Origin of the sequence: Paraburkholderia sp. J11-2, assembly GCF_905220185.1 — a bacterium.
Taxonomy (GTDB): Bacteria; Pseudomonadota; Gammaproteobacteria; order Burkholderiales; family Burkholderiaceae; genus Paraburkholderia.
In genome coordinates this window covers 227,366-285,036 of the sequence record NZ_CAJMYY010000005.1, presented here as the reverse complement: position 1 = coordinate 285,036, position 57,671 = coordinate 227,366, and the positions used below count along the sequence as shown (strand labels likewise).

Genomic DNA, 57,671 nt, shown 5'->3' with positions numbered 1-57,671 from the left:
TATGTCGTCCAAACGGCGGAAGGGCATATGTTTGATATTGAAGTTTGTTAGTAATCCTAAATTAACTATCTCGTTAACGTAGAAGGCGATGCAAATATTAGGATTTTCTATACGAAGACGTTACAAAGGCAAGTTCCATACTATTTAAGAAATGGCAGATTGAAGCGAGTCGATGCTTGACTGAACGTGTAAATAGAAAGGAGGTGATTTGAAAAGTAAGTCCTATTCATTGGGATGAAAGAAAAGTGTTTTTATGTGCCTTTAGAGCAAGGTTAGAGGGCAGCTGCCCCATGTGGAAATCATTCGAATCGCTCGTATAGCGCTTTCTGACGGATGCAAGATTTTCTTGTTCGTCGTCAGACATTTATATCCCATTTGACGTTTCGAAGCGGGCTTACTGACGGTATTTCGAAAACTAATTGTGTCGGTATTTTCATAAATACCTGTTTTGGAGGCGGTATGGCCGCGCGTAGTGTATCTGTGAACTTGAAGAACGCTTCGGATGTCGCGTTAATTTACAATCATGGCAGCCTTAGCCACGGCATCATCACCACAAACCCGCCGAGTCGCATCGAACCGGGAACAACCGGGAGCTGGGAGTCAGAATCGTCTGGCGTTGCCACCGGCACTGAGGGTGAGGTTTTCTACGACATTGAAACCGCACCGGGGCAGACCGCTGGGACGGCCCACTTTCACTGGGACAACCCTTTCGTTGGCTCGAACAGCTATGACGAGTCGGTCCCTGATGGGTACAAAGCAGGGCGGTCGGGTGGCGACGGTGACAACGCCACAGTCAATTGGACTTTTGACTGCTCCTCTTCGACGTGTGACGGCATTCCTGATGACTGGAAGCTCCATGGCGTAACCATCGACCCGGGTGATGGAAGTGGCCCGCAGTTTATTGACCTGCCGGCAATGGGGGCTACAGTAAATAAGCCGGATATCTTTATTCAGCTCGACTGGATGGCCGACTCAACGCATAGTCATGCAATTTCGGCCGCGGCGATAAAGAGTGTCGTTGACGCGTTCGCGAACGCCCCCTACAAAAGCCGTACGGGCTCTGTAGGCATCAACCTGCACATCGATGCAGGGCCCAACAGCATCATGAACTTTGCGACCAGCCAAACTTGGGGAGCTCTGAGTCGTGCCAAACAGCTGACAGAGGTGACGAGCCTCGGAACCGGAGGTGTGAACAATTACGACTGGACGGCGTTCGACAAAATAAAGAACGCTCCGGGCGGGTTCACGAGCACCGGCAGAACGGCAATCTTCCATTATGTGATTAGCGCACATCAGATAAGCACCCTCACAAATAGCGGAGTCGCCCGCACGATACCGGGAAGCGACTTCATTATCAGCCTAACGTCCTGCTGTACTACTGCGCCAACCGACCTTCAGCAAGCGGGCACGCTGATGCACGAGCTCGGCCACAACCTCGGCCTGCATCACGGTGGCGGTGACGACGTCAACAACAAGCCCAACTACGTGAGCTTGATGAACTATCTGTTTCAGTTTACAGGGCTCACTCGAAACGGCGTCGCCGGTATCCTCGATTACTCTAACGTTGCTCTTGATACGCTAGACGAAACCAATCTCGACGAGACTTCTGGGGTTGGTGCAGCTGCAAAGGGTGTGCAGACCAGTCACTGGGTTACGCCACCTGGAAAGGCTGGTACGTTTGTCACAGTTGCTGACGCCAGCCAACCAATCGACTGGAATGGGAATGGCATATCGACCGATAAAAACGTTACCTTCGACATCAACGGCGACGGCACACTTTCATCAGCACTCACACCCTATGACGACTGGAAGAACCTCAGATTAAAGGGGGGGGCAATCGGAGCGGGCGGCGCGTTTAAGCCGCCGATGGCGACAACTGTCGACGAGATAACCCCCGAAGACATGCAGCGCATCCTACCTCCGGACACGACCCCACCTTCTACGCAGGCTGACGTTTCGCCACCACCAAACGCTGCAGGCTGGAATCGCACAGACGTCACGGTGACCTTTGCAGCGACAGATGATATATCTGGAGTCGCGCGAACGGAGTATCTGTTAGATGGAGGCCCTTCGATTGCGGCTTCCGGTCCGCTGTTGATTTCAAATGAGGGAATACATGACTTGCAGTATCACTCCGTGGACTACTCGCAAAACGTCGAGGTCCCGAATGATTTGACTGTCAAAATTGACAAAACTCCGCCGGAAGCAGTTATCTTCTATGACCCCCAAGCGCACCGCATCATTGTTACGGGTCGCGATGCGTTGTCGGGTGTCGCGCCTGGGGCAATCACACCCATTTCTGTGGCTCCGGCCGTATGGACGAACTACGGCTCTGACACCGCGCAAATAAGGAGTTATATCATCTCGGACATTGCGGGAAATACAACAGCACTAACCGTCAAAGTGAGATGTCAACCTGACGAATTCGAACTTAGTGTTGTCGAACTGCGTTACGGCCATCAAGAAGAAGTTCGCAAGCTGGAGCGCAACACCATCGAGTTCAGACGACTGCGCGGATGCGGTGCGAGCCACCCGTTGCTCGCAGTGACGCAACGAGTGAGCCTTGGGGACGGACAAAGCAGGTCGACCGTGTCATGCTTTTACGACGTGTTATATAACGAGTCCCATCTTTCACACACTCAGGGAAGCAACGAGTGCAGCGCCTGTCTTGAAGAGGGGCGTAAGTCCGGCGAAGGTCGGGTGCCAGTCCAAGAACGCGAGCCTAGCGAAAGAATCGAGTTAGTCACGGCACAGGAACCAATCCGAGGGAGTAAGCCAGCAGACGCACAGGCGCCTGTTCAAGGACACTCGGATGGCATGGACCAGGACTGCGGTAAGCCAAGCCATTGTCAGTGTCCCGGTACTTGCGGATTTATCCTGCTGCACATCGCTACGGACAAAGGTCGTCTCGACGTGGAAAAATCTTGAGCACGCATCGTTCACTTGTGGAAGGTTGGCCACGCCCCATGTCGCTGTCCGAGAGTTCGCCCGAATGCTTGGTCATGCAAGTAACATCTGAGCAACATACATTCATCACCGTTTCAAAAAGCGGCTGGCCGAAACTGGTATCTTCGGCCAGCACAGAGCAGGCGGACTACGTCAATCTGCCTGGCATGCTCAGCCGTTCGTTCCCGAGCACTCGTGTAGATGACCCTGTGTTGACAATGGCTATGCCGAGCGGTGACGCTTATCCCCTTGGCGAAGAGCGGCGACTGTTCTACGTCGCTCTGACTCGAGCGCGTCGCTCAGTCGTACTTTTGACCGTCAAGGGAGAAGCATCTTCCTTTTTGGATGAGCTCGTTGAAGATAGGGCCGTCACAGTTGAGTCGACCACCGGTGAAGTGATTAACGAGGAGCGATGTCCAGCTTGCAAAATTGGTGTCATCGTACAGCGTAGCGGCCCACATGGCCGGTTTGAAGCGTGTTCGGCGTATCCGCGCTGTGAATACAGACCCAGGCGGCGGGTGAGTACCCAGAGAAAAGTTTGAAGGTAGATGGCACGCGTGTCCATGGCGGCGCTTGCACGAAAAGTGCGTGATTCAGCGACCAAGGTCGTCCGAAAACCGCACGTATCGGTCGGGGGCCACCTACCTAATTTACCTAGGCATTCGCGCATTCATGACGAAGGCGACCGTCCCCTATGCGACGAATCGCGCCTGTCACTGCCTCAGAGAGAAGCCCTGCATGTTAGGGAGCTGGAACGCTGGCCAACCTCTAGAGGACATTCACCTGCACTGGAGCCTCCCGCTCCGACGGAGGACGGCGTTCATTTTGTCGCGAGCCTTGTGCTACGGTCGGTGTGCTCCCAGAATCCTTTGCCGCTGTCCTAACGATTCCAAATACTCAAGGCAATCACGTTCTCATCACGCGAACTGCTGCATTGCGCGCTGGGGCTTTTCCGTGCCGGCATAAGGTATGTTGGTCACCGCACTGTCCGTCGCAAAATTGTCGTATTTCGCCAATTAATCTCCCTTGGTCGCCAACGAATCGGCGACATCCATGGTGTTGGAGACCCATATGGAGGGAGATATGTCCGCAAAATGTATCGCGTTTTCGAACAATGATGTAATTCTGATTGCCTGGACATTTGCGAGCAAGCTGGAGGGTTGCGTCGGATGCGATGTTCGTCGCATTCCCGCGCACGAAGCCAAAACGGACGTCGATGACGCACAAGGCGAGTCGTTGCCTGCGATGGCGGGCTTTCCGGGGGACCCTATTGCAGGGAAGGGTGGTCAAACTACCTTGGAGGCTCCCATCCAGAAGTTCTTTTGGAAGGATTTGTACGTCACGAATCTCGCGTCGCCGGGTCCATACATCTACCAAATCATTCCCATGAAGGGGACGTTCGACGACAAGGGTTTGCCGACACTATCGGCAGACCCGGATGTACGGCCGCTCTTCTCGAATCCAGTCGCATTGACAGCCGACCACGGCCCGGACGGCGAGGAGGCTACTCTTCAAGCTTACTTCAACCGTGGAATCCTCGCGACCCAGGCGCTAACCCATGAGGTGCCGCTCAGCAAACGCACTGGCGCGCCCGACGCCGGCGCATTGCTAAAACGGATTGCCGACCCGAATGACGCGTTGCGCAAATCATTGTCGAGCGACCTCACGGAAGCGTTGCCTGCTTTGCTACTCGAGGCCAACAAGGAACGTGGCAACTGCTATGCGGCCCTCTATGAACTGAACGACAAAGGCCTCGAGTCGTATCTCATCGGCAACAAGCAGGTGCACATGATTCTGTCGAACACCTTCGACAGCAAGAGTGATAACCCCGACAAGGAAAACAAACCAGCGCGGGACGCGCTGCACCACTCCGGCGTAGACGTGCTTGACCGTATCCTTCCCGACGGCAGCCACATTGGACACAACAAGTTCGTGCTCTACCTCGATGCGCAGAACAAGCCCACCGCGGTGTTGACCGGTTCTACGAACTGGACGTCCACTGGCCTTTGTGCTCAAACCAACAATAGCCTGATTGTTCGCTCCGCAAGCGTCGCCCAAGCCTATTCCGATTATTGGGACCGCCTGAAGGAGGACACCGACGCGGCCAATGGTGACCCGCACGCGTTGCAAGGGAAGACATTTCGAACAAGCAACGAGACGCCAGTAAACGTCAACGTACCAGGCGCGACAAAAGCAGCGGTCTGGTTTTCGCCAAACACGGCGCAAAAAAACAAGCCCGCGAACGTTAAGCAAGCACCGGTCGATATGGCCGACGTGGAGGGGCGTATCGCTGCGGCTAAGCATGCTGTCTTGTTCCTTTGCTTTGACCCGGGCAAGCCAAGCATCGTGGACGCAGCAGCCAAAGCACTGGCCGCAAATCGAGACCTGTTCATTCGCGGAGCACTGACCAACGTTGAGCGCGCCGGGAACTTCGTTATCGACCTGCACGACAATCAGCACGAGCCGGACGACCCTGCGCAGGTTATACCGGCCACCGCCATCGACGACACATTTGGCATGTGGGAAAAGGAACTGCTAAATGCCGGGCATGCAGTCATCCACGACAAGATTGTCGTCATCGACCCGTTCGACCCCGAGAACTGCACGGTGGTTGTTGGCAGCCACAATCTTGGCTACAAGGCGTCGTTCACGAATGACGAGAACCTTCTCATCATCGAGGGCAATTCGAGCCTCGCCCAAGCCTACACGGTCCACGTGCTTGATGTGTATGACCACTACCGCTGGCGCTACCTTCTGGCTCAGTACGGTACCAAGGACAGTTGGCAAGGGCTCCAGCCCAATGACAAGTGGCAAGACCGTTATTTTCCGGGAAAAGGGGGCAAGGCGGATGCAGAACTGGCGTTCTGGCTTTCGGCGGCTAGCGGCGTTCTATAGTGCGAAAAGAAGGGCCGGTAGACCATACCTGCAGGGGTCATGCCGCTTGGAAGAACAGCCGTGCAAGCGTCAGGAGCGACGAGCGACACAGTTGGTTAAGCGAACGCTTACTCTTGAGTTCAGTGTTCTTTCATGTTGCGCCGCAATATAAGTTGGCGTAGAGTTTGAAGCGTCTCCTCCATGTCTCCACGATATGGATTCAGCCCACCGTCTTGGTGGGCTTTTTCTTTTCAGACGTCGGTGCCGTCCCTTCTGTGCTTGCGGTATAGGTCTGTCAACAGCCAGCGCGCGACAATTTCTGGGCGGTCTCTTCCATGCGATGCAAACTTCACGTCGCCATGGAAATAGACAATGACAGTCCCAGTCATCACTCGATACGTCCCTTCATGACGACGACCATCTAGCTCAACGGTCACAGGATGAGTTTCTTCGTACTCTGCTGAAGTCACATTCGTTACCTTTGCTTGCCAGAGAATTGACGGGAGTCGAGACCTGCCCTGTGAGTCTTCGTGCTCTGAGCGCGCCTAATATCGGCTGAGCACACGTCTATCTTTGCAAACAGAGGCCGAGAAGTGCAACTGGGCGATAACCTGAGTACCAGCCTGGACATTGCGTGTGGCGCTTACCCTTTGCCTCAGATTGGCGCACGACCTTGAGATTCGCTGCGATGTCGGTGAGCCAGTCGCGTGACTGAGAGTCATCCATCCTTCTGAAAGGCGATTGCAATGGACATGCGAGGTGACTGCACAAAGCATCGAAGGACTTACATCATGTGCCGCATGCAGCAAGCAATGCTCAGGCTCGGCCACGCGAATGGGTAAGAAGAGCGCGCCGCTGCAAGGCGCTGGGTGAATGCTTGGAGTCGCGCGCTCGGTGAGTTGCGTTTTGGCGTGGGTGGCCGCAATGGGCTAGCGCCACCGAGTTCGAGGGCGCATCACGACCATGCTTAGGTGTCCTGCCTAATCAGCAGGCCGTTGTTGCCGAGGTCCACCAAGTCCTGTCCGTGAGCATTTCCCGGAGCACGCGTAGACTATCCATGTGTATGCTCATGGCCATTTCGCTTCCGGACCGACGGAAGTATCGGGGTTCAAGGTGATTCTGGACATCGTCACGATGCCTGTCGTCGTGGTTCGTTCAGCCTGCGTCTGCTCGTAGGCGAGAGGGCGGAACAACCATCTCGATTCCGCCGGTTGAAACGTCGTAGAGGAGACCAGAAACCGTGTAACCGCCGGGAATATCGGGGTTCGCCGCGGCGCAGCCAAGGTATTCGTGGCGGCTCGCGACACGACTTCGCTGCGTCCACCCCAAGGTCGCATTCTGTCCACAGATGTCTACGAAGCAAGTCCGGGATGATGTCGTGAGCTCTGTTGCTCCGCCACGAACACTGCTTGCCGCGAGGCACCATTTTTCTTTTCGCGTCTCTTCTTCAAACTTGCTCCTGTTAATTTAGACGTCCATGTCCCGCAGCACGGCTGGCCACTCGCGGCAAGCAAACCGTTGCTAAGCGCCGAATCGATTGCTCAAAGAAATTCTTGGACTCGACGTCGACATTCAACCTTCTCTTTGACTGGAATGACGATGAAGATTCTGGCGTTCGCAGGCAGTTCCCGAAGCAACTCCCTAAATCAGAAGCTCCTTGATATTGCTGCGATGGCTGCCATCGAGGCCGGTGCGCAAGTGACATCCATCCATTTGCGCGACTATCCACTGCCTTTTTACTGTGGCGATGTCGAGGCGCAGCTCGGGCTACCGGAACGTGCCGCCAGCCTCCAGGCGTTGCTGGCAGAAAACGACGCCTTACTCATCGCCTCGCCCGACTACAACGGCGGCTACAGTGCAATCCTGAAGAACGCGCTTGACTGGATGAGCCGACCGAGTGGCGATGGCAAGCCGGGGCTGGCCCACTTCGCCAACAAGGCTGTAGCGGTGGTCTCTGCGTCTCCGGGGCCGCTCGGCGGCTCGCGCGGCCAACTGGCCATTCGCGGCGTGCTCGACAAGCTGGGCATGCTTGTGATTCCGCAGTCGTTCTCGCTCGGAAACGCTCACGAAGCGTTCGACGAACGGCACAAGTTGAAGGATGCGAAAGTCGAGAACATGGTTCGCGCGGTCGGAGTGGCACTCGCCGACACGGTCCGCAAGCTCAAGGGCTAGCAGGGCTGCTGTCGCGAAAGTATGAAACCGCTCACACAGACGTCAGGCCGAGTGCGGCGGAAGCCGACGCACAATGCGTTGGCTTTTGGGCGCGCCAGCACTATCGATGGAACACCTGAAAACGATGGACATGGAGGTACGAAAATGCCAATCGAAAGACTTGAATTTTTGGGGCCACTTGACCAGAAGCTTTCTGCTCGCCTGGACAGCCCGAGCGGGTCGCCTCGTGCGTACGCGTTGTTCGCACACTGCTTCACATGTGGAAAAGACGTGTTGGCCGCGAGTCGGATTGCGCAGGGACTTGCCGCCCACGGCATCGCTGTATTCCGGTTCGATTTCACAGGACTCGGAGCAAGCGAGGGTGACTTCTCCGACACCAGCTTCTCGACCAACAGCCTCGAACTCATCGCCGCCGCGGATTTCTTGCGTACGAACTTTCGCGCGCCATCGCTGGTCATCGGTCATAGCCTTGGAGGCGCTGCTGTTCTTGCTTCGGCATCACACATTCCTGAGATTCGCGCGGTCGTTACAATCGCAGCGCCGAGCGACCCGGCGCACGTGATAGCTCATTTCGGCGACCACCTTTCTCAAATCGACGCGCATGGCGAAGCGATGGTCAATCTTGCGGGCCGAGCCTTCAAAATCAAGCGGCAGTTTGTCGTCGACGCGCAAGGGCATCGGCTGGCAGATAGCATTTCGCAATTGGGCCGTCCCCTGCTGGTCATGCACGCGCCCGGAGACACCACCGTAGGAATCGAAAACGCCAACGCTATCTTTAAGGCGGCAAAGCATCCGAAGAGCTTCGTGTCTCTCGACGGCGCCGACCATCTGGTTACGCGGAAAGAAGACGCGCTCTACATCGCCAATGTCATTGCAGCGTGGAGCCTGCGCTATCTACCGTCGGTTCAAGCCTGAGTTACTCGCAAAACGCGTCGAGTGGCCGCCTGCTGAAGGCGGTCGTTAGCAAAAAGGCTCGGTCGCACTCAAGCGATTTCGGGCCTCTATTTTTGCTGCTTTATCTTTGTCTCAATGCCACGCCGCGCGTCCAGGCACGAGGGGTCAGTGAACGGCTGCCTCACCGGGAAGCCCTCGCGTCGCCAGGCATCAATACCGCCGTGCAACGGCGTCACGTGGGTGAACCCCAGGCGCATGAAGCGTCGAGCCATCAGGGCGGCAGATATTTCGTTCGGGCAGGAGCAATACATCACCACCTGCTGGTTCCGCGGCCAGCCAGCGACGCTGCTATCCATCTTCTCAACGGACAGTACCCGCGCGCCAGGAAGACGGAACGGGTCGATTTTCCGGATTGCATTCGCTCGTGCATCGACAATGAGCAGCTCAGGCTGCGTTTGCGTGAGCGCATGCAAATCAGTGGGTGTAATGCGGGCCATGCGTAGTGCTTTGACAAGCGCGCGCCGGCGCCACCACCTGGCTGCCAGGTAGACGCCCAGCGTCGTGATGACCGCGAAGATGCCCGACCCGAACATGTCCAGCACGTGCAACAGCGAGCTGACATAAGGGGCACCCAAGGCGCCCAATAGAATGCCTGTCGCCGCCCAGACGAGCGTTCCACATCCGTCGAGTGCGAGGAAGGTCAATGGTTTCACGCCGCTTGCGCCCGCCATCGGGAGGGCAACGGTGGACATGCCCGGTACAAACTTCGAGACGAGCAGCATGCGCGCGCCCCAGCGCTCAAAAAAATGCCCGGTATTGCTGACACAGCTGTCTCGTGACAGCGAGAGTCGGCAGACTCCCTGCAACATATGCCGACCGAAATGTCGGCCAGACCAGAACCAGACTGTGTCCCCCAGCATGGCGCCCGATGCCGCGAGTGCTACCAGAAGCAAAACGGGTGTTTTCATTGTCGCGGCGCAGGCCCCGACAATGACGAGAATCGGGAATGCGGGTATCGGAAAGCCGAGGGACTCGATAAGAACGTTTGCGAACATGACTGCGGCGCCATGGGTCAAAACCAGGGTTTGCAGCATGACTAGCTCCTTTTCACGGCGGAGATTGGGTGGCCGGATTTTACGAAGTTCCATCGACGCAGAGGAGATGCGCTATGGGAAACAGAGTCCCTTTAGCCGCAACAGCGGACCGCGGTGAGGCGCTAAAATCGCGATGCACCGATGCCATCGGGACAAGGCCCATGGCCACTGAAAGTAGGGAGACGCGATGTCCATCGAACTGTCTGACATGCGGTTTTTTGTTGAGGCGATACGCTACGGAAGCATCACACGCGCATCGCTTGAGCTCGACATCCCGAAGTCCTCCGGCAGTCGGCGCATCACACGTATCGAAACGGAGCTGGGCGTGCAGCTCGTCAAGCGCACCACGCGCAAGGTGAACGCGACCGCTATCGGCAAGGCGTATTACGACCGGTGCGTGCACGTGCTCGAGGAGGTCGCGCGCGCCGAGCAGATGGTGACCGAAGAGCGCATGACCGTCAGCGGCCGGTTGCGAGTTGCCATTCCCTCGGAGCTTGGGGCGCACCGATTCGCCACGTGCTTTGCAGAATTTATGCAGGAGAACCCAGGTATTTCCATGGAAGTGGAGGCGGGCCCGGGCAGCCGGCTTGTGGATGTGGTCGCCAGCGACGTTGACGTCTGGATAAAGACCGGTGAGGTACCGGACTCCAACCTCATTGTTCGACGCCTGGGCGTGCTTGCCCGCTCGCTCTACGCGAGCCCTCTCTATCTCGAACGCCATGGTGAGCCCACGCGCCCCGAACAGCTTGAGGCTCACGAATGCCTGATGCTCGGAGACCAGCCGTATTCGCTCGAGCCCTGGTCGTTCACCCGCGACTCAGATTGCATCACACTCGAGCCCCCGAGCAACATGTGGGTTAATAGTCTCAGTGTGTTGCGCCAGTTGGCCGTGTCCGGCGCTGGTCTCGCCATCATTCCTGACATTCATGTGAAGCACGAAGTCGAGCGTGGTGACCTCGTAAAGGTGATGACCGACTGGTCACCAGAGCCCGTCGAAGTCAACCTGCTGATGTCGCATCGCGACCTGCTGCCCGCGCGTATTCGCTCGTTGGTCGACTTCATGGTGGTGAAGGCACAGACCTGGTAGCCAGATAGCGTTTTCCGATGTTCCGTCCCGGACAACATTGCGTTCCCGGGTAGTACCAATGGCCTTGTATGCGACCAGTTCCGCCGCGGGCCATATGCAGCGCACCGTTACGCTACGGCGTGCTCACGGGCAACTGACTGTTCCAGCCGGGTGTCGAATTCCCGCGCTTTTTCGACTCTAGAATTCGCAGCAACATCGAACGCGCAACGACTTCCGAAGCGCATTCGAGCGATTCGGAGACAGTCGAAATGAAGGGTCTTGCCAGGGTAACTGTGGGAGTTGCCCGATGAAATTGCGCCGCGTTCTCACGTCCGCTGAAAGCCACTTCATGGCCACGCATACTGCGTTGCTCGCATGGGCTCGGGGTGATGGCCTTACCTGGCTTCACATCTTCAAGACCGTGCTCGCCGCGTTGCTGGCCATGGGTTTGTCTATGCGGCTCGACCTGCCGTCGCCGCGCACGGCGATGGTGACCGTTTTCATCGTGATGCAGCCCAAGACAGGCATGGTGCTCGCCAAGAGCTTCTATCGTTTCGCCGGCACCATTATTGGTGCTGTCGTGACTATTATCATCACGGCTGTATTCGGTCAGGTTCCCGAACTTTTCCTGCTTGCCATTGCAATCTGGATTGGTTTCTGCACTATCGGCGCCGCGATGAACCGTAACTTTCGTTCATACGGATTTGTGCTCTCCGGGTACACGACAGCGCTCATCGGCATTCCTGCGCTGGCGCATCCGGACGGTGTGTTCCTCGCTGCGACCACACGGGTTTCTGAGCTGTCGATGGGCATTGTCTGCTCGGCGATTGTCAGCGCCATCGTACTTCCGCAACATGTGGCCGACACGCTGCGAGACGTCGTGCGCGCACGGTATTCGCGTTTCACGGAGCTCGTAACGGAAACCTTCTCGGGCGAAAGAGCGCCCGAAAGCGCGACAGACTTTCACGCTCGTTTTGCCGCCGATGTGGTCGCGCTCGAGACGCTGAGCAGTGTGGCAGTCTTCGAAGACTGGGGGGCACGTCGGCGCGCCGGGTGTGTCGCACGGCTCAACACGGAGTTCATGAACGTCTCGACGCGCTTTCAGGCGCTGCGTCAATGGCTTGGTTGGTTGCGCGGGCGGGGTAGCGCGGATGTGGTTATTGCCATCGAGGCCTGTCTTCGCGACGTGCCGCCGTTACTGGCTCTGCCTGACAACAATCCCGTGGGCACTGCGGCCGATGCGGCGCACACAGAAGCGCAAGTGCAGGTGTTCGTGGCCATCCTCCCGGGCAGGCTGAGCGACACACGCCAACGACTTGCGCACCTGCCTGATGATGCGCTCCTGGAGTTCGACACCGCCGCGGAGCTGCTGGAGCGCTTCATGGTCGAGATGCTCGCCTACACGCAGACCTATGCCTCACTCGCGTCGGAAACGGATACGCGCGAGCCGACGGCGGCGCGCTACATCTCGAAGACCAACTACGTGTCGGCGGCCGTTGCGGGCGTTCGCGCGGCCGCAGCGCTGTTGCTCAGTTCGGCGCTCTGGTACGAAACGGCGTGGCCGTCCGGCCCGGGTACGGTGCTCAATACCGCAGTCAACAGCGCGCTCGTGAGTACCATGCCGCAACCGACCGTGGGCGCCTGGCAGATGACCGGGGGCACGCTCGTGGCCGCCGTCATTGCACCTGTGATGCTCTTTGGCGTCTACCCGCGCATTGACGGGTATGTGATGCTGTGTCTCGTTCTTGTGCCAGTACTGATGTTTGGTGTCTGGACGACAACGCGCCCTGGCGGCATGGGTTTTGGCCTTGGCTACTGCATCTCGTTCTGCGTGCTAGCCGGACCGGACAACATGATGAACTACAACGTCGAAGGCACGCTGAACGACGCGCTTGGCCTTGTCATCTCGATGGTCATCGTGACCATGGCATGTGCCGTCATCTTCCCGACCGCGCGCCCATGGCTGCGCAAGCGGCTACTGCGCGACTTGCTGGACCAGGTGGTGGGCGCCTGCACCCGGCGGATGACGCGCGCGCGGCTCATCCTCGAGAGCCAGACGCGTGACATCGGCCACCAGCTCACTGCGCTCTCAATCGACGACCCTGAATTTCAGGCGACGGCTGCGAACTGGATGTTCACCGTGCTCGCCACCGGTCACGCCGTGCTCGAGCTGCGTGAGGAAATCGCAACCATCCCGCAGGCGTGCAATGACGCCGCATCCGCATGCCGGAATGCGGTCGACGGGATTGCCGTGCTGTTTGATTCGCCGAGGGCGGCTCACCTTGCTGCGGCGCGTGGAGCTGTCGCCCACGCGGTGAGTGTGGTGCGGGGAGCTGCACGCTGCAAGCGTGCGACGCGCGAGGCGCGTGCGAAGTTCGAGCGCATGTCCGGCTATCTGCACTTTATTCGAGTGACGCTGGCTGAGCTTCCAACGCCCGTGCACACGGATGCCCCGGCGTGGCTCCAGGCCTTTCTGGCCCGCCGCTGATGCGCGCCTATGCGAGGGCCCCGGCGACCGAGCGTCTGAGCCTGGATGTGAAACTACAGAACCGCGTCCGCGACCAGCTGCAGGGCGGGGGCGAGCTTCATGCAAAGTTCCGGGCTCTCCAACGCGTAGGTGAGGTTCCTCTGGGCAATCTGCACATGCTCCGAGGCCAGCGCTTGCGCCCGCGTACCCTCACCTTTTTCCAGCGCCTGTACGAGGCTGTGGTGCTGCTGGTGCGCCATGAACAGCCAGTTGCGGCCTTCTTCCAGTGCCGACTGCATCGGCAGCATTGCGCTCGCGGCAGCAAAGGGCAGCCGGTTATTCATCTCGATTGCGCGGATGAGAGCGGCATTGCCGGACGCCTCGACGACCAGATGGTGGAAGCGGTTGTTCATGTCTGTGTACACCGCGTAGTCGTCAAGCGTCAGTTCCTGCTTGGCGAGCAGGCGGTCGCCCGTACGCAGGCATTCACTGAGGGTGTTCGAGAGCTGGCGCGGCACTCCATGCTCGGCGACCAGGCGCGCGGCCATCCCTTCCAGGTGACCGCGGACCGCGATGGCGTCGGAAATCTCCGTGGCCGTGATGCGGCGCATCACGTAGCCGCCTGCCGGCGAGGGCTCGACCAGCCCTTCCTGCTCAAGGGTGGTAAGCGCAAGCCGCACGGGCGTGCGAGAGGCCTGCAGGCGCTCGGCAAGCGCCACTTCGGCCAATCGCTCGCCTGGCGCAAATGCGCCCTTGAGAATCAGGTCGCGCAAATAGACCAGTACGCGCTCTTGCTGGGATTCCATGCTCATCTCCCGCGGCCAGTCAGGCAGGCCACATCCAGTCTGTTTTCATTGCATACATTGTAGACCACGATTCTGACGAGTGTCGCCACGTGTTTTGTATTGTCTGATTAGAGTTTTTTGATGTATGCAACATGCGCAGGATACATAGTTTTTGCTGAGCCAGGGAAAGTCCTGGGTAAAGGCATTTAAGTCAATAAAATCAATATACTAGGCGAAAATATGCTTCATGGGTGATGCGTGATTTCCGTCGTGAATGTATGCAGAGATTGAAATTATGAATTCTGATGCGTATTCTCTGGTCTCAAGCGGTGACGCATTGCATACATCCTCTTACGCGCCGCATTCCTTCCCCACTGGAGAAAAGCCATGATGAGTTCCCAGCAAAACGACCTGATAACGCGCGTAGGCAAGGGCGCGGCCGCCGGTGAGCTGTTACGCAACTACTGGCAGCCAGTGGCGCTGGTTGACGAGTTGCCAGCCGAGCGACCGGTTCGCGCCGTGCGTCTGATGGGCCAGGACTTCGTCGTCTTCAAGGACGAACAGGGGGGGTATGGAATGCTCGACCGTGACTGTCCGCACCGCGGCGCCGACCTTGCGGCAGGTCGCCTTGAGGGCGGCGGCATCCGCTGCGCGTTCCACGGCTGGCTTTTCGACGCAAACGGCAAATGCCTGTCGACGCCGGGAGAACCTGTAGGCAGCACGCTGTGCAACCGCGTCCGCCAGAGTGCATATCCCATCGTCGAGCGAAGCGGCATCCTCTTCGCGTACATCGGCAAGGGCGAGCCACCGGCTTTCCCGAACTTCGACTGCTTCGCCGCTCCGGGTGAATACACGTTTGCCTTCAAGGGCCTTTTCGAGTGCAACTGGCTTCAGGCGCTGGAAGTCGGCATTGACCCGGCACACGCTTCGTTCCTGCATCGCTTCTTCGAAGATGAAGACGTAAGCGAGAGCTATGGCAAGCAATTCCGCGGCGCTTCGGCGGATTCCGACATGCCCATCACCAAGGTGCTGCGTGAATTCGAGTCACCCGAGATTCTCGTGAGCCCGGCCGACTACGGCCTGCGTCTCATTGCGAAGCGCGAACTCGGCGAAGAGCACACCCACGTTCGTGTGACCAACGTGGTGTTCCCTCAGGCCTTCGTGATTCCGATGAGCTCGGAAATGACCATCTCGCAATGGCACGTGCCCGTCGACGACGAGAACTGCTACTGGTACGCAATCTTCACGAGTTTTAGCGAGCCGACGAACAAGGAGCAGATGCGTGAGCAACGGCTCGGGCTGTATGAGCTGCCCGACTACACGTCGCGCAAGAACAAGCGTAACAACTACGGCTTCGATGTGAATGAGCAGAAGACAGAGACGTACACGGGCATGGGCTTCGACATCAACGTGCATGACCAGTGGGCAGTCGAATCTCAGGGCGTCATCCAGGACCGTACGCGAGAGCACCTGGGCACGACCGACAAGGGCATCATCGCGTACCGACGTCTGCTGGTCGACGCGATTGAGAAGAATCAGGCAGGTGAGAAGACGCTGATGGTCATCGATGAGGCGCAAGCAGCGCACCTCACGGGTCCCGCGTCCATCGACGGCATTGCCCCGGCAGACCGCTGGGATGCGTACTGGAAGGAGTTGGACCTCAAACGCCGAGCGGCAGCGCCCTGGCCGGCACCGAAGGCCTAAAGGCCATCCCCGCAACCTTTACGGAGCGCGCGGCTCCTCCGGCCGCGCGAAGCAAGCATGTCTTTCGTAGAAACCCATGGCCTGTGGACAGATGGCCAGCACAAAGCGTACGAGGCGTTGCTGGAGCGTCTGAAGAAAAGTGATATCCACGTGGTGCGTTTTTCGTTTCCCGACCAGCACGGACTTCTGCGCGGGAAGACCCTCGTTGTCGACGAGGCTATCAAGGCACTCAAGAGCGGCGTGACGCTCACGACCACGCTCTTTGCGAAGGACACCTCACACCGTACGGTGTTCCCCGTGTTCAGCACCGGCGGGGGCTTTGGCATGCCGGAAATGCAGGGCGCGGGCGACACGCTGATGGTCGCGGACCCCGAGACCTTCCGCGTTCTTCCGTGGGCGCCGCATACGGGCTGGGTGATGTGCGACGTCTACTTCGCCAATGGCAAGCCGGTGCCGTTCGGCACACGCCATCTGTTCCGCCGCGCGCTTGAGCAGCTCTCGAATCTAGGCTACGAGTTCATGTCGGGCCTCGAAGTCGAGTTCCACGTATTCAAGGTCGCCAACGCGAACATGAAGCTCGAGCATTCGGGGCAGCCAGGCACGCCGCCTGATGTTGAGCTGCTCTCGCACGGCTATCAGTACCTGACCGAGCTGCGATACGACGCCGTCGACGAAGTGATGGAACTGCTTCGCAAAAACGTCTCAGCGCTCGAGCTTCCCGTGCGCTCGCTTGAGGTCGAATATGGGCCAAGCCAGTTTGAGTTTACGTTTGCGCCGACGAAGGGTATTCGCAGTGCTGACGACATGATTCTCTTTCGCAGCGCGGTTAAGCAGATTTGCCAGCGTAACGGCTATCACGCGACCTTCATGTGCCGCCCGAAGATTCCGAACGTCGTGTCAAGCGGCTGGCATCTGCATCAATCCCTCGTCAACCGCTCGGATGGCAAGAACGCCTTCATCCCGACTCGCGATGGCGAGACGTTGTCGGCAGTGGGCCAGAAGTATCTGGCAGGCCTCCTCGCACATGCACAGGGCGCGACGGCCCTGTCCACGCCGACTATCAACGGCTACCGGCGCTATCGGCCATATTCAAACGCACCGGACCGCGCCATCTGGGGCCGCGACAATCGCGGCGTGATGCTGCGTGTGCTCGGCGGCCTCAACGACCCGGCCAGCCGCGTTGAGAATCGCGTAGGAGAGCCAACCGCGAACCCGTATCTGTACTTCGGCTCCCAGGTGTTCTCCGGCATGGAGGGTCTGCGCCGCAACCTGGAGCTTCCGCCGTCGGCCGACACGCCGTACGAAACAAAGGCTGATTCGCTGCCGCGCACGCTGAGCGACGCCATCGATGCGCTGCGCGCCGATGAGTGCCTGCGCGAAGGCTTCGGCAGTTCGTTCATCGACTATTTCTGCAAGCTCAAAGAAGCCGAGCTGGACCGCTTCAACCTGGAAGTCACCGAGTGGGAACACCGGGAGTATTTCGAAACGTTCTGATGGTGTCCCCATCGTAAAGGAGAGATGTCATGCCTATCGTCACTTACATTCTGCGCGACGGTGAACGCCTGGAGCTTGAGGTGCCCGCGGGCATCAGCGTGATGGAAGCCGCCGTCCACAACAACGTACGCGGCATCGATGCGGAGTGCGGTGGCTGCCTGTCGTGCGCGACGTGCCACGTCTATGTCGACGCGTCCTCCGTGGCCCAAATGCCGACGCCCGATGAAGCTGAACTCGAGCTGCTCGAAGGGGCGGCCACGGAGCGCCGGCCGGAAAGCCGCCTGAGCTGCCAACTCATCATGACCCCCGCGATGAACGGGCTGGTTGTGCGGATTCCCCAGAAGCAGGGCTGACACCATGGAAAAGACTCTTGTCATTGTCGGGGCATCCTACGCGGGCGCCCAGCTCGCCGCATCCGCGCGCGAGTTCGGATTTGGCGGAAACATCGTCCTGCTCGGCGACGAGCCTGACGCGCCTTACCATCGTCCGCCGCTCTCGAAAGGCTTCCTGACAGGTACCTATGCGGAGGACCGGTTGCCTTTGCGTTCGCAGGCGTTCTTCAAGGACGAGCGGATAGAGTGGATGCCGTCTACGCGTGCGACTTATATCGACCGTGCACGGCAGGAAATCGAACTGCATAACGGCGCGCGTATCGCTTACGACCACTTGGCCCTGACCACGGGGGCGCGCGTGCGCAAGCTCGACTGCCCGGGTGCCACGCACGAGGCGGTCCACTACCTTCGCGACCTTCGCGACGCCAGGCATCTGGCCCGGGCGGCGCAAACGGCACGGCGTGCTGTCGTCATCGGCGGCGGCTACATCGGTCTCGAAGCGGCCGCCTCATTGCGCCAGCAGGGGGTCAGTGTGACGGTCATAGAGACTGAGTCGCGGTTGCTCGCGCGCGTAGCGTCGCGCTGGCTATCCGAATATATCCTGTATGCGCACACGGACCGCGGCGTCGCGTTTGAGTTCGGGCGCAAGGTTGTTGGCGTGAGGCCGTCTAATGGCGGGGTCGCGGTCGAACTTGATGATGGCAGCCGGTTGCCCGCCGACCTCATCGTCGTGGGTATTGGCGTCATCCCGAACACGGAACTCGCCTCCGACAGTGGCCTGACGGTGGCGGGCGGCATTGCTGTTGACGCGTTCGCGCGCACGAGTGACCCGCTGATTTTTGCCGCGGGCGACTGCGCTTCTTTCGTGCCGCACTGGGCGCCAGAGGGCGCAGCGTGCCGCATCGAATCCGTGCAGAACGCCAACGACATGGCTAAGACGGCTGCTTCGGCCATCGTAGGTCGCATGGAGCCATACGGCGCGTTGCCGTGGTTCTGGTCGGACCAATACAACATCAAGCTGCAGATGGCCGGCGTGAATGCAGGATTCACGGAATTCGTGGTGCGTGGCTCGGTCGAGGACCACAAGTTCTCGCTCTTTTACTTCCGCGAAAAGAAGCTCATCGCCGTGGACAGCATCAACCGTCCGCAGGACCACATGCTTGCGCGCAAGCTGCTTACGTGTGGCGCGCAGCCCACGCTGGCGCAGGTTGGTGACCCCACATTCGACCTGAAGTCGTTTGAGACGCCGCCTGCAAATCAGCTCGCACAGGGAGTCGCATGATGTGCCCTGATGGACAGCGCCGTCCGATGGTTGGGCTGGTGTGCGACCGCTTCTTTGTGGGCGAGCACGACCTGCATAGCGTAAAGCACAGTTACGTGGGCGCCCTGATGTTCTGCTCGCGCGTGAGCCCCGTGCTGATTCCGGCCACAGAGGACATTGCCAACGTCGAAGGCTACCTCGATGGCGTGAGCGGCCTGCTTTTTCCAGGTGGCGCATCGAATGTCGACCCGCAAAGGTACGGCGGTGAAAGCTCGCCTGAGATGCACGTCGACCCGGACCGTGACCATGTGGCACTTGCGCTGATGCGCGGCGCGGCTGCGCGCCGCATGCCGTTTCTCGCCATCTGCCGGGGCTTCCAGGAAATGAATGTAGCTTTTGGCGGCAAGCTTCACGCCGACCTTCAGGTTGCGGGGCATGCGGCGAACCATCTCGAAGACCCTTATGAGGACCTGCAGACCCGCTACCGATACAAGCACGACGTCGACCTCGTGGTGGGTGGCAAGCTCGCGTTGTTCTCCGGCGCACATCGAGCCAAGGTCAATTCGCTGCACCGCCAGGGCGTAAGCGTCTTGGCCACGCCACTGACCATCGAAGCGCGCGCACCCGATGGTCTGGTTGAGGCCTGTCGGCTGGACGGGCATGACTTCGCCATTGGCGTGCAGTGGCATCCGGAAGTCAGCGCGATGTCTGACGTAATGTCGCGCACGCTCTTCGAGGCGTTTGGCGCGAGTTGCCGCAGATATGCCGCTAAGCCTCCCCTAAACAGGTTGCCCAGGGAGTAAGCATGTCCCCAGATAGCATTGACCTGAATCTGCTTCGCATCTTTGACGCGGTATTTGAAGAGCGCAATCTCGCGCTTGCTGGCAAGCGCGTGAACTTGAGCCAGTCAGCGGTCAGTCATGCGCTTACCCGGTTGCGTCAGGTCCTGAACGACGACCTATTCGTACGTACAGCCAAGGGCCTGCAGCCTACCGCGCGCGCGATGGGCATGGCGGGCCAGTTGCGCGGTGCCCTCCAGCAAATCAAGTCGGCGCTGGACATCGTGGCATTCGAACCGGCCAGAGCGCAGCGCAAGTTTGTCGTCGCGGCTAACGACTACATCACGTCGCTGTTGCTCGGGCGCCTTAGCCAGCGTCTGAATGCGGAAGCGCCGCTAACGGACCTGGTCATCCGGCCGTCGACGCGCCTTGACCTCGCGGGTCAGATTGATGTGGGTCGCATCGACATCGCGGTGGGCATCTTCTCGGACATTCCGTCCCGGTTCCGCTGGATGAAAGTCTGGGACCAGACAGATGTGCTGCTGATGCACCGGGACCATCCGCTCGCCGAGCAGCCGCTCACGCCCGACAGCGTGCTTGAGTATCCCCTTGTCGCCATCTCGCAGGGCGGAGAAGAAGAGGGGGCAGTGAGTGGCTTTATCTTCGAGCGCGGTCTTGCCAGACAGTCCGAGATGTTCAACCGGGCTGCGCTTAATCTTGTCTGCGCAGGGCAAAGCGAATCGCCGCGCGTGCGCGTGGCGATGGCGCATTCGCTGGCCATTCCCGCACTACTGCGCTTTAGCAACATGCTCGCGCTCGTTCCGTCCGCGCTAGGTCGCGAGATGGAGCGCAATAGCGAGCTGAAGATGCGTGCAGCGCCCTACGAGTGTCCACGCGAGGATGTTCGGGCGGTATGGCACGAACGTAGTGACAACGACGCGGCACTTCAGTGGCTAAGGCGTCAGATGGCTGACCTGGCCCGTCAAGTTCGCACGTGATAACGCACCTGAATTCGCACCGTTCAAGATGGATATGCAGAAATATCAACTTACTTCGGTATCTTAAGGGTATTTGATTAACGTCGCCAAACTGCCGCGAACGCGACAGATTAAGCAGTGAACCTCGCGTATTGCGCGGGCGGCCGAGCCCTGCATAAGGGACTGGACCAGAGAGCCTGCGCGATTTTCCCGGTTGCCGCAGATATTGACACACGCGAGCATCCCGTCGAAAGACATCTGAAAGAGGGCAGACCCGGTGACGCTTCAATCAAGACAAGCGAGGACGAAATGGAAAACACAACGACAGTCGACGTACGCGCACTCATCAATGAACACCCCTTTTCCGGCTATCAATGGCTGGTGTTTGCGATGTGCTTCATCATTGTGCTGATGGATGGCTTTGATACCGCTGCAATCGGTTTTATTGCGCCCTCGCTACTCGGCGAATGGCATTTGAGCAAGGCGGCGCTCGCCCCCGTTCTGAGCGCTGCACTTTTCGGCCTCGCGTGCGGCGCGCTGCTTTCGGGTCCCGTGTCGGACCGATGGGGACGGCGCGTCGTGCTCATCGGCTCAGTTTTACTGTTCGGCGTGGCGTGTCTGAGTTCGGGCTATGCGGCCAATCTCACCGAACTGACGGCACTGCGCTTTATTACCGGGGTTGGCTTGGGTGCGGCCATGCCCAATGCGGTTACGCTCATGAGCGAGTTCAGTCCCGACCACCGGCGCGCCACCATCGTCAACCTGATGTTTTGCGGCTTTCCGCTGGGCGCGGCGTTCGGAGGCTTTCTCGCCGCATGGATGATTCCTCAGTTTGGGTGGCGCAGCGTGCTGCACTTTGGCGGGGTGGTGCCCCTTCTACTGACCGTGCTACTTGTGTTTCGATTGCCCGAGTCGATTCGCTACATGGTCGCCCGCCAGCAGCCGGTTGAGAAGATTCGCAAGGTGCTGGTGCGCATCGGTTCTGCCGCGCATTTTGCGCGAAGCTTCGTCATGGAGGAGAGCGGCAATCATGCACCCGGCAGCAGTGGCATTCGCATTGTTCTCTCTCGCTCCTTCGTTCTGGGCTCAGTGCTGTTGTGGCTATGCTACTTCATGGGCCTTGTTATCTTCTACGGTCTCGTGAACTGGATGCCCGTGCTGCTCAAGGACGCTGGCCTCAGTCCGCAGCGTGCGGCCCTTATTTCTGCACTGTTCCCGCTTGGTGGCGCCGGCACCGTGCTGTGCGGGATGCTGATGGACCGATTCAATCCAAACCGCGTTGTCGCCACGGCATACGCACTGGGCGCACTCAGCGTCTTCGCTATTGGACAAGCTATTGGCAGTCTGGGATTGCTCGTCTGCACAGTCTTCGTCGCAGGTGTCCTCGTTAACACTGCGCAGGCGTCAATGCCGTCTCTGGCCGCTGCGTATTACCCAACCGCCGGACGCGGCACAGGTGTGGCATGGATGCTCGGTGTCGGCCGCTTTGGTGGTATTGCCGGCTCGTTTCTTGTAGCCGAGCTCTCGAGCCAACACATCAGTCTGTCGGGCATCTTCACGGTCGTGGCGATAGCTGGTGGCATATCGTGCGCGGCGCTGATGCTCAAGCAGGCAATCGGGTCGAGCGCGGTCGATGTAGAGCGTGCATCGAAGAAGGAATTTCTCGCACACTAGAACATGTTCCCGTGTGTTTGCGGGCCTCGCTGGTGGGGCCCCAGTTTTCGCTATGAACCGATTGATGGTGAGTGGGATTGTGCACATCTTGTTAAAGAAAAGTTCACGCGACGATGACCAATTGTTCCCATCTCACGAAGTCTGCGCTCGACGAAATCGGGCGGCGCATTCAGCGCATGTCTCCATACCTGATGCTGACCTTGGTCGAAGTGGCGGGCATGTGTGGGATAGTACGCGACAGTCTGCGGGGGCTAAGGAGGGGCGGCACTGAAGTTGGCCCGAGGGCTGAAAAACGCGCCTGGTGCGTCGCTGTGTCAAAAAACTTCCCAGCCGGCTCATCCCCGTAACTACGTCAACACATACATGGCATTGACATCTCGCGTTGCAGTTTCTGAATTCGGACCTTGGCAGACGGGTCTGGTGCGAGCCAATGTTCAACCAACAAACACAATGGCTGTGCTGCACTAACCATTTGCCATCCAACTTCGTGTCACTTGCGTCAAACTGCAATCACGTCATTAGGTATGCGTAGGCGGTGTCCATCCGGGCACGTCAGAAACTCCAACCTGCGGCGGCTCGACATCGTAGGCAATGCGGCCCGCGGGCAGGAAGAACAGAGCGATGACTGCGCCACCCTTGGCTTCCGGATAGTGGTGACTGCCTGGGGCCGGCGCTGTCCAGCCGCCGTAGCACCAGCCGCTTGGGCCCATCAGAGCGGCACCGTCGTTAAGAGCCACGACCATGTTGAACTCGCCATACGGGTGCGAGTGGTAGTCACCGCGGAAGCTCCCTTCAGGGTTATTCTGGGTGTTGTCGGTGCTGTCCATCAAAACCGCAGTGATGCTGAAGTAGAACGTCTCGGCAGACGGGGGGGCAAGTCGGGCGCGACGGTAGCGCGGGCCGCCGACTTCGACATCGGCTGCCCAGCCTTCCTTCACGCCCTGCACAATCAGACGCGACAGGTCCCGGTAAAACTCACTGTCTACGCCATATTTAGTATTCAACCATTGCTCGACGTCCGTGCTCGTCGTTACGTCTTTGACTTCCTTCAGAAAGGGAATGCATCTGGCTATAAGTTCATCTTTGCCAATTGAGTGTTGGGTTTGAGACATTTGGGTTCCTCCCTGTATTAAGCATCCTGAGCATTCGGCACGTGGAGCGTAGCACGCACGTATTTAGAGAAAATTTGCGAAGCCGGGATGAGTTGTTGCGCAATATCACGATGCCACAACCGTGCGTGCGAAGGAAGGGCAACTATTGCAACACTATTATGCGTGGCGTGCACTATCCGGATGCTCCTGTTGAACGTGGTGAAATGAGCAATAGGGCATTACAGCGCGATTTCGCCAGCTGTGAGAATATGCTGAGCTTTTTGCATCGCAGCACTTCCTGAGTCGCGGCGTTGCGAGTTCTTTGTCCGTTTTATTCCATGCTAATTTCATCCCCTAACTTCTGGCGCATCGTGCCGCTCGTTCACGCGTTCCTTTTCGGCGCGATGGCCGTTATTGGCCGCATCCTCATTGCGCGAAACCGGCAGCACAGCGCCGTATCCTTTTCAAGCGGCGACTCGGCGCGGGACCTGGTCGCGCGCTGCTTCTATCTATGGCTTCCTGTCGTTGACGGGCTCTTTCTCGTGGGCTACGGCGTGACCAAAAACCGCGGCCCTCTTGTGCTCAACATTGTCGACCACGAATGGATTCGGTGGGTGGGTGTCGCGTTCATGGCCGTCTCACTCATATGGGTGGTGCTCTCCCAGGCCTCGATGGGTTCAGCCTGGCGTATGGGCGTCGACTCCACCGCGTCGACGGCCCTCATCACAACAGGGCCCTTCGCGCTGTCTAGGAATCCCGTCTATGTTGGCGTCCGAGGGACGATGCTCGGCCAACTGATGGTGTTCGACACCTGGCCAGCGCTGGCTATCTGGACGACTTCTGAGTTACTTGTGCATCTTCAGGTGCGGTTCGAAGAAGCGCACATGCTCCGCCTGCATGCGCAGCGCTACAGTGACTACTGCGCGCGCGTGCGGCGCTGGCTGTAAGCCTGCTGGGCTCACTCAATTTCATTCAAGATGGTCTTGAATAGATTTCACTATGAAATTGCGCGGTCCGGCGAATTGTAAAAGGCGCACCTTGGTGGAATATTATTCGCTTACCCCCGGAAGTTGCTAAATATCATTCTCAGATAGACGCGCTCCTCCGCAATACTGCCTGTCGACTCTTTTCGGGTAGCCTCTCGGTGCTTTGTCGCATCGAGGTTTTCCCTGTTGCTTGCTGTCTTATCCGAAATTAATCTCATCGCTCCGATTCACGCAAATTGGATTTATGTAGGAATCCAAATATAAAATCAACCAAGGGTCAAGGAGACTTTATGAGATGCGGCAGGATTGTGGCAGTGCTGGCCGGGCTGTTTAGTACCACGGCGTTTGCACAGAGCAGCGTTACGCTTTACGGTGTGCTGGACACGGGGATTGAGTTTGTGACCCATGCAAATGTCGCCGGAGACCACGTGATTCGGATGCCGGGCATCACGGGAGAGGTGCCTTCGCGTTGGGGCTTGCGCGGGTCAGAAGACCTGGGTGGTGGGCAGAAGGCAGTCTTCATCCTGGAAAGCGGATTCAATCTTCGCGGCGGCGATTCAGGGCAGGGTGGCCGGCTTTTCGGACGTCAGGCGCTCGTCGGCCTCGAAGGTCCTTGGGGCTCGCTGACCTTCGGTCGCCAGTACACGATGACCTACTGGGCGATTTCGGACTCCGACATCCTCGGGCCGGACATCTACGGTATCGGCTCGCTCGACGCCTTCATCCCTAACGCACGCAGCGACAATACCGTCGCGTACAAGGGCAAGTTCTATGGCTTCACGCTTGGCGCGACGTACTCATTCGGCCGCGACGGCGCGGGTACCGGAAACTCGCCAGGGCAGGGCACGTGCGCCGGACAGGTGCCAGGTGACGCCAGCCAGTGTCGCGAATGGAGCGCAATGGTGAAGTACGACGGCACATTTTTCGGCGTGGCCACCGCCTATGATGAACAGCGTGGAGGTGCCAAGGCGGCAGCCAACTTCTTCGACGGTATTGCGCCTTTTCCGATTACCTCGAGCGGTGACAAGGACGCGCGCGTGCAGGCCAACGGTTACGTGAACTTCGCTGGTGTGAAGGTCGGCGGCGGCTGGGTCGGCAGGCGCGTCGAGTCGAGTGGCCCCGGCGGCAGCGTACGCTCCAATCTTTTCTACCTTGGCGCGCAATACTACATCACGCCCGCCTTCGCTATTGACGGCGAAGCCTATCGCGTGATTGTCCAGCAGCAGGACGCGCGCGCGACCATGGCGAGCTTGCGCGCGACGTACTTCCTCTCCAGGCGCACGGCCGTCTACGGCAACGTTGCTTATCTCTGGAACAGCGACCACGCTCACTTTTCGGTGAGCGCGGGCGGTGGCGGCACTACACCCGCACCTGGCATCGGCCAGCTTGGCGCCATCGTCGGTATCCGTCACTCGTTCTAACGCACCTCTGCGGCCTGCACTTGGAGGAGGCGCGTGAAATGACTCTCGCACCTCGTCCAACTTCCATGCGCAGCATCGGAAAAGGCCAATGCTTGCTTCCCGGGGGGCACTTTCGACCAGAAGTTGGCATTCCTAGCGGACAGACTAAGGAAGCCCGTCACCGAATGGCACTTCATCGTTGGGCTGGATGTACGGGGGCGATGTTGTCATCAAAGTGTCCACCCGCATCTGGCAGGCCGATGTGTTCCGCAGGCACATCCGCCGTCGGCGCGGTCGGTGCGAGCCAGCATCGACAATTTCCCCGGACGGTATCGAGGTCAGCCGGGTCCATTAGGCACTCGCATCGGACTTGAGAATTCTCAAATTCGATTAGAAGTCTCGAGAGGCGGGCTACCAATATAGGTCGACTGGGCGTCCTCGATAGCGGCCGACAAAGGTGCGACGAATATCGAACATCAATTCCGCAAACGACTGCGACGGAATCCACCGAGCGCGCCAAATGCATCGTTGCAGCCTGCTACGATGAACTGCACCGCGCACGTAGAGACGTCACATGGAGACGTTCACTGACACTTATCTAGGGCTCGAGATTCATGCGCAGGCTTTCTCCATTTCGTCTCGAGAAGCCGACGTCTCTTGCCGTATCGTCCACCTGTCCGGCCTGCGGTTTGCGCCGCTCACAGCGGAGGTCATGCGGGTACCTGGCGGCCCGCTTCCTCGCACCGCGGCGGTACGCTTTGGGTTGGCTTATTGCATGGGAGTCATCGATGCCCATCGCGACGAAGACGACGAGCGCACGCTTCCATAGCCGATGCCAGACGGCACGGGCCGAAAGGCAATTCTCAGGCAACCCCGAGGCGTTCGGTTCTGATGGTGGCTAGTCTGCTGCCAGCGAACGGGTCATTACCCCAATCTACACTGGTGCGCTTGCCTGAAACGGATTCCGGCGTCCGGCTGATTGCAAAGTGTTCCAGCGACTGTCCGGCGCTGGTCGCCTGAACTACCCACTGTGGGGTAGCGCCTTCGCGCATGTGAGGTCGCAATGTCCAATCCGTACTGGAATCCGCGGCCCATTGAGTCGGTTCCGCTTCGCGAACTGCTGCAGCGGGCGTGGGACGGCAACCCGCCGCTCGCGTGAGTGAAGACCGTCAGGAGTATCCCGCGTAGAGCGGGGTGCTCCGATTCTGAACGTCACCAGCATTTGGCGTTCTAGAGCGCATTGGCGAACACCAGCACTGCGCATCCACGGCTTCCACGCCTCGGCAAGCTCCACCGATGACGGTGGCCGTTCGCCCTTATCGAAATCGAAGCCGTCATCGCCCGCAACGCGACGACCTCCAAGCTGCTGCAACTCTTTATTGCTTACCTTTGAGGGTGAATGGGGCGAGGAGTGAATGGACGTCGACCTGTTGCCCTTGGAGCATGAGCAGGCGAGCGTGGAGCACCGTATTCTCGAGAACAAGCTTTGCGGTGCTCAGCAGGTACATCGCCTGGACGTCGGAACCCGACATCGCCGCTTCGACCGCGTGGTGGCGCTCCATCAGCGAACTGATGACAAGGCGTCGTAGCTCCTGCTCGCCGAAAGGTAGGTCCGCGTAGTCGATTGGGTCCTCCGCCTCGACTTCGCACAGGATGTCAACAAGGGTTTCGGTGCTCACTTCCATGTGGCAGCTCCTTGACGTTGGGGCAGACTGTTCATGAAGTACATTCAGACTAGCGATTTTCGTGTTGGACGTCCAGCGCTCATCTGCGACACGTTCGAGGCAGCCTTACGCCAGAGCAACGCAAGCGGCGATAGACTAGTGGCATTCACGCCTGACCGGACAATACGTGTGACCGCGCTGACCTGCAATCGCGTCGACCTCGCTCGAGAGAAGCTCGCGACGACTATTTCGGTGCTCCTTGAGCGCCAGAGCTGCGCGGTGGCCGTCATATCGACAGCCACTGCGCTGCCCATTTACCAAGCTTGGCGGCGAAACGTGCAGGACGTCACGAGACGCACGTAAAAGGTCATGGCGCATACATTTAAGCCAACAGCGCTGGGTTCGTATTTCACAAAGTCGCGTAGTTGGGCTCTCGTCATCGACATTGACCAGCAGGAGTTGATACTTAGCCTGAACGGGAAGCGGTACAAGGCGCCCATTTCCGACGGCTCAGAGCCAGTCCTCATACACCCAGGCATATTCTGGGCGGCGATGACGTTGCACGTGGGTGGTTCGTCGCCAATCAAAGTGGATGGCCTGTGGCGGGGCCGAGTGCATGCATTGCAGGCAGCTATTGCCAATGCCAAAGCGGTCGCAGAACTAGCCAAACAGCGCGCAACCCTACAGAAGGAGTTCAATGCAGCGTATGCAGCGATTTGTGCGTGGGTGAGAGAAGTCATTGACAAGAGCGACGCCATTCGCGACAAGATGGGTTGGGTCGCGCACGAAGACCAGCTGGAACTGCTGGCGATGCGACCAAAGCTGGCCTTGAGCGATGAGGCGCTGTTGAGCTATGCGCGTGACCCGGCCAATCAGGCGACGCTTCCCGATGCACGGAAGAGGGTCGAGGCGTTCCTCAGTTTCCGTCATGACGAATGGCTTTCGTTCTGCCGAGTCGGCAACGTTGGTTACGTCAAAAACGAGAAGAACTGGCCTATGGAGTTGTTCGAGCGCGTTGAGAGTAAGCCGCTCACCCCGGACCAGATTCGTGCGGTTATGTGCTTCGAAAATCGGATGCTCGTGGTGGCGTCCGCAGGTTCCGGAAAAACTTCCACCATGGTGACGAAGGCCGTATATGCGGTCCATCGCCAAATCGTGCGGCCGGAGCAGATTCTGCTTCTTGCATTCAACAAAAAGGCTGCGGAGGAGCTTGGTGCTCGCTCGGAAGCAGCCTTCAAATTAGTCAGTCTCGAGGGGGCGAAAGTCGAGACGCGAACCTTTCACGGTCTCGGCCTGAGCATTATCGGAAAGGCCACCGGACGAAAGCCCAACGTTCCCGAATGGACGGTAGACGCAGCCGCCGGCATGCGGAAGCTCGTGGAAATCGTGGACAAGTTGAAGGACCGTGCGAGCGAGTTCCGAACGAGATGGGACCTTTTTCGCGTTGTCTTCGGACGTGATTTGCCGGAGTTTGGAAGCACGACATCATCTGCTGATGTCTGGGATAGGGACGGCGTCGGTTACATCCAGACTATTCGCGGCGAGCGTGTGCGGAGCCATGAGGAGCGTTTGATTTGCGACTGGCTCTTCTACAATGGTGTTAATTACGAGTACGAGCGCAAGTACGAGTTCGACACGACGACTGCCGAGCATCGTCAATACACACCGGACTTCTACTATCCCGAGGCGCAGCTGTACCACGAGCACTTCGCACTCAATGCCTCGGGCGAGCCGCCTGCGGAGTTCGCGGGGTATCTGGATGGTGTCGAATGGAAGCGTGCCGAACACGCGCGCCGCGGAACGAAACTGATTGAGACTACCTCACACCAACTGCGGACGCGCTCACTGGATGATGTCCTCGGAAAGGAGCTAACTGCTCGCGGAATCGTGCTGGACCCGAATCCGGACCGGCCTACACCAGAGCTGGGTTACCCGCCGATGGACAATGAAAGGCTAATTGCCCTTGTTCGTATCTTCATTACGCACATGAAGAGCAATTGCCTAAGCGTCGACAAGTTAGTGCAACGACTCGACGCAGAGAGGAGCGACGCGTTTATACAGCGCCATCGAATGTTCCTTGAAATCGTAGGCCCAGTGCTGCGCGCGTGGGATGACGCTCTTGCTACTGAAGAGGGCATCGACTTCGAGGACATGCTCAATCAGGCTGCGGAGCATCTGGAGCAGAGGCGCTACGAGTCATCCTTTCAGTTGGTTATGGCCGATGAGTTCCAGGACGCCTCGCGAGCACGAGCGCGTCTTTGCCGTGCTCTAGTCAACCGACGAGGGCGCTTCTTCTTCGCGGTCGGAGACGACTGGCAGTCAATCAACCGCTTCGCAGGTGCAGACGTTTCCGTCATGACACGTTTCGAAGAGTGGTTTGGGCAGTACGAGCTGATGAGGTTGGAGGAGACCTTCCGTTGCCCGCAAGCTCTTTGCGACATCTCCAGCAGGTTCATAAGCAAAAATCCGAATCAGCTGGCGAAGAAGGTTCACTCGAAGACTCCACCAATAGGTCCTGTTATCAGGGCGCTCCAGGTGGAACAGCGCGAAGGGTTGCAGCCGGCAGTTGATTCGCTCCTTGATGAGTTGCATCGAGGCCTTGAAGCGGGTGCAATACCTCCCGGCAAAGACAGCATCGTGACAGTCTTCGTTCTAGGCCGATATAACAAGGAAGAGTCGTATGTGCCGTCGAACTGGAGCGTGCGCTATGGTCAGCGTATTGCGCTCACGTTCATGAGCATTCACCGCTCGAAAGGAGCGCAGGCGGATTACGTCATTCTGCCGGGCATGCTCAGCCGTTCGTTCCCGAGCACTCGGGTAGATGACCCTGTGCTAGCGATTGCTATGCCGAGCGGTGACACTTATCCGCTTGGCGAAGAGCGGCGCCTGTTCTATGTCGCCCTGACGAGAGCGCGTCGCTCGGTCATCCTTCTGACAGTTAAGGGGGAAGCTTCTTCCTTTCTGGACGAGCTCGTTGAAGATGGGGCCGTCAGAGTTGAGTCGACCACTGGTGAAGTGATTGAGGAGGAGCGGTGTCCTGCTTGCAAAATCGGTGTCATCGTACAGCGTACCGGTCGATATGGCCCGTTTGAAGCGTGTTCGGCGTATCCGCGCTGTGAATACAAACCTCGGCGGCGGGTCGATAATCAGAGAAAAGCTCGTAGGTAGATGACGCGTGTCCACGGTGCGGCTTGCACGATAAGTGCGTGATTCAGCCCCAAAAGGTCCTCCGAAAGCTGCACGTATCGGTTGTCATCGCCCCTCCCACCTAATGAGCCCGATTCTCTGCAGTGCCTGCATCAGGCGCCGCGGCAAGCGGCCCGGGAATCTGTGTGCTTCTCCGAGGGGCGCATGCTCGTTCTTCGGATGCCACAATCTGGACAACAGAGGTTACTGACAAAAGTTGCTAGTCCGGCCGGTGCCGCCCGGCCCAGCGTTCGCAGGACCTCCGGGGCCAGCGTATGCACCTCCGCCAGGTCCGATATGGCACGGGCCACCGGGGCCGTCATAGCCGTGACAGATAGCGGCGTTGGCTGCGAGGAGGGCGAAGCCGGTGCCAACAATAAGCTTTCTCGGAATATTCTTCACCGCTCCCTGTCGGGCGGATGGCGGTCTTGTATTCAAACATTCATTAGCCGAAGACGTTACGGCATCGAAACTTCATGAAGTTGACATCGCAACTATATTCAATGTCGCAAGAATTTTGTATGTGTCAACATGTCGCCAACGGAAGCTTAAATCACTAACACGCTGAACGTTGCCTGCCACGACTCGCAGTTTCCAATTTCATGTGACCACAAGGGTGACCTATGTACCGGTTGCCGGTGCGAACAAACTGTTCGCACATGCCAGCGTGACGCGTGGTCATACAGCGCGAAGTACACAATGCGGAGCGTACGGACTAGCTGCGCGATTGGCACCTTATAGTGGAGAAACCAATCATTGGTGAAGTTTGCGCCTTGAGCCGCGGGAATTTCCACGAGAAGCATGCGCTATCCAGACCCAATTGGGCCAACGATGACGGCGACACGGCCATCTTTTGCGTTGTCGGAACGTGCAAACGTCGGAGTCCTGCTCTCCGGAGGGAGTCTCGTTAAATAAGATGATATATCAACTTATTTTTTGCGCAGATAGGAAGGCGGGTACAGAAAACTACTCTTTTTCAGTTCGGGGAAAAACCCCGATTGCATGGCGTGTCGCATTACATTTACCATACGCGTCGGCCATCGGGGATGCCATGAGAGAACGAAAAGACACGCCTATGAGTTTCAGGGCATCGGCGCGGTTCAAGACCGCATTGACACTTGCAGCGAAGCACGAGAATCGAAGTCAGGCCAATCTGCTCGAGACCCTAGTATTCGAGTTCTGTCGTCAAAAGGGCATCGAGTTGCCCGCAGAGCCGGCTTATCAACAAAGCTAGACCAAACACGTCATGTACCAGACCTTCGTCCACGCACCGGTCATTGCGAAGCTATGCGCGCTCGCCATCCTCGTGCTGTTCAGCTATTTCATTTGCTGGTTTATCCCGAGAGCCGTTTTGCGGGGTGCCGCGCTCAAACGCGTCATCGCCGAGCTGACGCGACTCGAAGCAGGGGTGGACCCCGCGCCACTTTTTGAGAGACACAAAGACTTGGCGCACCTATGGAGCGAATATGACGAGACGCTCTTCAGACAGGAGCGATTCGATTCGGAGCAGAAGGACTACGTCTTCGACCAAAAGCGCTCCACCATTCCGGCTGAGATGTTCTTTAACACTCAGACGACCGTGGACTCTTATGTCGGTGCTGAATTCTTCAAGCACGTTCCCGGTATCTTGACCGGTATCGGGATTATTGGAACGTTCTTTGGCATTCTGCACGGGCTGGACGCGTTTAACGTCAGCGCAGATGCGGCGCAGGTCCGCGATAGTCTGAAGGGGCTCTTGGGGTCCGTGTCCGAAGCGTTCGCTGTCTCCGCCGGTGCAATTGCCTGCGCGATGATTATCACGCTGCTCGAAAAATGGCTTCTCGCCAGCCTCTACAAGAAGAGCGAGGCCCTCGCCATCGAAATCGACAAGCTATACAAGGCCGGTGCTGGCGAGGAGATGCTGCAGGACCTGGTGCAGTCCTCGGCGGACTATCTGTCGAACAGCAAAACCTTGAAGGACGCGCTCGTCAATGACCTCAAGGGCATTCTGCAAGGAGTCGCCGAGACTCAGATTGCCGAGCAACGACGCATTATCGACGCCCAGATTAACGCTCAGGCGCAAAGTACGGAGCAGCTTGGCAAGCAAATTGGGCAACACATCAGCGACGGCCTGGAAAAGGCGCTTGCGGAACCCATGAAGGCGGTGCAAGTGGCCGTCGAAAACGCTGCTAAGGAGCGTTCCGGGGCCGTCCACAATCTGCTCTCGGAGGTCGTGAAAGAGCTCAACCAGAGCCTGCGCGACCTTTTCGGTGACCAGATTGCCGGCATCAACACGATGCAGCAGCAGACCATTGCCGCGCTTCAGTCGGCCGTCGCGAAGATGGAGCAGTTGTCGACGACACTCACGACCGCCGGGACGGACGCAACTGGCAAGATGGGCGAGCAGTTGGCCGAGGCTATCAAGAACATGGAAGCCAGCCAGAGCCGCATGACCAATGAAATGACACAGGCGGCGGCCGCGATAAAGGGGATTGTCACCAGTTCACAGACGGCGACGAATGACGGCATGCTTGCCGCGCTGGAAAAGGTCAGCACCAATGTCGACGCGCTGGTTAAGCAACTTACCGAGAAAATCGAGACGTCGCAAGCTGCGTCAGGCGAGGCTCTCACGAAGGCCCTGGCCGAGGTGACCGAGCGTGTAAGCAGTCTCGTCGCGTCTTTGACGACCAACGTCGAAACTTCCCAATCAGCGACGGGCGAAGCGCTCACGAAAGCGCTGTCCGACGTGACCGAGCGTGTTGGCGGTCTCGTCGCGTCGTTGACGAACAATGTCGAAAGCTCGCAGACCACGACCAGCGCGCAATTGCAGAAGACAGTTGACGACGTGAGCGAGTCGGTCGCGAAGTTGGTGAACGGGTTGTCTGATTCCATTGCGAACGCGCAGAAGGAAACCAGCGCGCAGCTCACGCATTCGGTCGACAGCGTGAAAGGCTCGGTCGAGTCGATGGTCGAGGGCCTCAAAGAACAATCGGTGGAAGCGGAAGCTGCTCAAGAGAGGCGACAGCAGCAACTCGCCGCCGACGCGCAAGCTGCAGTTGCTCAAATCTCCGCCGACGCACGAGCGGCAGCCGCGCAAATGTCGTCTTCAGTCGACGCGCTCGTGACGGAAGTGCGCAGACTTGTCTCCGGGACGGGTATTGCCGCTGACAAGATGCGTGAAAGTGTCGACGCAATGGGCAAGGTGACGGGCGAAACGGTTTCGCAGATGAATGCGGGCGCGAACACACTGTACACGGCGGCGCACGAATTCGAGAAGGCTGGCACGGCATTGACGGGCTCGCTCAACCAGGCGACCGGTCTCGCCGACAAGTTGGCAGCCGCAGCGGGCTATATCGGCACTGCCTCTCAGACGATGCAGTCCGTCGTCACTGACTATCGCGCTCGTTGCGACGAATTCCAATCGATGCTCGAGCAACTGAAAACCGTCGTGGCGCTCGCAGAAGGTTCCTTGAGCCATGAAGTGCTCGAGCAGATTCAGGCCTCGAGCAAGGCGCTCACGGTCGCTCAGCTGCAAGTCGAGGAATTCATGAACGGAGTGACCGATGTTCTCCAGGACTCCAGCGACAAGTTCCAGACCAACCTCACTGAGGCAATGGAGCGCGCCGCCAGCAAGCTGGTCGATACGACCGGGAAGGTGACGGGCCTGCTCGGTCGCACCATCGAGAATTTGGCAATGGCAGTGCGCCCGATTGTGATGGACGAGGAGGGGGCTTAAATGTTGAGCTCACGCATCGTTTTGAAACCGCATGGCAAGGGCGAGGCAGAAAAGCCGTTCTGGATTAGCTACGCGGACCTGATGACCGCGCTCATGGTGCTATTCCTTGTCACGATGTCGGTGACGCTGCTTGCCGTCACGAAGCAGGTGAGCGAAGCCGAGCGGCAGAAAGCTGAACGTGACCGCGAAATTGCTGAATTGCTTCATCGCGTGCAAGTTGCAGCGAAGAACGCCGGCATCTCGGTCGACATGGACCGTAACGTCATCGACTTCGGGGACAAGGCGCACTTCGACAAGAATAGCTCTGGGCTCAAGCCAGAGCAGCAAAAGCTGCTTCGCTCGTTCGTGCCTCAGGTGCTTACCATCGCACGCGACCCTCTCGGTCAGAAATGGCTCAAGCAGATTGTGGTGGAGGGTTTTTCGAGCCCGGAAGGAGATTACCTCTATAACCTCAATCTGAGCCTCCAACGTAGCCAGCGCGTGCTGTGCGTTCTACTTGCAAAGCCGCCGGCGGGCGAGAGCGGCATGAGTAACGATGAGCTCGAGCAAATCCGCGACCTCTTTCTCGTCGGAGGATATTCCTTCAACGCGGCCAAGGCATCAAATGAGGATAGCCGGCGCGTGGAGCTTCGACTGGAATTCTTGGGCATCGGCGAACATCGCACGTCGACCAACGGCGTGCCGCGCGGCAACTTCGGCACCTGTGCCTTGGGAACAAGTTGATGAGTTTCCTCGACGACCTGCGTAACCGGCTCAACCGACTGCAGACCCAGCCGGTCTTGCTGCAATCACCCTTGGGTAACCTCGAAGACCAACTCGAAGCGTTGACACAAAAGCTCAAGGGTCACACGGCGAAAGTCCCTGTGGACGCCATTGTGGGAGCCGTCGAGCGCTTTCAGCGGGAGCCGCGTTTCCGGCACTCTCACGATGCGTTGTTAGTCAGCCTCGGTTGCGACCGGCCCATCGGAAAGATGCGGTATCGCCTCATCGAGGATACCGCCCGGTTTCCCGCTGTCCTCTTGGGCGTGGACAGATTCCGTAAGCACCGGCCCATCTTCCGCGACTGCTATAAGGGGCTGCTCGACACGTACCTCGGGTATCACCCCGACATGAAGGGCGCATCGAAGACCGGTCGACCCAATTGGGAATTGCTTCGGTCTTGGTTGGATTCCGGGGCGAACAGTCTGCGCGACCCTGAAGGGCTGGACGAGAACTGGGTTCCTGAACTCGTAGCACACCCCGAACTTTTCTCTGACGCGCCGGTGGAGGCGTTTGCCCGTCAAGTGCTCGAAGGTAAGGACGAGGCGTTTCTCCACTTTCAGCAAGCACTTGGCATCGACCGCACCTCGTGGCTCCTGGAGCAGGTTGTCCTAGCTCAGGTGCGAGCCGCCGCAAAGGCGGGCATTACGCCCTACATCCCGCAGCTGTTGCCGTTGCTCGAGCCGCTCGCGAGCCAAAATCCGGTTGTGTTCAATCAGGGGCTGGCGGAGGTTCTAAGCGCATATTGCGCGCACAGTGGCGGCCCGATGCACGGTGCGCTGCGCGATTTCTCATTGCACTTTTGGGGAAACCCACTTTTCTTGCGCAAGGAAAGCAGCACCGGATGGATTTCTGTGCCCCGCGAACCACGGGAGATGGTGAAGAAGTGGTTCAAGCTGCACGTGATTCAGCAGTTCTTCAACGTTCTGGCCAAGCAGGACCAGCACGAAAAGGACGATGTCCGATTGAAGCGCGAACGGCGGCGTGACTTCTGGGAGAAGTACGCGGATGTCGTCGGTGACGTGAAATTTGCGCTGGGGCCCAACGCTCGAAACAGCCGTGACCCGCGCATGGTCGAAGTCATCAAACTGATGGAAGGAATGACGCTGGACCTCCATGGGGCAGGCGACGGGCAAAACAACGCCTTCATCATGCGATTCGACGATTGGGTCGTCGCGGAATTCGGGCACGAGAATAACGCGTGCTTCGTGTATCGTGCATCCGACGTTCCCTTCGAGAACGGCGACACCAGTATTTCCGCGCAGGCGATTCGCCACCACATTCAGGCTACGTCATCCAGACGGCTCGGCCCAGACAAGCTGTACCACCGCGATAGAGGCGGGTACAGCTGGGAAGACATCTTCGAAGACGCTTTGCGAGCCCGGGGTATCGTTATGCCGGCCGCATCACGTGCGAGCAAAACTTCAGCGACGACCTGGAAACCCCAGGTTCCGATGCAAGCCGCCAAACAACTGGTTCCGGCGAGCGCCGCCGTGCATTACAGCGCAAGCCCTCAAGCGCCCGCAACACCTGTTTCCAATAGTTCGACGGCGGTGAAGGCCACGCCGCGCCAGAACACCGACCGAGCCAGCGCCGGTCAGGCAACCGGGCAGACTGCCAGCGCAAGCGCTTGGCGCAACCCCTCGATTTTGAGGCCTGCGACAGGTACCAGCGGTGGTTCGGCCCCTGCAGCGCCCGTGACTTCGGCCGCAACCTCGAATTCTCCCGTCGTGTATCTGCCGTTTGGGGCGAAACAGGAAAAAGAGCTGCTCAATCTTTGCAGCAAGTACGACATCTATGTCCGAGACATGCGCGAGCGGGAAGGCTATCTGTGGGTCGCTCTGGACAAGCCAGAGGACAACAGAATGACGCCCTTGCTGCAAGCATACGGCTTCAAGTACCGCCCTGGTCGCGGCTGGTGGCGCTAGGCCTAACAAATACAAAGAGAGACGGGGATTCAAGGCATGTTGAAGTGGCTCAAGAGAAAGACTGATAGCGGCGCAGCGCAGTCGCAAACTGCTGCAGTGTGGCGGGCGTTCGGAGCTGAGGGCGTGGACCTCGGAACGTTTGAGGCTGTGGGCTCTCGCGCGGGAGCCGCACCGCTTGCTACGCCGACGGTCCCTGCGCTCATCATGCAGTTGCACGACGAGGGCTTCGCCATCTGGACCGACCAGAGCGCCCATTTGTCGTGGGAGAACTTGTACAACCTGCTCGACGAGCCGGCTTTCTCCCGTAGCCTGGACCAACTTGAACTCCCACCGGACGCCGGTCTTGCGCCGGAACTTCAAAGCCGCAATTCGCTCATTGACACGGATTTTTCCATTCGCGTATCCGGATGGCTCGACGACAACCGCCGTTCCGTCGAGGATGTGACACGCAATGGCGCGCTTGTTTCTGTCAAAGGCCAGCAACGCCTGCTTTCACGTCACGCTTGGGAGACTGTGGAGCAGGTTGCGCAGTTTCAGGCGCGCCCGGACGATGAACGCAACGAGACCGTGAACCGCATTCGCTGGGGCCAGATTCGACGCTCCGCGCTCGCGGCCAAGGCGGGTCTTGACCAGTTCCTGTACAAGAGCATCGTCATCGCGCCGGACACCATCGACATCATCCCGCAAAAAACGGGCGCGGATACCACGCGGATGGTCGAAATCATTCCGACGTTCGAGGGGGCGCCTGCGAACTGGCTTGAGGTCTTTGATTCGTATCCTATGGTCCCCAGTCACTACGACATCAGCACACCCGAGGGCTCGGTCCACGTCATCGTGACGCCGGAAGTGCACACCGTGCTGTCCAGCATTCGGAACATGCCGGGGCGTCTGGTCTCGGGTAGCCGCGCCGAGGCGTTCCTGCTTAACCCGTTCGCCGCGCTGGGGGAGGACGCTAAAGCGGTCATTGATGACGAGCAGTTCGAGCAAGCCAAAATCGAGGCCGGCATTTTCTTCGACCATTTCACATCGATTATCCGCCGCGACGCACTGGGATATCCGGAAGCGGTGGGATTGACCATCGAGATGACGCTTGTGGACCGAGTGTCAGCCGAGGAACGACTATTCTCAGGCGACACGGAGCTTGAAGCTTTCATCCGTGGCGCCGAGCGCGCGATTGCCGCCGAACGTCAGCTCTACGCGTGGGAAGGCTACGACTTCGAACTGCTCGGAGACAGCGAAGAGCACCTTGCGCTGCTGAGGGCGGCTCTTGAGGAACGGCAGTCCCCGCGCATTCTGGTTAGGCACGCCGACGTCTATGACCTGAGCGCATATACCTCGCGGGTCAACGACATTGGCCTCGAGCAGCCGTACTACTCGCCGTACATCGCGAAGAAGGGTGATGAATGGTGGCCGGAGCATCTGGTCAATGTCATCGTGTATACGCCTGAAGGCAGCACCGAACCGGTTGCGGTGCCCATTACGGATAGCGTCAAAGACGAACTGAGTGCCAAGCTCAAGGAGGCAGAAGCCTCTGGCAAGCCGTCGGTTGAGTTACCGGGATTCCCGAAGCCCATCCCTGTCACCGAAGCGCGTGACATCCTCGACGCGTTCATCAACTTTGGACACGAAGTCCGGGAAGGGTATGACAAGCCGCCGAAACCCTTCGACTCCAAGGACAAGGCCGTGCGTCCGAAGGCGAAGCAATTGCTATTGAAGCCGAACGTTGATGCGGTGGACTACGAGGAGGTCCGCAAGGAGATTCTGACCACTTTTTCTCCATCCCCCGCGCTGCCAGCGGACTTCAAGTCAGAGACGAAGCTGCTGCCGCACCAGGAAAAGGGCGTCGCGTGGCTTCAGCATCTCTTTCAGCACGCACCGAACCACTGTCGTGGCTGCATCATCGCGGACGATATGGGCTTGGGAAAGACGCTACAGCTTCTGACGTTCATGGCACGGGCATTTGAGGACAATCCGGCGCTGCCGCCGGCGCTCATCGTGGCACCCGTGTCCCTGCTCGAAAACTGGACAGAGGAGATGGGCAAGTTCTTCAAGGAAGGCACTTTCCGGCCGCTCGTTGCGTATGGCGACAACCTGGCATCGCTTCGTGTGCCGCGCTCGGCCATCGACGAGGAACTGCGAAAGGAAAATCTCGTCAAGTTCCTCCACCCGGGATGGGTCGGCGACGCGAACATCGTGCTGACGACTTACGAGACGCTTCGCGACCTTGAGTTCTCGTTCGCCGCTGTCAAGTGGTCGATTATGACCTGCGACGAAGCGCAGAAAATCAAGAACCCGAATTCGATGGTCACGCGCGCCGCCAAGAAACAAAATGTGATGTTCAAGGTAGCGTGCACGGGAACGCCTGTCGAGAATACGCTCGCCGACCTGTGGTGTCTGTTTGACCTGATACAGGCTGGGTTCCTCGGCGCACTCAATGAGTTTGGACAGCGCTATCGCAAGCCGATTGAGGCCGAGACAGAGGAAGAGAAGGCGCGTGTTGAGGAGTTGCGTGGCCTGATTGAGCCGCAATTACTGCGCCGCATGAAGACCGATGTCGCGCAGTTGCCGCCTAAGCGCATCATTCCTGTGCACATCCCGATGTCGAACTTGCAACGCACGTACTACACGAGCGCAGTCAACTTGTTCAAGGACCTCAAGAAGGGCGACAAAGAGACGGCAGCGTCTCCGTTCAAGAACCATCTTGGGGTGCTTCAATACTTGCGTTCCATCTGTACCGCACCGCACGCGCCGGGCCTAGGGCGGTTTACCCCGCAGCCGCTTGCGCAGGCACGCGCTGAAGCGCCGAAACTCGGATGGTTGCTCGAGACGCTGGGCCAGATTGAAAGCAAGGGAGAGAAGGCTATTGTCTTCGCTGAGTTCCGCGAAGCGCAGCAGATGCTGGCCTACTACATCAAGGAGACGTTCGGAGTCGAGCCGCGCATCATCAATGGCGACGTGACAGCCTCGGCCAAACACGTCGCCAGCCGACAGAAGCAAATTCGCGCGTTCCAAGAGAAGCCGGGATTCGGCGTCATCATCCTTTCTCCGGTCGCCGTCGGCTACGGGGTGAACGTGCAGGAGGCCAATCACGTCGTCCATTACACGCGAAACTGGAATCCCGCGAAAGAAGACCAGGCGACCGACCGTGCGTACCGCATCGGCCAAAAACGAGAGGTCTTCGTCTACCTGCCGATTGTGAGTGCCGCTGACTTCAAAACCTTTGAGGAGCGTCTAAATGAACTGCTAGACGCCAAACGCAAGCTGGCGAGCGACATGCTCAACGGCTCTGGCACCGTGATGCCCTCCGACTGGAACATTCAGGACATCATCCCGGAGGGTGGAAATGACTCGATTTTCAACCGCGCCGTCACATTGGACGACGTGCTGAGCATGGAGTGGGACCACTTTGAGGCGTATGTGGCTGCCGTATGGCAGAAGAAGGGCTTTCGAACCGTCTATCGAACGCCAGCGCGCGATGGTGGTGTGGATGTGGTCGCGTTCACCGGAGGCGCTGGGGACCTAATTCAGTGCAAGAGTTCGGGGGCCTTGAATGCGACTCTGAATGACGCGGGGGTCAAAGATGTCGTTTCAGCAGAAGCGGAATATCGACTGCGGCACCCCGGTGTAAACTTTTCCAAGTGGGCCGCAACGAACCAATTCTTCAACGGTAACGCCGTCGAAAAGGCGCGCCGCAACCATGTCACTCTCGCGACTCAGAGGGAAGTTGGGCAGTGGATTGTGACCTATCCGGTGACGAACAGTGATGTACAACGCTTCCTCCATGCATACTGGGAGGACGCTGCATGAGGGACGGCAGGTTCGTGCAAAGCAGTGCCGGTTCATCGCAACGTTAGCCCCGTCACGATGCCGTCGCGGAATCCTACTCTTCGCCAAAATAGTCGAGGTCTATCTTCTTCACCACATACTGCGTTGTGGCGGAGACGCCGACGTTGAAGTCAATCATCATCCCAGTGAGCTCTTCACCATCGATGAGCACGACTTTTTGCTGGAGATGTTTGACGAACTGTCTTGCGTCGTCGGTGAAGCGGGAGGTCGTGAGCATCACGCCTTTACCAGCCCCCTTGCCGACAAGGCTACCAACGAACGCCTGGACTTGCGGGCGTCCGACAGGGTTCTGCCAGCGCTTTGCCTGCAGGTAGATAATGTCTAGACCAAGCCGGTCTTCCTTGATGATTCCGTCAACGCCTTCATCGCCGCTTTGGCCCACCGCCTTGCCGGCGTCGGCCCGTGAACCGCCGTATCCCATTGCAACGAGAAGGTCGACAACGAGTTGCTCGAAGAACGCAGGGGAGGCATTTAACACCTGTTGCAACAGTGCCTGCGCCAGTTCCTTGCGGAGAGCTTGGTAGCTGGATTCAAGGCGTTCCTCAGGTGTCTCACTGGCGACGACCTGCTCCTCGGCGCTGTTACCTGCATTGTCCTCGGGGCCTGCTTGGTGGAATGCCTGAAATTCTGGGTATTTCTTTAACGACCGAACGTCAAGTTTTGGCGGATTGGTGGCCAATAGGTCGCGGCCCCGCTGCGTAATCCGGAAGCGCCCTCGACCAGCGGACTCCACCAGGAGGGCCTTTGACAGGTACGTTCGGGTCCATGCGACGCGATTTCTGAAGCGCGTCTGGCGCCCGCTTGGCAGGATTTCATTGACGTCATCTTGTGACAGGTCAAAGGCCTTTGCAAGGTGCTCCGCCAGGTCTTGCAAACCGTATTCCTTTCCATCCGAGATGAAGCTCAGAAACGGCAAGAAGAGGTGCTGAAATGGGGGGATTGCCATGCTGCGGTCCTCAATATTGGTGCCGTAATTTTACTCGTAATTTGCGTCGACCATGGCACCCACTGCATTGCTGGCCCATCACAAGAGCAAGCGACGTCCAGCCTCAGCGTTTTTTCTCTGATTGAGAAGTGTTCAGCAAGGCGCAACAAGCTGACGCAGTGCCTTTTCAGTCGGGGTCGTGAGAAAATCACGGGGTAGATTTAGTGTTCATCCACACGGTTTTACTCGGTGCGTCTTAAGCAGTGCGGCGCCTCCGGTTTGCCGTAGTAACAATGCAGGCGACGCGCATCGTCAGACCACGATGTCGACCTGTGAGAGAGGCACCAGGGATATGTCTGTCAAGCTGATTTCCCTTATTGATAAGGCGCGGCCACGTCGCGCGCTCTTCACGACGTTCACCTTCAGCATCTCGTGGTTTGAGGCCATCCTGATTCCCGCACTGCGCCGCGCCGGGTGCGAACAGATAGATGTGCTGGTTGACGCGCGGTATGCGCGCCGCTCGACTGATGAAGCCTCGGGCCTCTACATCGGCAGCGCCTATCGCGTCATCCCGGTCTACATGGCCAGAACTACCGTGTTCCATCCAAAGCTCGTTTACCTCGATGGTTTTGATGATGCGGACCGGCTGGTCGTGAGTAGTGCCAACCTGACCCTTTCCGGGCACGGCAAGAACCTGGAGGTGCTCGACGCTATCAGCGCCGCCGAGGAGCCCGGCGTTCTGGGAGAGTTCGCGGAGTTCCTTGACGCACTCACTGCGAAATACGACTTCTCCGCAGATTATGGTGAGATTCTGTCGGGCTACAGCACCCGAATCCGCTCTCGCATTGCGAAGCTCGGGCAGGTCAATGACGCTGACCGACGCGCCTGGCTCGTGCACACCCTCTCGCGCACGGCGGCCGAGCAACTGACCGAGCACGCCTACCGGCTCGACAACCCGCACACGCTCACGGTGCTCTCGCCCTTTCACTCGCCCACCGGCTCCCCGGTGCAGGAACTGGCCGACGAAATCGGCGTGAGCAAAATCCGTATCGGCCTTGACGCGAAGAATCCGGTTGCCCCGTTCCTGAAGGACGGCAACGCGTTCGACGCGGTGCCGGGGTTCGTGCGTGCGGACACTGACCACTTCGAGCGCACGCTGCACGCAAAGTGCTTCGAGGTAAAGGGCGATGACGGTGTGGTCGTCATGACGGGTTCGGTGAACGCCACCGCGCAGAGCCTGGCCAGCACGGATAACGTCGAAGTGTCGCTCGTGCGATTGCTGGATGAGACGCCGTTTGCCTGGAAAAAGCTCGACAAACCGAAGGAGTACAAGCCCTGCGAGTTCAACGTCGACGAGCTGTCGGCACGCAATCCCGCCTTGCAGGTGAGCCTCACGCCCGATAACCGGCTTGTTGGCCAGATGTTCCCGTCGGGCCCGGACCAGCGCGTCACGCTCGAGGTGCTGGACGGGGATGTCTCGCGTCATACGCAGCAGAACACGCCGATGACCAACGGTGCATTCGATGTGCGTCTGCATCGCACCCTATCGGCGGAAAATTCCCTGCAGCTCATTGTGACGGGGGAAGACCTTTATGCAGTGGGCTGGATTAACGTCGAGCTCGACCTGCGTACCAACCCGTCACAGCGCGACCTCGCGAAGGCGTCCGCTCGGCTACTCGCCGGCGAACACCGCAACGCCGACCTCGACCAGATTACGAACTGGCTGCTTGCCCTGCAGTCGCGACAGAAGCCGACCGGCACGCCGGGTCCGCGTCCTGGTGGCGCTGGGCAAAAGAGCAAGGCGCCGCCCGCGCGCAAGATGACGTACGCCGAGTGGCGCAAGAGCATCGAAGAGGCCCAGGGCGCAACTGGCCAGCCCGCCGTGTCGCGTAACGCGATTGAGGCCGCTATCCAGTGGGTGAACCGCGACGTCAAGAAGCGCACGGACATCCCCGACCTCAAGGCGCCCGAGCCGAAAGACCCGCGTGGCAAGCCTGAGGGCAAACCCTGCACGCCGGGCCAGCCGGACACGCCGCCGGGCATGCCGAAGCCGAAGTTGAAGCCGCGCTTCATCGCATCCGAGGACGAGGAGTACTCGCAGCAACCGGGCGAGCCCGCAAACAACGACGAAGCGAAGGAGTCCGAGGAACGGTTCCTCCAGGCCCTCGAAGCCATCCCACGCGGGCTTGAACTCGACGCGCGGGGTTCGATTGTGCCGCTGTTGGTCGAGCTTTCCGCGACGCAGGTGCTCAAGCTCACGCTCAACACGCTTGGCCCTGTCGAGGACTCCGGTCGCCAGACGAGCCAGTTGCCGCTCATCCAGGGCTGGCTGAACCGGTTCGCGCGATTCGATTACAGCGAGCAGAACCGCGAGGCACTGATGCCGCTCTTCGCTGCAATGGTGTGCTGCGCTGCAGAGTTCCATGGCGATGTCGCGCTGCCCTCGCTCAAGGAGGCGCTGGTGCGTCTTCTCGGGCGTGCGCTTGAGGCAGGCGAAGTTCTGGAAAGTGCGACGCTGGGACTAGAGTCGGACCGCTTCGAGCGCCTGAGCGATGAGGGAAAGCAAATGGCGCTCACGCGTGCGAATGCCGTCGAGACGAGCTCGACCAACTCGGATGTGCTCACGGACCTCATCGTCCTGACGCTGGACCCGCAGTCGCGGACCTGCCCGACGGTGGCGCCGGAATACACACCGGTCGTGCGCGCGCTGCACCGGTATCAGCGCCAGCCCAGCAGCAAGGCTTTCGGTGTGGTGCGTGATGGCGTTCAGGCGAGCGCCGCGCCGTGCTGCGGCGGTCCGCTGCACTCGGACGACATGACGATTCTTCGCGCGCGCCGGCAGCTCGTCTGCAAGGAATGCAAGCGCCCGATTTTCTATGGACTGGACCCGGCTGTGCTCGAAGAGCGTGGCCTCACGAACCGCTTCAAGGTGTAAGTCATGCTCGAAACCCCGGACTACATCGATACGACCGTCGACAAGCGCGGCGTAGACCCGCTGGGCAACTCGTTCTTTATCGAGGCCCTCTATCGCTCGGCGTTCCCCGGCATCAACAACGTCGTCCAGTTCATCCGCGTCTATTCTGCGGTCTGCTGGATGGTGCGCAACATCGACGAGCTTGCTGCAAAGAAGGCGGCGCGCGGGCAGGACGTGGACATCGGCGAGCTCTCCCGTATGGGACTTGAGAAAATTCAGCTGCTTCTCGCCTGGTACAACGTAAAGCGAGGAGTGAAGGGTCTCGCCGGCGGCGGTCGTATCTACCCGTCGGGCGCGACGAAGGTATCGGTTGATACGTCGAAGCTCGTCGGGTCCTCGGACTACAACGCGCTCGAGTACGACCCCGAACATGAGCCTGGCAAGGGTGCTTTCTTCGTCCAGCCCGACCAGTACAGCCCGAGCCTTGTCAACGGCATGCGGTTTCTGATGCGCACGTCTATCTCTGGCGCCTATGCGCTGACCGAAGCCGGAGATGAACTTGCTGACGGCTATGAGCTGGCCGTGACGGACCACCCATGGCGGGACTGGCTGGCCAACCCCGAAAGGCTGAAGGCGTCGGACAACGACGTGGCTGAGATGGGCGAAATGCTGGACCTGCGCCAGCCGTCCGAATTCGAGATTGAGGCCTTCGTCGCACAGTACTACCCGGAGAAAGATGACACGGCAACGGGCCCGAACTGGGAGAATCGGAAGCAGGGCCTGACGCTGGTGCTGCGCGCGGTGCGCGCGGAGATGGAGGCGGCAAAAGCCGCTGGACAGAAAGGCGTCACCGTCGACGCAATTCGTCACGCCATGGCACGCGGCAGTGCCCAGGACGGCACGCCCGTCGACTTGGAAGGCTATGAGGCCATTCAGGCATGGTGGCAAAACCTGCAGCTGCGTCAGTACTTCCGGGCCGCTCAGGAAACGCTGCTGCGCCTGAGCGAGTCATGGGTCCATCGCGCGTACCAGAAGGACTGGTCGCGGGATGTATCGGATTGCGCGGCGGGCGTGGCCCAATCCCTTGCCGCGACGCTTCCTGCGCACGGCAGCGGAAGTTCGCAGGATGCCTGGTCAGCGAACGGAGGAGGCACCGCTCCAGCCGCTGTTCGAGGAGGGATACCTTAAGCTCTGCCGGATGTCGGACGTCGCATACGAAACGTACATTTCGCTCGTGAGCGGCCCCCCGACGCAGACGCTGGACGATGGCGAAAGTGCTGCGATTGCGGTCGCGGTTGATGGCCTTGGGAGCGTCGTGCTTGACGATAAGAAAGCGCGGCGGATTCTTTCGAGCCGGTTCGAACTGGCCAGTCCGGGTAGCTCACTCACTTTGCTCCTGGCGGCGGCGACTCGAGCGAACTGGACTCTGCAGGAGCTCCGTGAAGCCATAACGGCGGCGCGCATTGTTTCGAGGATGGCAGTCGTGCCTGATGACCGGTCGCTTTTCTCGGAGCTGTTCGCGGTGATGGCCGGTTGAGTCCATTGCACAGTTGGCGCCGGGTGATTTGAGACCCAGGCAGCGAATTTTTCTAGTACGCGTACGGCTCCAACATGTCGGTGCGGCGCCTTGTCGCCAGGCTGCCATCAGCCCGCGTTTTCACCACGGGGTTCGTGACTGGCTACAGGCTCACGTTCGACAAGGCAAGCAAAGACGGCTCGGGCAAATGCGATTGTGAGTACACGGGAAACGATGGTGACAGAGTCTATGGCGTCATTTTCATGGTGGCGCACAACGAACGGGCTGCGCTCGACAGATTTGAGGGCGCCGGTGCTGGCTACGACGCCCGGTCTATTTGGATTGAAACCGCGGCTGGCGGATTGGTTGCGCTGACGTTCATCGCCACGAACAAGCAGCCCGGTCTAGGGCCATACCACTGGTACAAACAGTACGTACTGATGGGCGCAAGGGAAGCGAACTTGCCTGAAGACTACGTGCGAACCATCGAAGCAGTTGTGTCCATCGACGACCCTGGCGCGGCTCGGACTGAAAAAGAGCTTCGTGCTCAATTGACGGTTTAACTATTTGGCAGCCAACTCGGCAAGCTGTTGTTGGACCTAGTTCGGCGCTACTCGACTGCGTGCCACGCGCTGGGGCTGAATCGCGTCTTGCCTGCGCGCAATCAGCGTCTCCCTTCTTGCCCCAAAAAAATCTTTTTGAATCAATCAATTGCGCGCGATTCGCGTGGGACAGATATTGTTTGCGAGCGGTGTTCCTCGGGCCATGTTTGTTTGCAAGGATTTTTGCTAAGTGATTGATTGTTAAGGGATGGTGTTTGGGATAGGTGCTCGGAGTCCGTTCAGATGGGTGTTTGTAGTTTTTTCAACGACGTGAGGCGGTCACTCGGTGGGCGAGAAAATTGCCTGCAATCCCTTATGGCGTAAGGCGTCGAGAGAAGCGGGCAATTCTTCGAGACAACTTTGTTTGCAAGGAACCTGTGAGGACAACATTATTTGCGACAGGACAGGAATCGTTTGCGACCCACCAGTGCGCGATTGTTAATGCAGCCGCAACACTGAATTCGTTCTATTGGCATGGACTTTCGATAGAACGATCCTAAACTGCTACCTCATGTCACGGCGGCCCCGAAGGCCGCGGTGCAGGCAAAGCGAAACAGCTTCTGAAACTGGCGGACGTGGACAATCCGGCGCGCGATGGCGCCCGATCTTGCCCCTGCGACGCACAGGCGTTTCGCCCAGTTTCAACGCTCGAACATGAGGTGGTGCGATGCTCCAAATTCTCGAAGGTGCCTCGGTCATTGCGGCCGTCATCCTGTATCTGATTCCTTCCATCGAAGCCGACGCGCGCGGGCACAAGGACGCGTTTGCGATCACGATGGTCAACATCCTGCTCGGCTGGACCGTCGTTGGCTGGTTCGCGGCGCGCGCCTGGGCGCATAGCCGCAACGAACAGCGGCGGCTGCCGCGCGCGGCGAAGCGAGTGCTTCACACAGCCGGGCGCGTGACGACGCAGAACCTCGTGCAGCATGCGAAGTTGCGTATGGCGCTGGAGTCCCGCAAGGCGGCGGCCAAACGCGGCGCGGAGGTCGTGTATTCATGAGCGCGTCGGAACAGTTTGGCGGCGTCGCGAAGTGGCCGTCGCGCATCACGCAGTTGTTGCCAAGGGTATTCGTTTCACTTGCTGCCGCTTGCACGGTGCTCGCGGGATGCGCGTCGACAGGCAATGTCACCGCGTCGGATCGGCAGGATACGTTCGTCGCTTCCGCCTCGGCGTCCGGCGGGCGCCTCGCCTGGGCGCGCGCCCACAAGCGCGCCGTGACCGCGGCGTCCGACTATTGCGAGACCCGCGGCATGCAGGCGAGCCTCGGCATCGAACAAATGGACGGTTTCGAGGCGCTGCAGCAGCAGGCTTCCACGATCCGTTTCGAGTGCCATCCGAAGCTTTGAGGCGCTCGCTACCTTAGCGAATCACAAAAGTCTCCGTGCGCGGCCCATACCATTTCGTGACTTCGGAATGGGCTGTCAATCTGGACGACTTCAGAATCGGGCTCGTGACGCGATACAGCCGGTCTGGGTCGGCGCCGTACATGTACAGATACCCGTCGTTGCCATCGACGTGAATTTCGGTTTCGCCGAGTTCGCCGGCGTCCGCGCGCTTGATCGCGCTTGCCAGCCGCTGTTCGAGCGCGTGGATCTGGAGGCGGTCTTTCGGGTAGTAATCGAAATGGACCATCATGGCCGGTGCGGGCGGCTTTTGTGCGGGTTCGGCCGCGGCGTTGCCTGCGGCGAGTGCGATGAATAAAAGCGCGGTGATGGCTTTTCGGCTTGTCGGCATGGGCGGATTTCGTCGGCGAAACATCGCGTGATGTTCGCATACCGAGAGGGCGGCGTGGGGCGGCGGCGCTTCGCGTTATCATTGACCCCATCAAACAAAGGTCCAACCCGGTCTACCCATTCCAGCCGCCAATGGTCACAAAACAAACCACAGGCCCCGCACGCCGCAGCGCCGGGCCGGGCAAGCGCGAAGCGCAGCCTGCCGAGGAGACCCAAACGGACGCCAACGCCGCCCAAACGAGCGCCGAAGCGGACGAAGAGGGCGCGGGCGCGTCCACCTATCTCGTGCCGGGCCTCGAGCGCGGCCTGCGCATCCTCGCCGAATTCTCGGCGCGCGAGCCCGTGCTCGGTGCGCCAGAACTTTCGCGGCGCATCGGCATTCCACGCACGACCACGTTTCGCCTCTTGCAGACGCTCGAAGCGCTCGGCTTCATCGAGCGCGCCAACGGTGACCGGCAGTACCGGCTGAGCGTGGCGGTGCTGCGCCTTGGCTTCGAATACCTGAGTTCGCTCGAACTCACCGACTTCGGCACGCCGCTGCTGGAGCGTCTGCGCGACGCGACGGGCCTCAGCACCCATCTGTTGATTCGTGACGGGCGCGACGTGGTGTTCGTGGCGAAGGCGCAAACGCGCGAGCCGATGTTCAGCTCCGTCAAGGTCCATGTGGGCACGCGCTTGCCCGCGCACGCCACCGTGCATGGCCAGGTGCTCATGGGCGACCTCTCGCTCGCCGAGCTGCGCACGCTCTATCCCGAGAAACAGCTGGAACGCTACACGGAGCGCACGCCCGCGACCGTTGCCGATCTCTATGCGCGCGTGCGCGAGTTCGCGCAGCAGGGCTATGCGGTGAGCGAAGCGTCGTTCGAAACCGGCATCTCGGTGGTGAGCGCGCCGGTGAGGGATCAGTCGGGCCGCATCGTGGCCGCGCTCACGGCCACCGTGCCGCGTTCGGACATTGGCGAGGCCGAGCGCGCACCGCTCGTCGCCGCCGTGTGCGCCGCGGCGCTCGACCTCTCGGCGCGGCTCAATTACCGCCCCACCGCGAGCGACCCCACGGCGGCACAGGCCGCGCGCACGCGCAGTTCCCACGCGTTCTGAAGCGCCGCGATCAGAACGAGTGGTGAATGCCCGCGAGCACGATCGCCTGATTGCGCCCGCTCGACACGCCCGCCGTGAAGAAGGCCGCCTGGGCTTCGGAGTTGGCGTGTTGGTACAGCGCGTTCACATACACCTGCGTGCTCTTCGAAAGCGAATACACGTCGCCGATCATCGCCTGGGTCCAGCGCCGCCCGGAAAGCGTGGACGTCGCCGCGCCGCCCACTACGGCATTGGCCGTCGTGAACTGGTAGTTCGCACCGGCGTCGTAGCTCTGGAACGTGTCGGAGTAGCCATTGGACTGCAGCTTCGTGCGTGTATAGAGCGCGTGCACGAGTAGCTTGCCGAATGAGTACGACGCGCCCACGCCCATGTTCTCGACCTTGTCGGCGATATAGGTGGCCGCGGGCTGCCCCTGAAACTCCGTGATGCCGGTGGTCGCTATCGACACCGAGCGGTCGTGCTCGTTCGACCACGTCGCACCGGCCTTGAACAGACCGTTAGCATAACTGAGCGAAAAGCCCATCGTTCTGCCGGTCGAGAAGTTCGTCGTGTTGCCGAAGCCGAACATCGCGCCTGCCGTGAAGCCGTAAAAGCTCGGCGACTTGTATTTGACTGAGTTGTTGTACGGCACGACGCCCGTATCCGCCAACTGGTCGATATTGCCCGGATGGAACGCGTACCAGCTCGCCGCGAGATAGGCCGTGCTGAACGGATCGAGGACGTCGAACGAGAACGGCGTTTGATTGCCCAGCGTGAGCGTGCCGAACTGATCCGAATTCAGACCCACATAGGCCTGGCGGTTGAACAGCGTGTTGGCCTTCGCCATCGCGCCCGTGTTGGTGTAGAAGCCGTTTTCAAGCTGGAAGATTGCCTTGAGTCCGCCGCCCAGATCTTCCTGACCCCGCAGGCCCCACCGGTCGGGCTGGGTGTTGCCTTGCTCCATCATCCACTTTGAGTGACCGCCTACGTTGCTGACGTAGGCCACACCCGCATCCAGACTGCCATAAAGCGTGACGCTGCTTTGCGCCCATGCAGACGAGACGGCGCAAATACCCGTCAACCCCGCGGCAATGAAATGCTTCAACTTTGGACTCCTGATCGTATGACGAAAAGCCGGGTGTTGATCCGGCATACCCAATCCATTCGCACTACGCGGCGTGCTTCTGTCGGCAAACGCTCGCGGGCGGTTTCGTTTGTTCCATATATGGTTAGACGTGCTGCCTATGGAAAGTATAGAGACTCTTGTGAGACGCCAAAACACTTTTTTAGGACGGTGATTCCCCCAGGTGCGACCCGTTGCCCGGATGCCTCATACGCGCGTAAGTGCACGTGCCGTAAGCGTTTTGGCAACCAGAACGCACCCTTGGCGACCTTGGAGATGTCATCCTGCAAGGTGCGCTCGGTGTTTTCCCCAGGCACGCCGAATTTCTATTTTTTTCTTCCCAAGACCGTTTCATAATTGACCATACACGAACTACTGTTCCGTATATGGAACACGGTTGAACGGGAAAGGTGACACATGGCTGAAGAATGGCGCTGCGCCGGGCATGCCGGCGATCTGACCGAAGACGGGCCGCTCGAATACAAACTCGACGGCACGGAGATCGGCATCTACAAGGTGGGCGACGAGATTTACGCGCTCGAAAACGTCTGCCCACACGCTTACGCGTTGCTGACGCAAGGCTTCGTCGATGGCGACACCGTCGAATGTCCGCTGCACGAAGCCGTGTTCCATATCCCGACCGGCAAGTGCCTCAAGGAGCCCGGCGGCCGCGATCTGAAGATGTACTCAGTGCGCCTGGCCGGTGAAGAAATCCAGATCAAGGTGGAATGACATGCGAGAAGTCCCCGTGAATTTCAATCCGTTGCTCAAGCCCTGGCTCGCGCCGCAACCGAACAACGTCGCCGGCAAGGGCGTGATCGAGCAGCCGGGCGAGGCGCAAAACATGGTGTGGCAAGCGCGCAAGGCCGAGCCCACGCAATACGAAAACGACTTCGGCGATGCGCTCGAACAGGTTTTCGAAGCGGGCGCCGCCGAACTCGAGGAAGTCGTGGCGGGATTGAATCGCATCGGCTTTCGCACGCCCGAGGGCGCGGCATGGAACGCCGGGCGCCTCGCAGCCGAATTCCGTCTGCTCGCCGAATGAGCCGGCGCAGCCAATACTGAATACGGAGACCCCACATGACGTCCCCCACGATTGAAGCCGCAGGCAGTGCCGATCCCATCCGCGCCTATCTCGACCGCGGCATCAAGAACTACTGGTATCCCGTTGCACCGAGCTGGCAAGTGGGCAACGCGCCCATCGGCATCACGCGCCTCGGCGAACAGATCGTGCTGTGGCGCGATCAGGACGGCCAGGTCCACGCGCTCGAAGACCGTTGCCCGCACCGCGGCGCGCGCCTCTCGCTCGGCTGGAACCTGGGCAACCGCGTGGCGTGCTGGTATCACGGCATCGAAGTCGATGGCGGTGGCACCGTGCAGAACGTGCCGGCGGTGTCGGCGTGCCCGCTCGAAGGCCAGAAGTGCGTGAAGTCGTATCCGGCGCAGGAGCATGCTGGCGCGGTGTTCCTGTGGTTCGGCGACGAAGCGCACAAGGAAGCCGCGCCGCTGCAATTGCCGGATGAACTCGTTGGTGAGGAGTACGCAAGCTTCCTGTGCGTATCGAACTGGAAGTGCAATTACCAGTACGCGATCGACAACGTGATGGACCCGATGCACGGCGCGTATCTGCACGCTACCTCGCATTCGATGGCCGACGGCGACAAGCAGGCCGAGATGCGCGTGCGCAAGACCGAATCCGGCCTCATGTTCGAAAAGGTCGGCCAGCGCGACGTGAACTTCGACTGGGTCGAACTGGGCGAAACCGGCTGCCTGTGGATGCGTCTTGCCATTCCGTACAAGAAGAAGTTCGGCCCGGGCGGCAATTTCGGCATCATCGGTTTCGCTGTGCCGGTGGACGAAAACAACTGCCAGGTTTACTTCTGGCGCACGCGCAAGGTGCAGGGCTGGCAGCGCGACGCATGGCGCTTCATGTATCGCAATCGCCTGGAAGGTCTGCATTGGGCCGTGCTGGAACAAGACCGCTATGTGCTGGAAAGCATGGCGCCGAACGCGCGCGATCACGAATTCCTCTATCAGCACGATGTGGGCATGACGCGTGTGCGCCGTATGCTGCGCCAGCGCGCCCAGCAGCACTTCGCCGAACTCGACGCGTTGCGCGGCCAGCAGGCCGCCGCTGCGCAAACCGCAGAGCATGGCCATGCATGACGCCACGTTCGCGGCGCAGGTCGCGCTCGCCGGGCGGCGCGTGATCGTCACGGGCGGCGCGCGGGGTTTGGGCGCGGCGTTCGTGAAGGCGCTCGCAGCGGCGGGCGCAAGCGTGACCTTCGGCGACGTGCTGGTCGAGGCGGGCGAAGCACTCGCTCAGCAACTCGCTGCAGCCGGACACGACGTAGCCTTTGCACCGCTCGATCTCGCGCAACCGGAAAGCATCGCCGCATTCGTCGATGCCGCCGCGCAGCGCATGGGCGGCGTGGATGCGCTCATCAATAACGCGGCAATCACGAATTCCGGCGGCAAGCTCGCGCACGAAGTCAGTGTAGAGACGTGGGACGCGGTGATGGATGTGAACGTGCGCGGGACCTGGCTCATGTGCACGGCAGCGCAGCGCTGGCTGCGTGAATCGGGCCGCGGTGCGATCGTCAACATCGCTTCCGACACGGCGTTGTGGGGCGCGCCCAAACTGCTCGCCTATGTGGCGAGCAAGGGCGCCGTGATCGCGATGACACATTCGCTTGCGCGCGAGTTAGGCGCCGACAACATCACCGTCAACGCCATTGCGCCTGGCCTGACCGAAGTGGAGGCCACGGCCTACGTGCCGGCCGAGCGCCACGCGTATTACCTGGAAGGGCGCGCACTGCGGCGCGCGCAAGTGCCCGAAGATGTGACGGGCCCGGTGTTGTTCCTCTTGTCCGACGCGGCGCGATTCGTGACTGGACAATTGCTGCCGGTGAACGGCGGCTTCGTGATGAACTGATTTCGTAGAACTGAAGATATGTTCGCAAGAACCCAAGGAGAAAACATGGCCGATGCCGATATCGAGCGCAAGTCGTGGGACCGCCCCGCCGATGCGAGCTTTGACGACTGGATGAACACGCGCGTGGCGCGCTTCGAAACGCGCCGTTACGACTGGGACGCACTGAAGTTCCAGGCCGACTACGACCCGAAGTACCGCCGCGCGCAAATGCGCTATGTGGGCACCGGCGGCACGGGCGTCGCGAAGGACGTCAACACCGTGCCCGCTGGCGGCTTCACGTTTTCGACCATGGTGATTCCGGCCGGCAACATCGGCCCGAGCCATATCCATACCGACGTCGAAGAAATCTTCTTCGTGCTGCGCGGCAAGATGAAGGTGATCTGCGAGAAGGACGGCGAGACGTGGGAAGCCGTGCTGGGCGAACGCGACCTGATTTCGGTGCCGCCGGGCGTGTACCGCACGGAAATCAACGTGGGCGAGGAGGACGCGCTGATGTGCGTGATGCTCGGTTCGCCGAAGCCCATTACGCCGACGTATCCGCCGGACTCGCCGCTCGCGAAGATCAAGCGGGAAATGAAGTAAGCGACAAGTGCCGCAACCAGAATCCGAAGCCATGAACGACACGATCGACACCGCAGCCTCATCTACTGCCACGCTCGAAACGTGGCTCGCGCGCTTTGCGCTGCGTAGCGCGCGCGTGGGTGACGGCAGCGTGAGCTATCGAGAAGCCGCGGGCGAGAGCGCTAGCGACGCGCTGCCGCTCGTGCTGCTGCATGGCATTGGCTCCGGTGCGGCTTCGTGGGTGCAGCAACTCGAAGCGCTCGGCGGCGCGCGCCGCGTGCTCGCGTGGGACGCGCCGGGTTACGGTGCGTCCACGCCTGTCGCGGGCGCTTCGCCTGTCGCCGCCAACTATGCGCGCGTGCTGGCGGACTGGCTCGATGCGCTGGGTATCGCGCGTTGCACGCTGGTGGGTCATTCGCTCGGCGCGATCATGGCGGGCGCGTTTGCTGCCGCGCAGCCCGAGCGGGTGGCCGGCCTGCTGCTGATTTCACCTGCAGGCGGCTATGGCGCGGCAGACGAAAGCGTCCGCGCCGAAAAGCGCGACGCACGCCTCGCCATGCTTGCCGAACTCGGCGCGCAAGGTCTCGCGCAAACGCGCAGCGCGAATATGCTGTCGCCGCATGCCGACGAGACCGCACGCGCCTGGGTGCGCTGGAACATGGCGCGCATCGTGCCGCACGGTTACGCGCAGGCCACGCATCTGCTCGCGAATGCCGATCTCGCCGCCGATCTCGCGCGCTGCGTGGGCCAGGTGCCGATGGCCGTCGCAGTGGGCGCGCAAGACACGATCACGCCGCCCGAGGCCTGCGAGCGGCTCGCACAGATCGCTCGCGCGCCGTTTCATGTCGTACCACGCGCAGGCCACGCGGGCTACATCGAACAACCGCTTGCCTATAGCACGCTGATCGAATTCACATTGACCCGTACATTCAGTACTACGGAGCGTAAGGCATGACACCCGACGTCGACGAAGACCGCAACGACGCCAGCTACCGCGTGCCGGGCCTGGAGCGCGGCCTGCGCATTCTGACCGAATTCTCGCCGCGCGAGCCGGTGCTCGATGCGCCCGAATTGTCGCGGCGCCTGGGCATTCCGCGTACCACGGTGTTTCGTCTGCTGCAAACGCTCGAATCGCTGGGCTTTCTCGAGCGCGCCGACCGCGACCGCAACTATCGCCTGGGCGTGGCGGTGCTGCGTCTCGGCTTCGAATACCTCAGCTCGCTCGAACTCACCGATCTCGGCCTGCCTTTGATCGAGGCGCTGCGCGATGCAACGGGACTCACCGCGCATATCGTGATTCGCGACGGACGCGACATTGTGTTCGTCGCCAAGGCGCAGAGCCACGCGCCCATTTTCAGCTCCGTGAAGGTGAACGTCGGCACGCGTCTTTCGGCGCACGCGACGACCCACGGCCAGGTGCTGATGGGCGATCTCACGCTCGGCGAACTGCGCGCACTGTATCCCGAGCCGCGGCTAGAACGTTTCACGCCCTCCACGCCGGAGACGGTCGAGGCGCTCTTCGAGCGTATTCGCGAAGACGCCGAGCGCGGCTACGCCGTGAGCGAATCGTCGTTCGAGCGCGGCATTTCCGTGGTGTCGGCGCCGGTGCGCAACGACACGGGCCGCATTGCCGCCGTGGTGACGACGACCATTCCGCGCCCCGGCATCGACGCGCAACTGCTCGATGGCGGCTTGATCGAGAAGGTGCGCCAAGCCGCAAACGAACTCTCCACGCGCCTGAACTATCGGCCTCAAAACAGGCCGCAGGCGTCCGCAGGCAAGGGCACGCCCTACATGAAAGCATTGGGGATCAAATGATTCAACTCGATTTGACCGGTCAGGTCGCGGTCGTGACGGGCGGTTCGTCCGGCATCGGCCTCGCTACCGCAGAACTTTTCTTGCGTGCGGGCGCAACGGTGGCGATCTGCGGCCGCGATAGCGATCGTCTCGCGCGGGCCGAGCACGGTTTGCGCGAGCGCTATCCGCAAGGGCGACTGCTCGCCTCGCGCTGCGACGTGCTCGACGCGGGCGAAGTCGCCGCGTTCGCGGTAGAAGTCGAAGAGCGCTTTGGCCGTGCCGACATGCTCGTGAACAACGCGGGCCAAGGGCGCGTTTCCACGTTTGCCGATACGTCGGACGAAGCGTGGCGCGAGGAACTCGACCTCAAGTATTTCAGCATCATCCGCCCGACGCGCGCGTTTCTGCCCTTGCTGCGCAATGCTGCGAAAGCGGGTAATGCCGCGATCGTCTGCGTGAACTCGCTGCTCGCACTGCAGCCCGAGCCGCATATGGTCGCGACCTCGTCCGCGCGCGCGGGCGTGCTCAGTCTTATCAAGTCGCTCGCCGTCGAACTCGCGCCCGAGCAGATTCGTGTGAACTCGATCCTCATCGGCATCGTGGAGTCGGGGCAGTGGCGTCGGCGCTACGAGAACGACGCAGAATCGCAGGCCGCCGGCCAGAGCTGGGAAGACTGGACGCAGGCGCTCGCGCGCAAGAAGCACATTCCGCTTGGCCGCTTCGGCCGCCCCGAAGAAGCGGCCCAGGCGCTGTTTTATCTGGCCACGTCCCTGTCGTCCTATACGACGGGCAGTCATATCGATGTATCTGGAGGCGTTGCACGTCATGTCTAATAAAACCACCGTCGGCGAACTGATCGCCGCTTTTCTCGAACAATGTGGAGTCCAAACCGCTTTCGGCGTGATCTCGATCCACAACATGCCGATTCTCGACGCCATCGGCACGCGCGGCACTATCCGCTACGTCGGCGCGCGCGGCGAGGCGGGCGCGGTCAACATGGCGGACGGGCTTGCGCGCGTCTCGGGCGGCCTTGGCGTGGCGTTCACGAGCACGGGCACGGCGGCGGGCAATGCAGCGGGCGCAATGGTCGAGGCGCTGACTGCCGGCACGGCGCTGCTCCATATCACCGGGCAGATCGAAACCGAATACCTCGATCAGGACCTCGCCTACATTCACGAGGCGCCCGATCAGCTGAGCATGCTTTCGTCGATTTCGAAGGCCGCGTTCCGCGTGCGCTCAGTCGAGACCGCGCTGCCCACCATCCGTGAAGCGGTGCGCGTGGCGCAGACCGCGCCGAGCGGCCCGGTGAGCGTGGAGATTCCCATCGACATTCAGGCAGCGCTCACCGACTGGCCCGCCGACCTCACCGCGCCGCACCTCACGACGCTCACGC

44 protein-coding genes and 1 pseudogene (1 of these 45 cut by a window edge) are annotated in these 57,671 nt (G+C 59.8%); 38 read left to right on the top strand and 7 right to left on the bottom strand.

What is annotated here, in order from left to right; translation table 11 throughout:
• The first annotated feature begins 459 nt into the window (after positions 1 to 459).
• The 5 genes from U5A57_RS09740 (at position 460) to U5A57_RS09720 (ending at position 8,907) form a co-directional block, all read left to right on the top strand.
• Positions 460 to 2,928, top strand: a complete 2,469-nt coding sequence (locus tag U5A57_RS09740; protein WP_321910274.1) for an OmpL47-type beta-barrel domain-containing protein — start codon at positions 460 to 462, stop codon at positions 2,926 to 2,928.
• Positions 2,925 to 3,488 (top strand): topoisomerase DNA-binding C4 zinc finger domain-containing protein, encoded by a 564-nt coding sequence (locus U5A57_RS09735; protein ID WP_321910273.1) that lies wholly within the window; start codon positions 2,925 to 2,927, stop codon positions 3,486 to 3,488. Before U5A57_RS09740 ends, U5A57_RS09735 begins: the two co-directional genes overlap by 4 nt.
• Positions 3,489 to 3,999: 511 nt before the next feature.
• Positions 4,000 to 5,841, top strand: a complete 1,842-nt coding sequence (locus U5A57_RS09730) for a phospholipase D-like domain-containing protein (protein ID WP_321910271.1) — start codon at positions 4,000 to 4,002, stop codon at positions 5,839 to 5,841.
• 1,578 nt (positions 5,842 to 7,419) lie between these two features.
• Positions 7,420 to 7,992, top strand: a complete 573-nt coding sequence (locus U5A57_RS09725; RefSeq protein ID WP_321910270.1) for an NAD(P)H-dependent oxidoreductase — start codon at positions 7,420 to 7,422, stop codon at positions 7,990 to 7,992.
• Positions 7,993 to 8,136: 144 nt separating this feature from the next.
• Positions 8,137 to 8,907 carry an alpha/beta hydrolase gene (locus U5A57_RS09720; protein WP_321910268.1) on the top strand — a complete coding sequence of 257 codons (771 nt, stop codon included), beginning with the start codon at positions 8,137 to 8,139 and terminating at the stop codon, positions 8,905 to 8,907.
• Between the two features lie 86 nt (positions 8,908 to 8,993).
• Here U5A57_RS09720 and U5A57_RS09715 read toward each other — a convergent pair whose 3' ends face one another.
• Positions 8,994 to 9,980, bottom strand: a complete 987-nt coding sequence (locus U5A57_RS09715) for a VTT domain-containing protein (RefSeq protein ID WP_321910266.1) — start codon at positions 9,978 to 9,980, stop codon at positions 8,994 to 8,996.
• A gap of 187 nt (positions 9,981 to 10,167) precedes the next feature.
• On the opposite strand from U5A57_RS09715, the gene U5A57_RS09710 reads away from it, so the two are divergent.
• Positions 10,168 to 11,067, top strand: coding sequence for a LysR family transcriptional regulator (locus U5A57_RS09710; RefSeq protein WP_321910264.1), 900 nt, complete (start codon positions 10,168 to 10,170; stop codon positions 11,065 to 11,067).
• 286 nt (positions 11,068 to 11,353) lie between these two features.
• Entirely contained in the window at positions 11,354 to 13,534 is a 2,181-nt protein-coding gene (locus U5A57_RS09705) for an FUSC family protein (RefSeq protein ID WP_321910262.1), read from the top strand.
• Between the two features lie 53 nt (positions 13,535 to 13,587).
• On the opposite strand, the gene U5A57_RS09700 is transcribed toward U5A57_RS09705, so the two are convergent.
• On the bottom strand, positions 13,588 to 14,319 hold the full coding sequence (locus U5A57_RS09700) for a GntR family transcriptional regulator (RefSeq protein WP_321910260.1): 732 nt from the start codon (positions 14,317 to 14,319) through the stop codon (positions 13,588 to 13,590).
• Positions 14,320 to 14,685: 366 nt separating this feature from the next.
• On the opposite strand from U5A57_RS09700, the gene U5A57_RS09695 reads away from it, so the two are divergent.
• From U5A57_RS09695 to U5A57_RS09665, 7 genes are all read left to right on the top strand, one after another.
• Positions 14,686 to 16,002: an aromatic ring-hydroxylating dioxygenase subunit alpha gene (locus U5A57_RS09695; RefSeq protein WP_321910258.1), complete on the top strand. Its 1,317-nt coding sequence runs from the start codon at positions 14,686 to 14,688 to the stop codon at positions 16,000 to 16,002.
• 57 nt (positions 16,003 to 16,059) lie between these two features.
• On the top strand, positions 16,060 to 17,496 hold the full coding sequence (locus U5A57_RS09690; protein WP_321910256.1) for a glutamine synthetase family protein: 1,437 nt from the start codon (positions 16,060 to 16,062) through the stop codon (positions 17,494 to 17,496).
• A gap of 29 nt (positions 17,497 to 17,525) precedes the next feature.
• Positions 17,526 to 17,849 carry a 2Fe-2S iron-sulfur cluster-binding protein gene (locus U5A57_RS09685; protein ID WP_321910255.1) on the top strand — a complete coding sequence of 108 codons (324 nt, stop codon included), beginning with the start codon at positions 17,526 to 17,528 and terminating at the stop codon, positions 17,847 to 17,849.
• Positions 17,850 to 17,853: 4 nt separating this feature from the next.
• Positions 17,854 to 19,110, top strand: a complete 1,257-nt coding sequence (locus U5A57_RS09680; RefSeq protein ID WP_321910253.1) for an NAD(P)/FAD-dependent oxidoreductase — start codon at positions 17,854 to 17,856, stop codon at positions 19,108 to 19,110.
• Positions 19,107 to 19,892 carry a gamma-glutamyl-gamma-aminobutyrate hydrolase family protein gene (locus U5A57_RS09675; protein ID WP_321910251.1) on the top strand — a complete coding sequence of 262 codons (786 nt, stop codon included), beginning with the start codon at positions 19,107 to 19,109 and terminating at the stop codon, positions 19,890 to 19,892. The genes U5A57_RS09680 and U5A57_RS09675 overlap by 4 nt, the downstream gene beginning before the upstream one ends.
• Positions 19,893 to 19,894: 2 nt before the next feature.
• Positions 19,895 to 20,866 (top strand): LysR substrate-binding domain-containing protein, encoded by a 972-nt coding sequence (locus tag U5A57_RS09670; RefSeq protein ID WP_321910249.1) that lies wholly within the window; start codon positions 19,895 to 19,897, stop codon positions 20,864 to 20,866.
• Positions 20,867 to 21,154: 288 nt separating this feature from the next.
• The gene (locus U5A57_RS09665; protein ID WP_321910247.1) at positions 21,155 to 22,519 is read left to right on the top strand and encodes an MFS transporter; all 1,365 of its coding nucleotides are present in this window, start codon (positions 21,155 to 21,157) and stop codon (positions 22,517 to 22,519) included.
• Positions 22,520 to 23,037: 518 nt separating this feature from the next.
• Here the strand turns inward: U5A57_RS09665 and U5A57_RS09660 are convergent.
• Positions 23,038 to 23,631 carry a DUF4863 family protein gene (locus U5A57_RS09660; RefSeq protein ID WP_321910246.1) on the bottom strand — a complete coding sequence of 198 codons (594 nt, stop codon included), beginning with the start codon at positions 23,629 to 23,631 and terminating at the stop codon, positions 23,038 to 23,040.
• 317 nt (positions 23,632 to 23,948) lie between these two features.
• Between U5A57_RS09660 and U5A57_RS09655 the strand changes: the two genes are divergently transcribed.
• From U5A57_RS09655 to U5A57_RS09645, 3 genes are all read left to right on the top strand, one after another.
• Positions 23,949 to 24,557, top strand: coding sequence for a methyltransferase family protein (locus U5A57_RS09655; protein ID WP_321910244.1), 609 nt, complete (start codon positions 23,949 to 23,951; stop codon positions 24,555 to 24,557).
• Between the two features lie 329 nt (positions 24,558 to 24,886).
• Complete coding sequence (locus U5A57_RS09650) at positions 24,887 to 26,017, top strand: porin (RefSeq protein WP_321910418.1); 1,131 nt, start codon at positions 24,887 to 24,889, stop codon at positions 26,015 to 26,017.
• Between the two features lie 553 nt (positions 26,018 to 26,570).
• Positions 26,571 to 26,825 carry a hypothetical protein gene (locus tag U5A57_RS09645; RefSeq protein ID WP_321910242.1) on the top strand — a complete coding sequence of 85 codons (255 nt, stop codon included), beginning with the start codon at positions 26,571 to 26,573 and terminating at the stop codon, positions 26,823 to 26,825.
• Positions 26,826 to 27,372: 547 nt separating this feature from the next.
• Here the strand turns inward: U5A57_RS09645 and U5A57_RS09640 are convergent.
• On the bottom strand, positions 27,373 to 27,681 hold the full coding sequence (locus U5A57_RS09640) for a hypothetical protein (protein ID WP_321910240.1): 309 nt from the start codon (positions 27,679 to 27,681) through the stop codon (positions 27,373 to 27,375).
• A 348-nt stretch (positions 27,682 to 28,029) separates the two neighbouring features.
• Here U5A57_RS09640 and U5A57_RS09635 point away from each other — a divergent pair, with 348 nt between their 5' ends.
• From U5A57_RS09635 to U5A57_RS09615, 5 genes are all read left to right on the top strand, one after another.
• Entirely contained in the window at positions 28,030 to 30,828 is a 2,799-nt protein-coding gene (locus tag U5A57_RS09635; protein ID WP_321910239.1) for a UvrD-helicase domain-containing protein, read from the top strand.
• Between the two features lie 1,264 nt (positions 30,829 to 32,092).
• A complete protein-coding gene (zorA, locus tag U5A57_RS09630) occupies positions 32,093 to 34,561 on the top strand; it encodes an anti-phage ZorAB system protein ZorA (protein ID WP_321910237.1) in 2,469 nt (822 codons plus the stop codon).
• On the top strand, positions 34,562 to 35,284 hold the full coding sequence (locus U5A57_RS09625) for a flagellar motor protein MotB (protein WP_321910235.1): 723 nt from the start codon (positions 34,562 to 34,564) through the stop codon (positions 35,282 to 35,284).
• A complete protein-coding gene (locus U5A57_RS09620) occupies positions 35,284 to 37,248 on the top strand; it encodes an EH signature domain-containing protein (RefSeq protein WP_321910234.1) in 1,965 nt (654 codons plus the stop codon). The genes U5A57_RS09625 and U5A57_RS09620 overlap by 1 nt, the downstream gene beginning before the upstream one ends.
• Positions 37,249 to 37,284: 36 nt before the next feature.
• Positions 37,285 to 41,055 carry an SNF2-related protein gene (locus tag U5A57_RS09615; protein WP_321910232.1) on the top strand — a complete coding sequence of 1,257 codons (3,771 nt, stop codon included), beginning with the start codon at positions 37,285 to 37,287 and terminating at the stop codon, positions 41,053 to 41,055.
• A gap of 73 nt (positions 41,056 to 41,128) precedes the next feature.
• On the opposite strand, the gene U5A57_RS09610 is transcribed toward U5A57_RS09615, so the two are convergent.
• Positions 41,129 to 42,040, bottom strand: a complete 912-nt coding sequence (locus U5A57_RS09610) for a restriction endonuclease (protein WP_321910231.1) — start codon at positions 42,038 to 42,040, stop codon at positions 41,129 to 41,131.
• Between the two features lie 331 nt (positions 42,041 to 42,371).
• Between U5A57_RS09610 and U5A57_RS09605 the strand changes: the two genes are divergently transcribed.
• The 6 genes and pseudogenes from U5A57_RS09605 (at position 42,372) to U5A57_RS09580 (ending at position 48,398) form a co-directional block, all read left to right on the top strand.
• Positions 42,372 to 44,954 carry a phospholipase D-like domain-containing protein gene (locus U5A57_RS09605; RefSeq protein WP_321910229.1) on the top strand — a complete coding sequence of 861 codons (2,583 nt, stop codon included), beginning with the start codon at positions 42,372 to 42,374 and terminating at the stop codon, positions 44,952 to 44,954.
• 3 nt (positions 44,955 to 44,957) lie between these two features.
• A complete protein-coding gene (locus U5A57_RS09600; protein ID WP_321910228.1) occupies positions 44,958 to 46,121 on the top strand; it encodes a hypothetical protein in 1,164 nt (387 codons plus the stop codon).
• A gap of 10 nt (positions 46,122 to 46,131) precedes the next feature.
• Positions 46,132 to 46,470: a hypothetical protein gene (locus tag U5A57_RS09595; RefSeq protein WP_321910227.1), complete on the top strand. Its 339-nt coding sequence runs from the start codon at positions 46,132 to 46,134 to the stop codon at positions 46,468 to 46,470.
• Between the two features lie 71 nt (positions 46,471 to 46,541).
• Positions 46,542 to 47,012 (top strand): annotated as a pseudogene (locus U5A57_RS09590) (gamma-glutamylcyclotransferase family protein); the annotation flags it as partial.
• A 706-nt stretch (positions 47,013 to 47,718) separates the two neighbouring features.
• The gene (locus tag U5A57_RS09585) at positions 47,719 to 48,051 is read left to right on the top strand and encodes a superinfection immunity protein (RefSeq protein ID WP_321910225.1); all 333 of its coding nucleotides are present in this window, start codon (positions 47,719 to 47,721) and stop codon (positions 48,049 to 48,051) included.
• Entirely contained in the window at positions 48,048 to 48,398 is a 351-nt protein-coding gene (locus U5A57_RS09580) for a hypothetical protein (RefSeq protein WP_321910223.1), read from the top strand. The genes U5A57_RS09585 and U5A57_RS09580 overlap by 4 nt, the downstream gene beginning before the upstream one ends.
• 13 nt (positions 48,399 to 48,411) lie before the next feature.
• On the opposite strand, the gene U5A57_RS09575 is transcribed toward U5A57_RS09580, so the two are convergent.
• Positions 48,412 to 48,786, bottom strand: a complete 375-nt coding sequence (locus U5A57_RS09575) for a hypothetical protein (RefSeq protein ID WP_321910221.1) — start codon at positions 48,784 to 48,786, stop codon at positions 48,412 to 48,414.
• A 131-nt stretch (positions 48,787 to 48,917) separates the two neighbouring features.
• On the opposite strand from U5A57_RS09575, the gene U5A57_RS09570 reads away from it, so the two are divergent.
• A complete protein-coding gene (locus U5A57_RS09570; protein ID WP_321910220.1) occupies positions 48,918 to 49,883 on the top strand; it encodes an IclR family transcriptional regulator in 966 nt (321 codons plus the stop codon).
• A 10-nt stretch (positions 49,884 to 49,893) separates the two neighbouring features.
• Here the strand turns inward: U5A57_RS09570 and U5A57_RS09565 are convergent, their stop codons facing one another.
• Positions 49,894 to 51,015: a porin gene (locus U5A57_RS09565; protein WP_321910218.1), complete on the bottom strand. Its 1,122-nt coding sequence runs from the start codon at positions 51,013 to 51,015 to the stop codon at positions 49,894 to 49,896.
• A gap of 387 nt (positions 51,016 to 51,402) precedes the next feature.
• Between U5A57_RS09565 and U5A57_RS09560 the strand changes: the two genes are divergently transcribed.
• The 9 genes in view from U5A57_RS09560 to U5A57_RS09520 are tightly spaced (at most 45 nt apart) and all read left to right on the top strand, a layout consistent with a single transcriptional unit that may run on beyond the window.
• Positions 51,403 to 51,717 (top strand): non-heme iron oxygenase ferredoxin subunit, encoded by a 315-nt coding sequence (locus U5A57_RS09560; RefSeq protein ID WP_321910217.1) that lies wholly within the window; start codon positions 51,403 to 51,405, stop codon positions 51,715 to 51,717.
• Position 51,718: 1 nt separating this feature from the next.
• The gene (locus U5A57_RS09555) at positions 51,719 to 52,030 is read left to right on the top strand and encodes a recombinase-like helix-turn-helix domain-containing protein (RefSeq protein ID WP_321910215.1); all 312 of its coding nucleotides are present in this window, start codon (positions 51,719 to 51,721) and stop codon (positions 52,028 to 52,030) included.
• Between the two features lie 35 nt (positions 52,031 to 52,065).
• Positions 52,066 to 53,151 (top strand): aromatic ring-hydroxylating dioxygenase subunit alpha, encoded by a 1,086-nt coding sequence (locus U5A57_RS09550; protein ID WP_321910213.1) that lies wholly within the window; start codon positions 52,066 to 52,068, stop codon positions 53,149 to 53,151.
• Entirely contained in the window at positions 53,144 to 53,920 is a 777-nt protein-coding gene (locus tag U5A57_RS09545; protein ID WP_321910211.1) for an SDR family oxidoreductase, read from the top strand. The genes U5A57_RS09550 and U5A57_RS09545 overlap by 8 nt, the downstream gene beginning before the upstream one ends.
• 45 nt (positions 53,921 to 53,965) lie before the next feature.
• Positions 53,966 to 54,502 carry a cupin domain-containing protein gene (locus tag U5A57_RS09540; RefSeq protein WP_158762930.1) on the top strand — a complete coding sequence of 179 codons (537 nt, stop codon included), beginning with the start codon at positions 53,966 to 53,968 and terminating at the stop codon, positions 54,500 to 54,502.
• A 31-nt stretch (positions 54,503 to 54,533) separates the two neighbouring features.
• Positions 54,534 to 55,436 (top strand): alpha/beta fold hydrolase, encoded by a 903-nt coding sequence (locus U5A57_RS09535; RefSeq protein WP_321910207.1) that lies wholly within the window; start codon positions 54,534 to 54,536, stop codon positions 55,434 to 55,436.
• Entirely contained in the window at positions 55,433 to 56,299 is an 867-nt protein-coding gene (locus tag U5A57_RS09530; protein WP_321910205.1) for an IclR family transcriptional regulator, read from the top strand. The genes U5A57_RS09535 and U5A57_RS09530 overlap by 4 nt, the downstream gene beginning before the upstream one ends.
• Positions 56,296 to 57,111: an SDR family oxidoreductase gene (locus U5A57_RS09525; protein WP_321910204.1), complete on the top strand. Its 816-nt coding sequence runs from the start codon at positions 56,296 to 56,298 to the stop codon at positions 57,109 to 57,111. Before U5A57_RS09530 ends, U5A57_RS09525 begins: the two co-directional genes overlap by 4 nt.
• On the top strand, positions 57,104 to 57,671 hold the 5' end (the start) of the coding sequence (locus tag U5A57_RS09520; RefSeq protein ID WP_321910202.1) for a thiamine pyrophosphate-binding protein. The gene runs 1,091 nt beyond the window's last position; the window shows 568 of its 1,659 coding nt (coding positions 1–568); the start codon lies at positions 57,104 to 57,106; its stop codon lies beyond the right edge, outside the window. Before U5A57_RS09525 ends, U5A57_RS09520 begins: the two co-directional genes overlap by 8 nt.

What these genes read in the sequence shown, in the direction of transcription:
- zorA (WP_321910237.1), top strand. Translation starts at nt 32,093, where the DNA reads ATGTACCAGACCTTCGTCCACGCACCGGTCATTGCGAAGCTATGCGCG.
- U5A57_RS09660 (WP_321910246.1), bottom strand. Translation starts at nt 23,631, where the DNA reads ATGTCTCAAACCCAACACTCAATTGGCAAAGATGAACTTATAGCCAGA.
- U5A57_RS09585 (WP_321910225.1), top strand. Translation starts at nt 47,719, where the DNA reads ATGCTCCAAATTCTCGAAGGTGCCTCGGTCATTGCGGCCGTCATCCTG.
- U5A57_RS09545 (WP_321910211.1), top strand. Translation starts at nt 53,144, where the DNA reads ATGCATGACGCCACGTTCGCGGCGCAGGTCGCGCTCGCCGGGCGGCGC.
- U5A57_RS09725 (WP_321910270.1), top strand. Translation starts at nt 7,420, where the DNA reads ATGAAGATTCTGGCGTTCGCAGGCAGTTCCCGAAGCAACTCCCTAAAT.
- U5A57_RS09580 (WP_321910223.1), top strand. Translation starts at nt 48,048, where the DNA reads ATGAGCGCGTCGGAACAGTTTGGCGGCGTCGCGAAGTGGCCGTCGCGC.
- U5A57_RS09675 (WP_321910251.1), top strand. Translation starts at nt 19,107, where the DNA reads ATGATGTGCCCTGATGGACAGCGCCGTCCGATGGTTGGGCTGGTGTGC.
- U5A57_RS09635 (WP_321910239.1), top strand. Translation starts at nt 28,030, where the DNA reads ATGGCGCATACATTTAAGCCAACAGCGCTGGGTTCGTATTTCACAAAG.
- U5A57_RS09665 (WP_321910247.1), top strand. Translation starts at nt 21,155, where the DNA reads ATGGAAAACACAACGACAGTCGACGTACGCGCACTCATCAATGAACAC.
- U5A57_RS09570 (WP_321910220.1), top strand. Translation starts at nt 48,918, where the DNA reads ATGGTCACAAAACAAACCACAGGCCCCGCACGCCGCAGCGCCGGGCCG.
- U5A57_RS09550 (WP_321910213.1), top strand. Translation starts at nt 52,066, where the DNA reads ATGACGTCCCCCACGATTGAAGCCGCAGGCAGTGCCGATCCCATCCGC.
- U5A57_RS09645 (WP_321910242.1), top strand. Translation starts at nt 26,571, where the DNA reads ATGGAGACGTTCACTGACACTTATCTAGGGCTCGAGATTCATGCGCAG.
- U5A57_RS09565 (WP_321910218.1), bottom strand. Translation starts at nt 51,015, where the DNA reads ATGCCGGATCAACACCCGGCTTTTCGTCATACGATCAGGAGTCCAAAG.
- U5A57_RS09605 (WP_321910229.1), top strand. Translation starts at nt 42,372, where the DNA reads ATGTCTGTCAAGCTGATTTCCCTTATTGATAAGGCGCGGCCACGTCGC.
- U5A57_RS09715 (WP_321910266.1), bottom strand. Translation starts at nt 9,980, where the DNA reads ATGCTGCAAACCCTGGTTTTGACCCATGGCGCCGCAGTCATGTTCGCA.
- U5A57_RS09560 (WP_321910217.1), top strand. Translation starts at nt 51,403, where the DNA reads ATGGCTGAAGAATGGCGCTGCGCCGGGCATGCCGGCGATCTGACCGAA.
- U5A57_RS09695 (WP_321910258.1), top strand. Translation starts at nt 14,686, where the DNA reads ATGATGAGTTCCCAGCAAAACGACCTGATAACGCGCGTAGGCAAGGGC.
- U5A57_RS09640 (WP_321910240.1), bottom strand. Translation starts at nt 27,681, where the DNA reads ATGGAAGTGAGCACCGAAACCCTTGTTGACATCCTGTGCGAAGTCGAG.
- U5A57_RS09595 (WP_321910227.1), top strand. Translation starts at nt 46,132, where the DNA reads ATGTCGGACGTCGCATACGAAACGTACATTTCGCTCGTGAGCGGCCCC.
- U5A57_RS09705 (WP_321910262.1), top strand. Translation starts at nt 11,354, where the DNA reads ATGAAATTGCGCCGCGTTCTCACGTCCGCTGAAAGCCACTTCATGGCC.
- U5A57_RS09555 (WP_321910215.1), top strand. Translation starts at nt 51,719, where the DNA reads ATGCGAGAAGTCCCCGTGAATTTCAATCCGTTGCTCAAGCCCTGGCTC.
- U5A57_RS09700 (WP_321910260.1), bottom strand. Translation starts at nt 14,319, where the DNA reads ATGGAATCCCAGCAAGAGCGCGTACTGGTCTATTTGCGCGACCTGATT.
- U5A57_RS09685 (WP_321910255.1), top strand. Translation starts at nt 17,526, where the DNA reads ATGCCTATCGTCACTTACATTCTGCGCGACGGTGAACGCCTGGAGCTT.
- U5A57_RS09610 (WP_321910231.1), bottom strand. Translation starts at nt 42,040, where the DNA reads ATGGCAATCCCCCCATTTCAGCACCTCTTCTTGCCGTTTCTGAGCTTC.
- U5A57_RS09710 (WP_321910264.1), top strand. Translation starts at nt 10,168, where the DNA reads ATGTCCATCGAACTGTCTGACATGCGGTTTTTTGTTGAGGCGATACGC.
- U5A57_RS09600 (WP_321910228.1), top strand. Translation starts at nt 44,958, where the DNA reads ATGCTCGAAACCCCGGACTACATCGATACGACCGTCGACAAGCGCGGC.
- U5A57_RS09530 (WP_321910205.1), top strand. Translation starts at nt 55,433, where the DNA reads ATGACACCCGACGTCGACGAAGACCGCAACGACGCCAGCTACCGCGTG.
- U5A57_RS09670 (WP_321910249.1), top strand. Translation starts at nt 19,895, where the DNA reads ATGTCCCCAGATAGCATTGACCTGAATCTGCTTCGCATCTTTGACGCG.
- U5A57_RS09650 (WP_321910418.1), top strand. Translation starts at nt 24,887, where the DNA reads ATGAGATGCGGCAGGATTGTGGCAGTGCTGGCCGGGCTGTTTAGTACC.
- U5A57_RS09535 (WP_321910207.1), top strand. Translation starts at nt 54,534, where the DNA reads ATGAACGACACGATCGACACCGCAGCCTCATCTACTGCCACGCTCGAA.
- U5A57_RS09740 (WP_321910274.1), top strand. Translation starts at nt 460, where the DNA reads ATGGCCGCGCGTAGTGTATCTGTGAACTTGAAGAACGCTTCGGATGTC.
- U5A57_RS09625 (WP_321910235.1), top strand. Translation starts at nt 34,562, where the DNA reads ATGTTGAGCTCACGCATCGTTTTGAAACCGCATGGCAAGGGCGAGGCA.
- U5A57_RS09615 (WP_321910232.1), top strand. Translation starts at nt 37,285, where the DNA reads ATGTTGAAGTGGCTCAAGAGAAAGACTGATAGCGGCGCAGCGCAGTCG.
- U5A57_RS09540 (WP_158762930.1), top strand. Translation starts at nt 53,966, where the DNA reads ATGGCCGATGCCGATATCGAGCGCAAGTCGTGGGACCGCCCCGCCGAT.
- U5A57_RS09690 (WP_321910256.1), top strand. Translation starts at nt 16,060, where the DNA reads ATGTCTTTCGTAGAAACCCATGGCCTGTGGACAGATGGCCAGCACAAA.
- U5A57_RS09680 (WP_321910253.1), top strand. Translation starts at nt 17,854, where the DNA reads ATGGAAAAGACTCTTGTCATTGTCGGGGCATCCTACGCGGGCGCCCAG.
- U5A57_RS09575 (WP_321910221.1), bottom strand. Translation starts at nt 48,786, where the DNA reads ATGCCGACAAGCCGAAAAGCCATCACCGCGCTTTTATTCATCGCACTC.
- U5A57_RS09525 (WP_321910204.1), top strand. Translation starts at nt 56,296, where the DNA reads ATGATTCAACTCGATTTGACCGGTCAGGTCGCGGTCGTGACGGGCGGT.
- U5A57_RS09720 (WP_321910268.1), top strand. Translation starts at nt 8,137, where the DNA reads ATGCCAATCGAAAGACTTGAATTTTTGGGGCCACTTGACCAGAAGCTT.
- U5A57_RS09730 (WP_321910271.1), top strand. Translation starts at nt 4,000, where the DNA reads ATGGTGTTGGAGACCCATATGGAGGGAGATATGTCCGCAAAATGTATC.
- U5A57_RS09655 (WP_321910244.1), top strand. Translation starts at nt 23,949, where the DNA reads ATGCTAATTTCATCCCCTAACTTCTGGCGCATCGTGCCGCTCGTTCAC.
- U5A57_RS09620 (WP_321910234.1), top strand. Translation starts at nt 35,284, where the DNA reads ATGAGTTTCCTCGACGACCTGCGTAACCGGCTCAACCGACTGCAGACC.